At 72.7% G+C, this 54,430-nt stretch carries 51 protein-coding genes and 4 tRNA genes (2 of these 55 cut by a window edge); 23 read left to right on the top strand and 32 right to left on the bottom strand.

Features of this window, described 5'->3' with window-relative positions; genetic code table 11:
• The 7 genes from ACZ6ZN_RS12110 to ACZ6ZN_RS12080 all read left to right on the top strand — a co-directional run.
• Nucleotides 1–57, top strand: partial view of an ROK family transcriptional regulator gene (locus ACZ6ZN_RS12110; protein WP_469645686.1) — the 3' end only. It extends 1,029 nt beyond the left edge of the window; only the last 57 of its 1,086 coding nucleotides appear in the window; the start codon falls outside the window, past its left edge; the stop codon is at nt 55–57.
• Between the two features lie 145 nt (nt 58–202).
• On the top strand, nt 203–370 hold the full coding sequence (locus ACZ6ZN_RS12105) for a hypothetical protein (protein ID WP_469645420.1): 168 nt from the start codon (nt 203–205) through the stop codon (nt 368–370).
• A gap of 365 nt (nt 371–735) precedes the next feature.
• Entirely contained in the window at nt 736–1,521 is a 786-nt protein-coding gene (locus ACZ6ZN_RS12100; protein ID WP_469645417.1) for an LPXTG cell wall anchor domain-containing protein, read from the top strand.
• A gap of 92 nt (nt 1,522–1,613) precedes the next feature.
• Nucleotides 1,614–2,393, top strand: coding sequence for an HAD-IIA family hydrolase (locus ACZ6ZN_RS12095; protein ID WP_398110075.1), 780 nt, complete (start codon nt 1,614–1,616; stop codon nt 2,391–2,393).
• Nucleotides 2,394–2,513: 120 nt separating this feature from the next.
• Entirely contained in the window at nt 2,514–3,143 is a 630-nt protein-coding gene (locus ACZ6ZN_RS12090) for a hypothetical protein (protein WP_469645413.1), read from the top strand.
• Between the two features lie 3 nt (nt 3,144–3,146).
• Entirely contained in the window at nt 3,147–3,824 is a 678-nt protein-coding gene (locus ACZ6ZN_RS12085; RefSeq protein WP_469645410.1) for a class F sortase, read from the top strand.
• Nucleotides 3,825–4,170: 346 nt separating this feature from the next.
• Nucleotides 4,171–5,229: a glycoside hydrolase family 6 protein gene (locus ACZ6ZN_RS12080; RefSeq protein WP_469645407.1), complete on the top strand. Its 1,059-nt coding sequence runs from the start codon at nt 4,171–4,173 to the stop codon at nt 5,227–5,229.
• A 92-nt stretch (nt 5,230–5,321) separates the two neighbouring features.
• On the opposite strand, the gene glxA is transcribed toward ACZ6ZN_RS12080, so the two are convergent.
• The 3 genes from glxA to ACZ6ZN_RS12065 all read right to left on the bottom strand — a co-directional run bounded on the left by glxA (nt 5,322) and on the right by ACZ6ZN_RS12065 (nt 9,959).
• Nucleotides 5,322–7,262, bottom strand: a complete 1,941-nt coding sequence (gene glxA / locus ACZ6ZN_RS12075) for a radical copper oxidase GlxA (protein WP_469645403.1) — start codon at nt 7,260–7,262, stop codon at nt 5,322–5,324.
• A complete protein-coding gene (locus ACZ6ZN_RS12070) occupies nt 7,259–9,259 on the bottom strand; it encodes a glycosyltransferase family 2 protein (RefSeq protein ID WP_469645400.1) in 2,001 nt (666 codons plus the stop codon). The genes glxA and ACZ6ZN_RS12070 overlap by 4 nt, the downstream gene beginning before the upstream one ends.
• Before the next feature lie 626 nt (nt 9,260–9,885).
• Nucleotides 9,886–9,959: transfer RNA gene (locus tag ACZ6ZN_RS12065), tRNA-Lys, on the bottom strand.
• Nucleotides 9,960–10,157: 198 nt separating this feature from the next.
• Here ACZ6ZN_RS12065 and ACZ6ZN_RS12060 point away from each other — a divergent pair.
• The 4 genes from ACZ6ZN_RS12060 to ACZ6ZN_RS12045 all read left to right on the top strand — a co-directional run bounded on the left by ACZ6ZN_RS12060 (nt 10,158) and on the right by ACZ6ZN_RS12045 (nt 14,045).
• On the top strand, nt 10,158–11,474 hold the full coding sequence (locus ACZ6ZN_RS12060) for a peptidoglycan-binding protein (protein WP_469645397.1): 1,317 nt from the start codon (nt 10,158–10,160) through the stop codon (nt 11,472–11,474).
• A 136-nt stretch (nt 11,475–11,610) separates the two neighbouring features.
• Complete coding sequence (locus ACZ6ZN_RS12055) at nt 11,611–12,732, top strand: SPFH domain-containing protein (protein ID WP_469645394.1); 1,122 nt, start codon at nt 11,611–11,613, stop codon at nt 12,730–12,732.
• Between the two features lie 101 nt (nt 12,733–12,833).
• Nucleotides 12,834–13,439: a lytic polysaccharide monooxygenase auxiliary activity family 9 protein gene (locus tag ACZ6ZN_RS12050; RefSeq protein ID WP_398110091.1), complete on the top strand. Its 606-nt coding sequence runs from the start codon at nt 12,834–12,836 to the stop codon at nt 13,437–13,439.
• Nucleotides 13,440–13,547: 108 nt separating this feature from the next.
• The gene (locus tag ACZ6ZN_RS12045; RefSeq protein ID WP_469645392.1) at nt 13,548–14,045 is read left to right on the top strand and encodes a hypothetical protein; all 498 of its coding nucleotides are present in this window, start codon (nt 13,548–13,550) and stop codon (nt 14,043–14,045) included.
• Nucleotides 14,046–14,090: 45 nt separating this feature from the next.
• Here the strand turns inward: ACZ6ZN_RS12045 and ACZ6ZN_RS12040 are convergent.
• The 7 genes from ACZ6ZN_RS12040 to ACZ6ZN_RS12010 all read right to left on the bottom strand — a co-directional run bounded on the left by ACZ6ZN_RS12040 (nt 14,091) and on the right by ACZ6ZN_RS12010 (nt 19,338).
• Nucleotides 14,091–14,167 (bottom strand) — tRNA-Lys (locus tag ACZ6ZN_RS12040).
• A 97-nt stretch (nt 14,168–14,264) separates the two neighbouring features.
• Nucleotides 14,265–15,026, bottom strand: coding sequence for an IclR family transcriptional regulator (locus tag ACZ6ZN_RS12035; protein WP_469645390.1), 762 nt, complete (start codon nt 15,024–15,026; stop codon nt 14,265–14,267).
• Between the two features lie 197 nt (nt 15,027–15,223).
• On the bottom strand, nt 15,224–16,009 hold the full coding sequence (gene ehuA / locus ACZ6ZN_RS12030; protein ID WP_469645388.1) for an ectoine/hydroxyectoine ABC transporter ATP-binding protein EhuA: 786 nt from the start codon (nt 16,007–16,009) through the stop codon (nt 15,224–15,226).
• On the bottom strand, nt 15,999–16,649 hold the full coding sequence (gene ehuD / locus ACZ6ZN_RS12025) for an ectoine/hydroxyectoine ABC transporter permease subunit EhuD (protein ID WP_469645387.1): 651 nt from the start codon (nt 16,647–16,649) through the stop codon (nt 15,999–16,001). The genes ehuA and ehuD overlap by 11 nt, the downstream gene beginning before the upstream one ends.
• The gene (ehuC, locus tag ACZ6ZN_RS12020; protein WP_451877950.1) at nt 16,646–17,347 is read right to left on the bottom strand and encodes an ectoine/hydroxyectoine ABC transporter permease subunit EhuC; all 702 of its coding nucleotides are present in this window, start codon (nt 17,345–17,347) and stop codon (nt 16,646–16,648) included. The genes ehuD and ehuC overlap by 4 nt, the downstream gene beginning before the upstream one ends.
• Nucleotides 17,344–18,270, bottom strand: coding sequence for an ectoine/hydroxyectoine ABC transporter substrate-binding protein EhuB (gene ehuB, locus ACZ6ZN_RS12015; protein WP_469645384.1), 927 nt, complete (start codon nt 18,268–18,270; stop codon nt 17,344–17,346). Before ehuB ends, ehuC begins: the two co-directional genes overlap by 4 nt.
• Nucleotides 18,271–18,390: 120 nt before the next feature.
• Entirely contained in the window at nt 18,391–19,338 is a 948-nt protein-coding gene (locus ACZ6ZN_RS12010; RefSeq protein WP_469645381.1) for a D-2-hydroxyacid dehydrogenase, read from the bottom strand.
• Between the two features lie 306 nt (nt 19,339–19,644).
• Between ACZ6ZN_RS12010 and ACZ6ZN_RS12005 the strand changes: the two genes are divergently transcribed.
• Nucleotides 19,645–20,373 (top strand): maleate cis-trans isomerase family protein, encoded by a 729-nt coding sequence (locus tag ACZ6ZN_RS12005; protein WP_469645378.1) that lies wholly within the window; start codon nt 19,645–19,647, stop codon nt 20,371–20,373.
• Nucleotides 20,374–20,499: 126 nt separating this feature from the next.
• Nucleotides 20,500–21,597 carry an LLM class flavin-dependent oxidoreductase gene (locus tag ACZ6ZN_RS12000; RefSeq protein WP_469645376.1) on the top strand — a complete coding sequence of 366 codons (1,098 nt, stop codon included), beginning with the start codon at nt 20,500–20,502 and terminating at the stop codon, nt 21,595–21,597.
• Here the strand turns inward: ACZ6ZN_RS12000 and ACZ6ZN_RS11995 are convergent.
• Complete coding sequence (locus ACZ6ZN_RS11995) at nt 21,567–23,432, bottom strand: putative bifunctional diguanylate cyclase/phosphodiesterase (RefSeq protein WP_398110101.1); 1,866 nt, start codon at nt 23,430–23,432, stop codon at nt 21,567–21,569. The genes ACZ6ZN_RS12000 and ACZ6ZN_RS11995 overlap by 31 nt on opposite strands.
• A gap of 307 nt (nt 23,433–23,739) precedes the next feature.
• Here ACZ6ZN_RS11995 and ACZ6ZN_RS11990 point away from each other — a divergent pair, with 307 nt between their 5' ends.
• Complete coding sequence (locus tag ACZ6ZN_RS11990; protein ID WP_398110102.1) at nt 23,740–25,011, top strand: M6 family metalloprotease domain-containing protein; 1,272 nt, start codon at nt 23,740–23,742, stop codon at nt 25,009–25,011.
• Between the two features lie 80 nt (nt 25,012–25,091).
• Here the strand turns inward: ACZ6ZN_RS11990 and ACZ6ZN_RS11985 are convergent.
• The 7 genes from ACZ6ZN_RS11985 to ACZ6ZN_RS11955 form a co-directional block, all read right to left on the bottom strand.
• Nucleotides 25,092–25,165: transfer RNA gene (locus tag ACZ6ZN_RS11985), tRNA-Lys, on the bottom strand.
• Nucleotides 25,156–25,791: a bifunctional DNA primase/polymerase gene (locus tag ACZ6ZN_RS11980; RefSeq protein WP_469645371.1), complete on the bottom strand. Its 636-nt coding sequence runs from the start codon at nt 25,789–25,791 to the stop codon at nt 25,156–25,158. The genes ACZ6ZN_RS11985 and ACZ6ZN_RS11980 overlap by 10 nt, the downstream gene beginning before the upstream one ends.
• Before the next feature lie 148 nt (nt 25,792–25,939).
• Entirely contained in the window at nt 25,940–26,308 is a 369-nt protein-coding gene (locus ACZ6ZN_RS11975) for a hypothetical protein (RefSeq protein WP_398110104.1), read from the bottom strand.
• Between the two features lie 139 nt (nt 26,309–26,447).
• On the bottom strand, nt 26,448–27,782 hold the full coding sequence (locus tag ACZ6ZN_RS11970) for an AAA family ATPase (protein WP_469645367.1): 1,335 nt from the start codon (nt 27,780–27,782) through the stop codon (nt 26,448–26,450).
• Nucleotides 27,779–29,371 carry a hypothetical protein gene (locus ACZ6ZN_RS11965; protein WP_469645363.1) on the bottom strand — a complete coding sequence of 531 codons (1,593 nt, stop codon included), beginning with the start codon at nt 29,369–29,371 and terminating at the stop codon, nt 27,779–27,781. Before ACZ6ZN_RS11965 ends, ACZ6ZN_RS11970 begins: the two co-directional genes overlap by 4 nt.
• A complete protein-coding gene (locus ACZ6ZN_RS11960; protein ID WP_469645361.1) occupies nt 29,362–30,480 on the bottom strand; it encodes a hypothetical protein in 1,119 nt (372 codons plus the stop codon). Before ACZ6ZN_RS11960 ends, ACZ6ZN_RS11965 begins: the two co-directional genes overlap by 10 nt.
• On the bottom strand, nt 30,431–31,384 hold the full coding sequence (locus ACZ6ZN_RS11955; protein ID WP_398110109.1) for a phosphatase PAP2 family protein: 954 nt from the start codon (nt 31,382–31,384) through the stop codon (nt 30,431–30,433). The genes ACZ6ZN_RS11960 and ACZ6ZN_RS11955 overlap by 50 nt, the downstream gene beginning before the upstream one ends.
• A 187-nt stretch (nt 31,385–31,571) precedes the next feature.
• Between ACZ6ZN_RS11955 and ACZ6ZN_RS11950 the strand changes: the two genes are divergently transcribed.
• Entirely contained in the window at nt 31,572–32,165 is a 594-nt protein-coding gene (locus ACZ6ZN_RS11950) for a histidine phosphatase family protein (protein ID WP_469645358.1), read from the top strand.
• 143 nt (nt 32,166–32,308) lie between these two features.
• On the opposite strand, the gene ACZ6ZN_RS11945 is transcribed toward ACZ6ZN_RS11950, so the two are convergent.
• Nucleotides 32,309–33,760 (bottom strand): hypothetical protein, encoded by a 1,452-nt coding sequence (locus ACZ6ZN_RS11945; RefSeq protein ID WP_469645354.1) that lies wholly within the window; start codon nt 33,758–33,760, stop codon nt 32,309–32,311.
• Nucleotides 33,761–34,057: 297 nt separating this feature from the next.
• Here ACZ6ZN_RS11945 and ACZ6ZN_RS11940 point away from each other — a divergent pair, with 297 nt between their 5' ends.
• On the top strand, nt 34,058–34,453 hold the full coding sequence (locus ACZ6ZN_RS11940; RefSeq protein ID WP_398110112.1) for a hypothetical protein: 396 nt from the start codon (nt 34,058–34,060) through the stop codon (nt 34,451–34,453).
• A gap of 58 nt (nt 34,454–34,511) precedes the next feature.
• On the top strand, nt 34,512–35,381 hold the full coding sequence (locus tag ACZ6ZN_RS11935; RefSeq protein ID WP_469645352.1) for a spermidine synthase: 870 nt from the start codon (nt 34,512–34,514) through the stop codon (nt 35,379–35,381).
• Between the two features lie 28 nt (nt 35,382–35,409).
• On the opposite strand, the gene ACZ6ZN_RS11930 is transcribed toward ACZ6ZN_RS11935, so the two are convergent.
• A complete protein-coding gene (locus tag ACZ6ZN_RS11930; protein ID WP_451877962.1) occupies nt 35,410–35,940 on the bottom strand; it encodes a hypothetical protein in 531 nt (176 codons plus the stop codon).
• 132 nt (nt 35,941–36,072) lie between these two features.
• Here ACZ6ZN_RS11930 and ACZ6ZN_RS11925 point away from each other — a divergent pair, with 132 nt between their 5' ends.
• Nucleotides 36,073–36,771, top strand: coding sequence for a response regulator transcription factor (locus tag ACZ6ZN_RS11925; RefSeq protein WP_398110115.1), 699 nt, complete (start codon nt 36,073–36,075; stop codon nt 36,769–36,771).
• Nucleotides 36,768–38,162, top strand: coding sequence for a HAMP domain-containing sensor histidine kinase (locus tag ACZ6ZN_RS11920; protein ID WP_469645348.1), 1,395 nt, complete (start codon nt 36,768–36,770; stop codon nt 38,160–38,162). The genes ACZ6ZN_RS11925 and ACZ6ZN_RS11920 overlap by 4 nt, the downstream gene beginning before the upstream one ends.
• A 385-nt stretch (nt 38,163–38,547) precedes the next feature.
• Here the strand turns inward: ACZ6ZN_RS11920 and ACZ6ZN_RS11915 are convergent, their stop codons facing one another.
• The 4 genes from ACZ6ZN_RS11915 to ACZ6ZN_RS11900 all read right to left on the bottom strand — a co-directional run bounded on the left by ACZ6ZN_RS11915 (nt 38,548) and on the right by ACZ6ZN_RS11900 (nt 43,343).
• On the bottom strand, nt 38,548–39,984 hold the full coding sequence (locus ACZ6ZN_RS11915) for a GH1 family beta-glucosidase (RefSeq protein WP_469645344.1): 1,437 nt from the start codon (nt 39,982–39,984) through the stop codon (nt 38,548–38,550).
• Nucleotides 39,985–40,099: 115 nt separating this feature from the next.
• Nucleotides 40,100–41,008, bottom strand: coding sequence for a carbohydrate ABC transporter permease (locus ACZ6ZN_RS11910; RefSeq protein ID WP_451877965.1), 909 nt, complete (start codon nt 41,006–41,008; stop codon nt 40,100–40,102).
• An 11-nt stretch (nt 41,009–41,019) separates the two neighbouring features.
• Nucleotides 41,020–42,033 (bottom strand): carbohydrate ABC transporter permease, encoded by a 1,014-nt coding sequence (locus ACZ6ZN_RS11905; protein ID WP_451878005.1) that lies wholly within the window; start codon nt 42,031–42,033, stop codon nt 41,020–41,022.
• A 5-nt stretch (nt 42,034–42,038) separates the two neighbouring features.
• Nucleotides 42,039–43,343, bottom strand: coding sequence for an ABC transporter substrate-binding protein (locus ACZ6ZN_RS11900; protein ID WP_398110119.1), 1,305 nt, complete (start codon nt 43,341–43,343; stop codon nt 42,039–42,041).
• 402 nt (nt 43,344–43,745) lie between these two features.
• Between ACZ6ZN_RS11900 and ACZ6ZN_RS11895 the strand changes: the two genes are divergently transcribed.
• Nucleotides 43,746–44,801 (top strand): LacI family DNA-binding transcriptional regulator, encoded by a 1,056-nt coding sequence (locus ACZ6ZN_RS11895; RefSeq protein WP_398110120.1) that lies wholly within the window; start codon nt 43,746–43,748, stop codon nt 44,799–44,801.
• A gap of 128 nt (nt 44,802–44,929) precedes the next feature.
• Here the strand turns inward: ACZ6ZN_RS11895 and ACZ6ZN_RS11890 are convergent.
• From ACZ6ZN_RS11890 to ACZ6ZN_RS11875, 4 genes are all read right to left on the bottom strand, one after another.
• Nucleotides 44,930–45,002 (bottom strand) — tRNA-His (locus tag ACZ6ZN_RS11890).
• 115 nt (nt 45,003–45,117) lie between these two features.
• Nucleotides 45,118–45,720 carry an oligoribonuclease gene (gene orn / locus ACZ6ZN_RS11885; protein ID WP_398110121.1) on the bottom strand — a complete coding sequence of 201 codons (603 nt, stop codon included), beginning with the start codon at nt 45,718–45,720 and terminating at the stop codon, nt 45,118–45,120.
• 158 nt (nt 45,721–45,878) lie between these two features.
• Entirely contained in the window at nt 45,879–47,114 is a 1,236-nt protein-coding gene (locus ACZ6ZN_RS11880) for a helix-turn-helix domain-containing protein (protein WP_451877966.1), read from the bottom strand.
• Nucleotides 47,115–47,491: 377 nt separating this feature from the next.
• A complete protein-coding gene (locus ACZ6ZN_RS11875; RefSeq protein WP_398110123.1) occupies nt 47,492–47,824 on the bottom strand; it encodes a hypothetical protein in 333 nt (110 codons plus the stop codon).
• 308 nt (nt 47,825–48,132) lie between these two features.
• Here ACZ6ZN_RS11875 and ACZ6ZN_RS11870 point away from each other — a divergent pair, with 308 nt between their 5' ends.
• Together ACZ6ZN_RS11870 and ACZ6ZN_RS11865 are read left to right on the top strand one after the other, a co-directional pair.
• Nucleotides 48,133–48,660, top strand: coding sequence for a universal stress protein (locus ACZ6ZN_RS11870; RefSeq protein ID WP_398110124.1), 528 nt, complete (start codon nt 48,133–48,135; stop codon nt 48,658–48,660).
• 124 nt (nt 48,661–48,784) lie between these two features.
• Nucleotides 48,785–49,345 (top strand): hypothetical protein, encoded by a 561-nt coding sequence (locus ACZ6ZN_RS11865; RefSeq protein WP_451877967.1) that lies wholly within the window; start codon nt 48,785–48,787, stop codon nt 49,343–49,345.
• 180 nt (nt 49,346–49,525) lie between these two features.
• On the opposite strand, the gene glmS is transcribed toward ACZ6ZN_RS11865, so the two are convergent.
• The 3 genes from glmS to ACZ6ZN_RS11850 all read right to left on the bottom strand — a co-directional run bounded on the left by glmS (nt 49,526) and on the right by ACZ6ZN_RS11850 (nt 52,630).
• Nucleotides 49,526–51,343, bottom strand: a complete 1,818-nt coding sequence (gene glmS / locus ACZ6ZN_RS11860; protein ID WP_469645338.1) for a glutamine--fructose-6-phosphate transaminase (isomerizing) — start codon at nt 51,341–51,343, stop codon at nt 49,526–49,528.
• A gap of 12 nt (nt 51,344–51,355) precedes the next feature.
• Entirely contained in the window at nt 51,356–51,613 is a 258-nt protein-coding gene (locus ACZ6ZN_RS11855) for a hypothetical protein (protein ID WP_369196586.1), read from the bottom strand.
• 135 nt (nt 51,614–51,748) lie between these two features.
• Nucleotides 51,749–52,630, bottom strand: a complete 882-nt coding sequence (locus tag ACZ6ZN_RS11850; RefSeq protein WP_469645336.1) for a DUF4429 domain-containing protein — start codon at nt 52,628–52,630, stop codon at nt 51,749–51,751.
• 149 nt (nt 52,631–52,779) lie between these two features.
• On the opposite strand from ACZ6ZN_RS11850, the gene ACZ6ZN_RS11845 reads away from it, so the two are divergent.
• Nucleotides 52,780–54,309 (top strand): beta-N-acetylhexosaminidase, encoded by a 1,530-nt coding sequence (locus ACZ6ZN_RS11845; protein WP_469645681.1) that lies wholly within the window; start codon nt 52,780–52,782, stop codon nt 54,307–54,309.
• A 105-nt stretch (nt 54,310–54,414) separates the two neighbouring features.
• Here ACZ6ZN_RS11845 and ACZ6ZN_RS11840 read toward each other — a convergent pair whose 3' ends face one another.
• A protein-coding gene (locus ACZ6ZN_RS11840) for an IucA/IucC family protein (protein ID WP_469645333.1) crosses the window boundary here: on the bottom strand, nt 54,415–54,430 show its 3' portion. Its footprint extends 1,757 nt past the window's final position; the window shows 16 of its 1,773 coding nt (coding positions 1,758–1,773); its start codon lies off the right edge, out of view; it ends in the stop codon at nt 54,415–54,417.

The following is a 54,430-nucleotide window of genomic DNA, read 5'->3' as shown; positions in this document are numbered from 1 at the left end:
GCGGCCGGGGCGGCACAGCTGGTGCTGGGGCCGGTGTTCGGGCGCGGGGGCGGGTGAGGGCGTCCGCACGGGTCCGGCGGGGTCGTGCCAGACGGACGGGCGGGATCGTGCCGGACTGGCGGGTGGACGGTGGCGGTGCTGGAGGCGTTCGGGCGCGGGTCCGGCGGGGTCGTGCCGGACGGCCGGACGGACGGTGGTGGCGGTGCCGGAGGCGTTCGTGCGCGGGGTCGGCGCGGTCCTGGCGGCCCGGGCCAGGCGCACCGGTCAGGACGAGGTGCCGGTGCGGGTCGCTCCGGGCGGTGACCGGGTCGTGGCGGCCGGGGCGGCACAGCTGGTGCTGGGGCCGGTGTTCGGGCGCGGGGGCGGGTGAGGGCGCCTGCGCGGGTCCGGCGGGGGTCGTGCCAAACGGGCGGGCGGGATCGTGCCGGACGGGCGGGCGGGCGGACGGTGGCGTTGCCGGAGGCGTTCGGGCGCGGGTCCGGCGGGGCCGTGCCGGGCAGGCGGAAGGTGACGGCGGCGCCCAAGGGGGTCGTGCGCGGGTCCGGCGGGGTCCTGCTGGGCGGGCGGGCGGTGGCGGTGGCGCCCAAGGGGGTTCGTGCGCGGGGGCGGCGGGGGCGTGCCGGGCGGGCGGGTGGGGGGCGGTGTCCGCCGAGCGGGCGGTTTCGCGCCGCCGTTCGGGGGGCTTCCCGGCGCGGCGGACGTACCGGAGGCCCCGCACGGCAAGGTCACGTCATCATGCGACCCTGCACGCCCGTACACCTCTGCCTCGCGACGGCGGCGGCCGTCCTGCTCCCTGGTGCCCACCCGGCGTACGCGGACCACCCGGTGCCCGCCTGTGCCGCGCCCGACGACCACACCTTCCCGCTCACCACCCGCGTCCACGGCGGACCCGGCACGTACACGGCCGGCGGCGGGTTCGGCACCTGGTACGTCGACCTGACCAACACGACCGACCGGACGTGCGAGGACATCCACCCCGTCGTGGTGCTGGTCGACGACAAGCGCGCCCTGGAAGCCTCCCAGCCGCGGCTGGAGTTCTTCGACGGCCCGCGGGCCCACCCCGTGCGGTTCGAGGAGACCGGCGAGGACGAACTCGTGGGGGCGTTCTCCGACGAGGAGGGCGGCTTCCGCGGGTTCACCGTCGGGCCGGGCGGGACCGTCACCGTGAAGGTGCGGCTCGCGCTCACCTCGGACGCCGTGCCGAACGACGTCACCGTCAACGCGGCGGTCGTCCAGCGCCACGACGACGACGGCGACTGGGTGGGGCAGTCCGGCGACTACCGCTTCCGGATCGAGGAGGGCGGCACGGACACCGACACCGACACCGACCCCGGCACCGGGAACCGACCCGACGGCGAGCCGGAACCGAGCCCCGACTCTTCCGCCCCACCCCGCGAGGACCGGTTCCCGTTCGCGGAGGAACTCGCGAGCACCGGGTCCGGTGCCCGGATCGCGGCCGCCGCGTCGGCCCTGCTGCTCGCCGCGGGCGGCGCCCTGCTCCTCGCACGCCGCCGCCGTTAGACGGGGTACCCGGGGACGGGCCGTTCCCCAAGATCCCGGCACTGTTTAGGCTGGATCGCACGCTGGACCGCGTACGGCAGGAGATCCCGCACATGGCAGACCGCAAGCCCATCCAGTCGTGGCTCACCGACATGGACGGCGTCCTCATCCACGAGGGCGTACCGATCCCCGGCGCCGACGCCTTCCTGAAGAAGCTGCGGGAGTCCGGCAGGCCCTTCCTGGTCCTCACCAACAACTCCATGTACACCCCGCGCGACCTGCACGCCCGGCTGCGGCGCATGGGCCTGGAGGTGCCGGTCGAGAGCATCTGGACCTCGGCCCTGGCCACCGCGCAGTTCCTGGACGACCAGCGGCCTGGCGGCTCGGCGTACGTCATCGGCGAGGCCGGGCTGACCACCGCGCTGCACGACATCGGCTACATCCTCACCGACCACGAGCCGGACTACGTCGTCCTCGGCGAGACCCGCACCTACTCCTTCGAGTCCATGACGAAGGCGGTCCGGCTCATCAACGGCGGTGCCCGCTTCATCTGCACCAACCCCGACGAGACCGGCCCCTCCACCGAGGGCCCGCTGCCCGCGACCGGCGCGGTGGCCGCCCTGATCACCCGGGCGACCGGCAAGAAGCCGTACTTCGCGGGCAAGCCGAACCCGCTGATGATGCGGACCGGCCTGAACGCCATCGGGGCGCACTCCGAGAGCAGCGCCATGATCGGCGACCGCATGGACACCGACGTGCTGGCCGGCATGGAGGCCGGGATGCAGACGTTCCTGGTGCTCACCGGCCTGACGCGGCCCGACCAGGTCGAGGACTTCCCCTACCGGCCGTCGCAGGTCGTGGACTCCATCGCCGACCTCGTCGACCGGATCTGACCCGGGCACCGGCGCCCGCGCGGGCCAAACCCGTCACCACCCGTACGGAGCAGCCGCCGCGTCCCTGCGGATGCGGCGGCCCACCGTGCGGGGGAGGCTCCAGGCGTCTGGAGGTTCACGATGGGTTCCCTGAAAGTCACTGTCTGCACCGGCGTCCTGGCCGCGGTTCTCCTCTCCCCGGCGGCGCACGCGGCGGACGGAGGGGGCGTCACGGTGACCCCGGCGTCCCCCGCACCGGGCGGTGACGTCACGCTGCGCGTGACCGACTGCGCGCGGCGCACGGCCGTCGCCGTCTCGCCGGCGTTCGTGGCGGACGCCCGGCTCACCGTCGCCGGCGACCGCACGCTCACCGGTGACAGCCGGGTCCGCTCCACGCTGGAGCCGGGCCGGTACCCGGTGCGCATCGCCTGCGGGGACACCGCCCGGGCCGGCATCCTCACCGTCAGGGACGGCGACGGCCGCCCGCGGTCGTCGTCCGTGCCCGCTCCCGGAGCGGCGGGGCAGCCGCCCGTGCCCGGCAGGGGCGGGCAGCCGTCGGCTCCCGCCGAGGGCGAGCGGGTGCCGGGCGCACCGGCCACACCCGTCGCGCCCGTCCGGGCCGGTGGCGGCGCAGCCGCGGGACTCGTGGCGGGCGGGGAGCGCGCGGCCGGGCCCGGCACGGCCCAGGGCGTGACCGGCCTGGTCCTGGCGGGCGTCGCCGCCGCGGTCGTCGTACTCGGTGGTGTCCGCAGGCGACGGGGGACGGGCTGACCCATGTCCGACCTGGAACAGTCGTACCGGCGCCCCTCCGGCACCGGCCGCATGCTCGCGGGCGTGGCCTGGGTGGTGCTGCTGCTGGGGCTGTGGCTCTGGGGCCGCGAGGTCACCGACGTACGGCACGGCATCTCGGCGCCCACCACCGGTGACATGGCCGCGGCCGGACGCCCCCCGGACGTGAAGCTGCCGCCCGCGCACCGGCCGCTGGGCGTCGCGGTGCCGCAGCGCGTCGACATCCCCGGACTCGGCGTCCAGGCCCCGGTGGTGGCGCGCGGCCTCGACGCCCGGGGGGCCCTCGACCCGCCGCCCTTCGACCAGCCGGGCGTGGTCGGCTGGTACGCCGGAGGGGCGGCGCCCGGGGCCCGGGGGACCGCGCTGATGGTCGGCCACGTCGACACCGACTCCCGGCCCGCCGTGTTCTTCCGGCTCAGCGCCATGCGCCCCGGCCAGACGATCCGGGTGGTCCGGGCCGACGCCCGGGTCGCGGAGTTCACGGTCGAGTCGGTCCAGGTCCTCACCCGCGACCGCTTCGACGCCCACCAGGCGTACGGGCCACGCGAGTCGGGCCGGGCCGAGCTGCGGCTGATCACCTGCGGCGGCAGCTTCGACCGGGCGACCCGCAGCTACACGGCGAACGTGGTGGTCTCGGCGTACCTGACCGCGACCGGCCCCTGACGGCGACCACCGGCCCCTGACGGCGGCCACCGGCCCCGGTCGGCGGCCCGCTCCCCCTGGAGCCGCCGACCGGGCCGGTCCTCGACCGCGCGCGCACGGGCTGCGGGAGTGACCCGGCGAACCGCGCAGGAGGCCACGGGAGCCACGCCGGGTGAAGCTCTGGCCGAAGGCGGGTCCCGCCGAACCGACTGTAGAGCCCCGGGAGTTACCGGCCCAGGGGTTGGATGACACCAGGTCCCGATACGGTGGCGCTGCGTCACCATGCGGGTGGACTTCGAACCACCTGGGCGCCACGGGACGTATGTCAGGATTGAACCTTGTACGGGTGTACCCGAGGGGGAGTGGGATGTACGGCAGCAGGGGGGTCGGGGCGTCCGCGGGGAGGCGGGCGTCCGCGGTGGTGCTGGGGGCGGCACTGCTGATCACGGGATGTTCCTCCGGCGACGGAGGGGACGGCAGAGAGGGCAGGGACGGCAAGGACGGCGCCGGGGCCGCGGGTGCGGGGGACACCCGGCAGCCCCCGGGGAGCGCCCCGTTCTGGGTGAACCCGGACGGCACGGCGGCACGGCAGGTGGCCGCCCTGGAGAAGGCCGGCAAGAAGCGGAAGGCCGGACAGATCCGCCGCATCGCCGAACAGCCGGTCGCCGAATGGATCGGACCGGACGACCCTGAGGAGCAGACGCGGGGCCTGACCGAAGCGGCCGACGAGGCGGGCCGCACCGCGCTGCTCGTCCTCTACAACATCCCGCACCGCGACTGCGACCAGTACTCCCAGGGCGGCGCCGCCGACGGCGACGCCTACCGCGCCTGGGTCGACGGCGTGGCCGCGGGCATCGGCGACCGGTCCGCCACCGTCGTCCTCGAACCGGACGCGCTGCTCCACCTCGTGGACGGCTGCACCCCGCGCGAGTACCACGAGGAGCGCTACGACCTCCTCGAAGGCGCGGTCACCGCGCTGAAGGCGCTGAAGAACACGAAGGTCTACCTCGACGCGGGCAACGCCGGCTGGCAGGACCCCGACCGGATCTTCGCGCCCCTCGAGCGGGCGGGCATCGCCCGCGCCGACGGCTTCTCGGTGAACGTCTCCAACTTCTACTCCACCGAGGACTCCCTCGCCTACGGCAAGCGGCTGTCCGCCAAGGTCGGCGGCAAGCACTTCGTCATCGACACCAGCCGCAACGGCAACGGCCCCTACACCGGCGGCGATCCGGACGAACGCTGGTGCAACCCGCCCGGCCGCGCCCTGGGTGAGACCCCGACGACCCGGACCGCCGACCCGCTGGTCGACGCCTACCTGTGGGTCAAGCGGCCGGGCGAGTCCGACGGCGAGTGCAAGGGCGGCCCCAAGGCCGGCCAGTGGTGGCAGGACTACGCCCTGGACCTGGCGAAGGCAGCCACCGGCTGACGTTCCGCCCGGGCCGCCGGCCCACCGACGACGTGCACGGGGCGCCCCCCCAGCGGGAGGCGCCCCGTGCACGCGAGAAGGCCGGCCGCGGCCTACGGCACCTTCACCCACCGGGCCCTGCTCGGTGTGCCGTCGGCGTTCGTCACGAACAGCATGTACCAGCCGGACTGCACCAGGTTGCGGTTCTTCGGCACGGTCACCTTCAGCTTGTCGCCGTCGGCCGTGAAGTCCAGGGCGATCGACCGCTGGTCGACGTCCGTGACGTGCGTGGCCGCACTCGGCCGGATCAGCCGGACCTTCTCGACCTTCGCCGCGTCCCGCGAGGTGAACGTCCCCGTCCCGCCCCGCCGGAGGGTCCGCGGACCGCCCGACAACTCGGGTCGCTCCGCACCTCCGTAGAGATACGGCGGTGTGTAGATCTCGATGCGCTGCTCGAACTCGCCGGGCTTGGTGTTGGCCTCGTCGCCGTAGAGCGAGTCGGAGCCGAAGAACATCACGCGGCCGTCGGGCAGCAGGATCGACCCCGAGTGGTAGTTGCGGCCCACCAGCGGGTCCGCGACGCGCCGGAGCTCGTTCTTCTCCGTGTCGTAGAGCCGCGCCTCGAAGATGTCGGAGTCGCCGCGACCGCGGTAGTCCTCCGAGCCGCCGGAGATCAGCACGCTGTCGTCGGGCAGGATCGAGGCGTTCGGGTAGCGGGTGCCCCTGTCCAGGGACGGGCCGTCCACGAAGCGCGGGTCCGGCTTCTTCAGGTCGACGATCCGGGTCTTCTCGCTGGACCTCTCGGACTCGCCGACGCCGCCGCCGCCGACCACCATGTACTTCTCGTCCTGCGCCGGCGGCAGCAGCACCGTGCCGGACGTCTCCATCAGGGTGGGGTCGCTCAGACCGGGGATCTTCGAGAACGCGTTGGTGTCCACGTCCCACACGCCCGGCTCACGGCCCACGTCGTCCGGCCCGTAGCCCGCGTTGGACCCCGAGTAGAAGATCTTGCCGTTCTGCATGAGGAACAGCGCCGGGTAGGTCGGGAACTGCCGGACCTTGCCGGTGTAGGCCCACTTCCCGGTCTTCGGGTCGAACACCTCGTTCTTGCCGGGGACGAGCTGGCCGATGTCGTCGAGGCCGGAGACGCTGAGGACCTTGCCGTCGCTCAGGGTGGTGAGCGTCGGGTACCAGCGGGCCTCCTTCATCGGGTCGACCTTGATGTACTTCTCGGCCACCGGGTCGAACTCGTAGGCGTCCCGGATGCCCTGGAAGTCCTTCTTGTCGAGGGCGAGTTTCTGCGCGATGCCGTAGGTGTTCCGGGCGTCGGCGCCCTTCAGGCCGTGCACCCGGTAGTTGTCCTGCGTACCCGTCTCGTACTTCTTGCCGCGTCTCTGCGCCTCGACGTAGATCCGGCCCAGCCCGGGGTCGTTGCGCAGGAACCTCCCGGTCGCCTTGTCGAAGACCTTCTTCGCGCGCGGGACGAGCACCGGGTCCTTGGAGACGAACGTCCGGTGGTTGTCCTTGCCGGTGAACGCCGTGCCGGCGGGCAGCGTGATCGGCTCGTCCGGGTTCTCGTTGTGGACGATCATCAGGCCGCCGGCCTTGGTGACGTCGCCCTTGAGCTTCTCGTAGCGCTTGGTGCCGCCCGCGATCAGCAGGTTGCCGTCGGCGAGCTGCGTGTGGCCGGTGCAGAACAGGTCGGCGGGCGTCGGGACCTTCTTGACGGTGCCCCGGACCGGGTCCCAGATCCGGGTGTCGAACTTCTTCGCGTCGAAGTTGTCCTGGTCGTTGCCCGACCCCGCGACCAGCAGCACCTTGCCGGTGCGCAGCAGCGCCGCGTGGATGGTGTTCTGCCGGTACTCCTCGGGGAAGTCGACGATCTCCCACTTGCCGTTGGCGGCTTTGTACTCCGGCTTGTTGATCGTGTACTGGTGGTATTGCGCGGTGCCGAAGCGGTAGAGCCACGGCCCGTTCATCCCGGCCAGCGCGAGCACCACCGCCGTGCCGATGGCGAGTCGACGGGCCCGGCGGCGGCCTGCACGGTCGTTCATTCCTTACGTCCCCCAAGTCCACCAAGGGCGATCTGCATGGTCTGGCCGGCTCCCTGGGCCTCTCCCTGCGCGTCGGGGGCGGCGGCCCAGCCGGGCGTGTGCCGCGGGGTGTGCGGCGTCTGCGCCCGCGCGGCGGCCGGCGGCTGCGTGCGGTGCGGCGCCTCGGGGTCCTGCTCCGCGCCCCCGGCGTCGCCGCCGGGCCCACGGGCGTCCTGCCGCAGTTGCCAGCGCCAGGCGAACACCGGTGAGGCCGTGATCAGCAGCGCGAAGGTCGCCCAGGTGATCATGGCCGGGTGGGCGTGGCCCAGGGCGAGGCCGGCCGCGATCGAGCCGCCGAAGACCAGGACGAAGTACCAGTGGTAGCGGAACGTGCCGAACCAGCGGTCCGGGCTCGCCGAGTCGCCCTTGGGCGTGACCACGAACTTGCTCTTGCGCCGCAGCACCGAGTCGATGAGCGCCTTGGCGTACAGCGGCGCCGACAGCGCGGACATCACCATGCCGGCCACCCCGCCGGAGCCCTCGGGCTCGTGCGGCGAGACGTTGTGCCGGCGGTTCCAGACGTACAGGCCGATCTGCAGGGCGGAGGCGTTGCCGTAGAGCATCAGCCACACGGCCGGGTCGATGTTCACACCCGAGGCGCCCAGTCCCAGGAACAGGCAGCAACTCAGCGCCGCCAGGATCCAGTTCAGGGCCGACATCGGGTAGAAAATGATCATCATGGTGTAGTTGAAGAGCTTGCCCGGCGGCAGCGAGTACCAGCCCTTCCAGTACTGCTTGAGGATCGTCTCGTACGTCCCCCGCGACCAGCGCATCTGCTGGGTGAAGAAGTCCGTCCAGGCACTCGGGCCCTCACCGACGGCGAGCACGTCCGGGGTGTACACCGAGCGCCACTTGCGGCCCGTGGCCGGGTTCTTGTGCCGGTGCATCTCGAAACCGGTGGCCATGTCCTCGGTGATCGAGTCGTACAGACCGCCGATCTGCTTCAGCGCCTTGATGCGCACCGCGTTGGACGTACCGACGAACATCGGGGAGCCGTAGCGGTTGCCCGCGCGCTGGATCAGCGCGTGGAAGAGGAACTGCTGCGACTCGGCGGCCTTGGTGATCGGGTTGTCGTAGTTGCCGTAGACCTGCGGGCCGATGACGAAGCCGACGTCCGGGTCGCGGAAGAAGCCGAGCATCCGCTCCAGGTAGTTGGGCAGCGGCACGTGGTCGGTGTCGACCGAGGCGAAGAAGTCGTAGTCGTCGCCGTGCGCCTCCAGCCAGGCGTTGTAGTTGCCGTGCTTGGTCCTGGCGCGGTGCGGGCCGGCGGCCTGGTTCCACTTCGCGACGCCCTTGCGGGAGAAGTGGTGCACGCCCAGGCGCTCGCAGACCGCCTTCACCTCGGGGTCGTCGCCCTCGTCGAGCAGCCAGACGTGCAGCAGACCGCGGTGGCGGATCCGCACGGCCGCCTCCAGGGTCTTCGTCACCATCTCCAGCGGCTCCTTGCCGGGCACGAAGGAGGTGAGGAAGGCCACTCTGGTGCCGGTCTCGGGCACCACCGGGACCGGGTCCCGGGCGACCAGCGTGGCGTGCGCGTTGGACAGCACGTTCATGCAGCGGAAGAACTCGATCAAGCCGATCGACACGAGCATGACCATGTCCAGCGCGGGCAGCCAGGCGAAGGCCGGGTGGTCGCGCTCGGTCCAGTGCTCGGGCTGGAGCAGCCAGAACAGCAGCACCAGGGAGAGCACGGGCGCCGCGGCCAGCATCAGGGCGACCCGGATGCGGTGCGGTTCCCCGGAGATGAGCGAGCGGTACTGCACCCGGTACGGCTTGCGCGGATCGGGTTGGGTGAGGGGACCTGCGAGCCGGCTGTAGTGCTCGTAGTCGTAGCGCGGCAGCGTCTTCCTGATCCGCCGGAACGTCCCCGTGGTGCTCATCCGGTGAGCCGGCACCCTCAGCCGGGTGGTCCGGGACGGGTCGTGGTCTGGCCGGGCACCCGTGGGCCTCGACGTCATGAGTCTTCCCCCCACACGCGGACAACCGCGTGTCGCGTAGCTTTCGTGCCGCCTGCGGGTCCCCCTAGACCGGAACAGGCGTATTCAGTGATATGCCGCGATCACCACGTCATTCCCACCCATAGACGTGGAAAAGCGACCTTCCGGTTGCAGATGCGTCCCACGGCATCGCGTCTCGGTCCGGGAGCCCCTACTCCCGCCGCTCCGCCCAACCGGTACGGATCCCCCCAACTGCCACGAAGTCGCAGCTTTCTGATGAACCAGGGGCTCAGCGTTCTACGGTGTCCCTCATGATCGCAAGATGCGCAACACGGTGTTCACCGGTCATACGCGCTCATTATGGTGCGCACAGGAGCCTTGTGGGGCGGGTGTGGACAAAAAGGCGCCGATGTGCTCGACGTGCTCCCCCCCCCGGCCCTTCCCGCTCGCGCCGTGTCCGTGCACGCGCTCGGCAACACGTACGGGCGGCGGGTGCGTCCCGTTCACGGCGAGAGGGTATCCGGCCCCATGGGCGGCGGGTGGGTGTTCTCCGCAGAGAAAGGTTTCAGCCAAGGAAGTCGGCGGTGCGGAGCGGCTCCGGGCACGCGAAAGGCCCCCCGCTTCCGCGAGGGGCCTTCCACCGTCTGTGCGCCGCCAGGGACTCGAACCCCGGACCCGCTGATTAAGAGTCAGCTGCTCTAACCAACTGAGCTAGCGGCGCCTGCTGACACGGAAACTCTACAGGACGCCCGGGGGTGCTCCGGACCACCCCCGGGCGGCCCGGGACGCCCCGGGCGGGTCCCGCGTACATCATTCGGACCGTCAGCATGCGCGTGCGGAAGACAGTTGCGAAACTGGCGACGCGCTCCCGCACGTGCACGGGTGCCGTACATTCCGCCGGAAGTGTGAGGGGAATCGCATGGAGTCTCCGGTATTCGAGGAATTCGACCCCGCGAGCGACTGCGACTGTCCCGGCTGCGTGCACTGGCGGCGGGTCCTGCCGCATTCCCGGGCCGGCCGCGGGGCCGCCCACCCGGCCGCCCACCGGGCGCTCGCCCTGGCCGCCGTGGCCTCCGCCGCCCTCGGTGCGGGGCACGCCGTACCGGCCGTCGCCGCCCCGCACGCACCACACCGCCCGGGTGGTCTCCCCGCAGGTGAGGAGCCTGACACGCCGCAGGGGGAGCGGGCCCCGCTGCACGGTCCGGGTGGGCGCCCGGCGCCGCAGTCCAGCGCGCCGAAGCCCACCGCCATCACCCGAGCGGAGATCATCGACCGGGCCAAGATCTGGGTCGCGGCGAAAGTGCCGTACAGCATGAGCGCGTACTGGTCCGACGGTTACCGGCAGGACTGCTCCGGCTATGTCTCGATGGCCTGGAAACTGCCGGGGAACGAATGGACGGGAAGTCTCGCCCAGTACGCGGAACGGATCACGAAAGAAGAACTCCAGCCGGGCGACATTCTGCTGTTCCACAATGCGGCCTCCCCGACCAGCGGCTCGCACGTCACCATCTTCGGCGGCTGGACGGACGCGGCGCACACCACCTACACCGCCTACGAGCAGACCCGCCCCCACACCCGCCGGCAGTCCACCCCGTACGCCTACTGGAGCGACTCCGACCGGTACGTCCCCTACCGCTACAAGGGCGTCACCGCCGAGGAGCCGGCGCCCGAGCCGGGCGGCGGGAACCCGGGCCCCCCGGCCGTGACGCCGTATCCGGGGGCGGTGTATTTCGGCCCCGGCGCGAACAACCCGTACGTCACCCGACTCGGCCGCCTGCTCGTCGCCCGGGGGGCCGGGGGCGCCTACGCCGCCGGCCCCGGACCCCGCTGGACCGACGCCGACCGGCGGGCGACCCGGGCCTTCCAGCAGGCGCAGGGCTGGACGGGCGCGGACGCCGACGGGCTGCCCGGTCCGCTCACCTGGGAGCTGCTGGTCACAGGCAAGGGCAAGGACGTCACGGGCGGGGTGGCGGGGCCGCCGCCCGCCTCCCACGGCGTGCCCGGCTACCCGGGGCGGGCGCTGTTCCGGCCCGGCGCCGACAACGCCTACGTCACCCGGCTCGGGCAGCAGCTCGTGCGCAAGGGGTACGGCAGGTTCTACAGGGTGGGGCCGGGCCCCCGCTGGACCGAGGCCGACCGGCGGGCCGTCGAGGCGTTCCAGCGCACCCAGGGCTGGCGGGGCGGTGCGGCGGACGGCTACCCGGGCCCGGAGACCTGGCGGCGGCTCTTCTCGTGACGCCGGCGGCCGGCGGTGCCCGGCCCCCCGGGCCGCGCCTCCGGCCGCCGGCCCCGACCCTCGGCCGGGCCCGTCGAACGGGCCCGGCGGCGGGACCACCGTTGTGACGCATCTGGCGCGGAGGCTGGAGGCACGCATGAGTACGACCACTTCCCACACGTCCGAGCCCGACCGACCGGCCGAGGGGCCGGCCCGGCCCGCCCGGCTCATCCAGAACGAGTCCACCACCGAGATCCCCGTCCACCTGCTGTTCCGCGACGACCCGGACCCGGCGCCGGTGGCGCTGAAGCCGGCGGTCGTGAGCCGCAGGCACGGCACGGGGGAGCAGCCGCGCCAGCGCCGGCCGGGGGCCGTGCCGGTCCGCCCGGTGCCACGGGCCGACCCGGACCTCGCGGAGCGGCCCGCGCGGGTGCTGCCGGGCGCGGCCGGCGTGCTCGCGGGGCTGTGCGGGGCGGCGGGGTGCGCGGCCACCTCCTGGTGGGCGGGGGTACTGCCGCCCCTGGTGGTCCAGGCGCTGGGTCTGCCGGCCGTCTCCGGGGCCGGGCTCGGCCCCGCGCAGTGGGCGGCGTACGCGGGTGCCGGTGCGCTCGGCCTGTTCGGATTCGGCGGACTGGCCCGGGGGCGTACCGGCCGGGCCTGGGTGCTGGATCTGTTCGGCCGCTACCGGGGGACCGTGCGCCGCTCCGGCCTGCTGTGGGTCAACCCGCTGCTGCTGCGGCGCCGGGTGGACGTGCGGCTGCGGCACTGGCGCAGCGAGCCGGTCCCGGCGGCCGACGCGAGCGGGGTCGCCCTGCGCGTGGTGGTCCTGGTGGTCTGGCGGGTGCGGGACACCGCCCGGGCGACGCTGGGCGTCGAGGACCACGAGACATACCTGCGCGAGTGCGTCGAGGCGGCGCTGGCCCGGGTGCCCGTGGAGATGCCGGGCGGGACCCGGGGGCCGGGGGGCGCGGCGCGCGAGGCGCTGACGCGGCTGGTGGCGGCGGACGCGGCACCGGTCGGCCTGGAGGTGTACGCGGTGCAGCCGCTGCGGGTGGAGTACGCCCCGGAGGTCGCCGCCGCGATGCACCGCCGCCGTATCGCGGCACTGGACGCCCAGCACCGGGCGAGCGTGCTCACCTCGGTCGTGGACTCCGTCGAGGACACGGTGACCCGGCTGACCATGCGAGGACTGGTCGAACTGGACGACTACGAGCGGAAGGTGCTGGTGAAGGACCTGACGGTGGCGTTCTGCTCGGGCCGCGGGGAAACAGCTCCGTGATTGGTATGGACATGTTCAACTAACGGTCCTACGCTCGCCTTGGTCTAGACCTTCATGCACGGCTCACTGAACCCTCCCCCACGTTTCCCAGGAGCGGCAGCATGCGCACAAGGACCAAGGCGTCCGCACTCGCGGTGGGACTGGCCACGACCGGAGCTCTCTTGCTCTCCTCCGGCGGGGCCAGCGGCCACGGCTACACCGACCTCCCCATCAGCAGGCAGAAGCTCTGCCAGAACGGCACCGTGACCAACTGCGGCTCCATCCAGTGGGAACCGCAGAGCGTCGAGGGGCCGAAGGGCTTCCCGGCCTCCGGACCGGCCGACGGGCAGATCTGCAACGGTGGCGTCGGCCACTTCAGCCAGCTCAGCGCGCCCAGGACGCCGTCCGGTGCGGCCTGGCCCGCCACCAAGGTGACGGGCGGTCAGAACTACACGTTCCGCTGGCAGTTCACGGCCATGCACGCCACGAGCGACTTCAAGTACTACATCACCAAGCCGGGCTGGAACCAGAACCACAACCTGTCCCGGTCCGACCTCAACCTCACGCCGTTCTTCACGGTGCCGTACAACGGCCAGCGGCCGCCGTCCACGCTCTCGCACAGCGGCCGGCTGCCGTCGGGGCTGAGCGGCCGTCATGTGATCGTCGCGGTGTGGACGGTCGCCGACACGGCCAACGCGTTCTACGCCTGCTCGGACGTCACCTTCTAACGCCCCGCGCACCTCTGAGGTTCTCTTGAGTCACCGGCGCGGCCGGCGTGGGTAGGTTCCTGCCACGCCGGCCGCTCGGGTCCGGCGCAACGACCTCGGGGGTGCGCGATGGACGTGGTCATCTACGTCGTGCCCGGTGTGATCATGGCTCTGGCGCTCTTCATGGCCTACCGCGTCGTACGGCGCTGGCTGCAGATCCGCGGCGCCTGGAACAGCGGGCTGACGGCCGAGGGGCGCTGCCTGCGGGCGTACACCACGGTGAGCGGTGGGCACGGGGACACCTCCGTGCGGACCACGCTCCACCACGTCTACGAGTTCATCGCCCAAGACGGCCGGGTCGTCCGCTTCGAGGAGGACGGCGGCCCCGGCACGACCGTCGAGGGCGACTACGTCACCGTGTACTACAGCGGCGGCCCCCGGGTGGTGGCCACCGCCCAGCCGCCGAGCCGGGTGCGGCAGACCGTGAGCGCCGTCGGCGTCCTGGTCTTCCTGGGCGTGATCGTCGTCTTCTGCGCCGGTTTCGTGACCGCCTACGGCCAGACCTTCGGCTCGTCCGGCGACATCGTCTTCAGTGTGGACGACAGCGGGACGTCCCAGCTGCCCTGAACACGTCGAAGGGCCTCTCGCTCCCACGAGAGGCCCTTCGACGTATGGTGCGCCGCCAGGGACTCGAACCCCGGACCCGCTGATTAAGAGTCAGCTGCTCTAACCAACTGAGCTAGCGGCGCATGACTCACGCCGACCGCCGGAACGTGTTCCGCGGCTGGCGACGAGAAAATACTACCCGGCCCGGAGGGGTGCTCCGGACCACCTCGACGGCAGGCCCTAGATCGCCAGGGAGAGCAGGACCGGGGCCGCGCTGCGGTTGAGGGTCTCGGCCGCCCGGCGCAGGCGGTGGGCCTGTTCGACGGGCAGGGACAGGGCCAGGCAGCCGGCGGAGGATCCGGCCGTGATCGGGACGGCCGCGCACACCGTGCCGACCGCGTACTCCTGGAGGTCCAGCACCGGCACCGTCGGCGGCTGGGCCTCCAGCCGGGACAGCAGCAGCCGGTCGCTGGTGATGGTGCGCGAGGTCAGGCGGGCCATCCGGTGGCGGGCCAGGTGGTCGCGGCGCCCGGCGTGGTCGAGCTGGGTGAGCAGGCTCTTGCCGATGGCGGTGGCGTGGGCCGCGGAGCGGAAGTCGACCCACTCGTGGACCCTGGGCATGGCGGGACTGTCGGCGTACTGGGTGACGCTGATCTCGCCGTCGACGTAGCTGCTGATGTAGACAGCCGCGCCGACCGCGTCGCGCAGCCGGTCGAGGGTCTGCTGGAGCGTGTCCCGCAGGGCCTGCTCGTGCTGCCGGAAGGAGGTGAGGCGGGCCAGGGTCTCGCCGGTGATGTAGGAGCCGTCGGCGATCTGCTCGACGTAGCCCTCGCGGCGCAGCATGCGCAGCAGCGCGGTCAGCCGCTCGGGGTCGATGCCGGTGTGCCGGGCGAGGCCGGCGCCGGTGACGCCGCCGGGTCGGTGCGCCACGGTCTCCAGCACGCGCAGCGCGTCCTGGGCCGAGTGGTGCGGGGTGGTCGGCGGCTCGTGCTTCAGCGCCACGGTGGTCTCCCCCTGCGCTTGCTGTAGGGCCGTGATCCGGTCGGTCGACCTGTTCCAGGCTAGCGGGCAAACGCCGTACGCGGAGCGGGGGTTGACAAGATTCCGGGCCGCCCGAACTGGGGCAACGGCACCCGGGCACATGCCGGCGGCATGCCCCGGTCCGGGCGGTCCGTGTTCTGCCTGGTCACCAGGTGTAGTCAGAGGACTGCGCTGAGGAACTCCCGGGTGCGGTCCTTTTCCGGCTCGCTGAACATCTTCTCCGGCGGGCCCGACTCGATGACGCGACCGGAGTCGAACATCAGTACCTGGTCGGAGATGTCCCGGGCGAAGTTCATCTCGTGGGTCACACAGAGCATCGTGATGTCGGTGGAGCGGGCGATGTCCCTGAGGACGTCGAGCACTCCCGCGACCAGCTCCGGGTCGAGCGCGGACGTGACCTCGTCCAGCAGCAGCACCCGGGGACGCATCGCCAGAGCCCGGGCGATCGCCACCCGCTGCTGCTGGCCGCCGGAGAGCCGGCCCGGGTGCGCGTCGCACTTGTCGGCCAGGCCCACCAGGTCGAGCAGCCCCTTGGCCCGCTCCACCGCCTCGTCCTTGGACAGGCCGAGGACGGTGACGGGCGCCTCGGTGATGTTCCGCAGCACCGACATGTTCGGGAACAGGTTGAACTGCTGGAACACCATCCCGATCTTCTTGCGGACCTCGCGGACCTCCTTGTCGGAGGCCGGGAACAGCCGCTGCCCGTCCACGGTGATGGTGCCCTCGTCGGGCTTGGCCAGCGTCATCAGCAGCCGCAGGATCGTGGTCTTGCCCGATCCGGAGGGGCCGATGAGGGTGACGTGCTTGCCGGCGTCCACGGAGAAGTCCAGGTGGTCCAGGACGGTGTTGTCGCCGAACCGCTTGGTGACCTGCTCCAGCCGGATCAGCTCGCCGGTGCTCCCGGTGGGGTTCTTCTCGGGGTCGGTGCGGATGTCAGTGGGCAAGGCGACGCTCCAGGGCTCGCAGGCCAAGGCTGGCCAGGTAGGAAATGACGATGAAGGCCACGCCGATCAGCGTGACGGGCTCGGTGAACCGGAAGCTCTCCTGCGCGAACAGCCGCGCCTCGCCGAGCATCTCCAGCACCGTGATCGCCATCAGGATCGGGGTGTCCTTGAGCATCGCGATGACGTAGTTGCCCAGGGCCGGGACGACCCGGCGGATCGCCTGCGGCAGGATCACGGCCGTCCAGGTGCGGCGCAGGGGCAGGTTCAGTGCCGTCGCCGCCTCCCACTGGCCGGCCGGCACCGCCTCGATGCCGGCGCGGTAGACCTGCATCGTGTACGTCGAGTAGTGCAGTCCGATGCCGACGACACCCGTGGTGAGCGCCGAGAAGGCCACGCCCCACTCGGGCAGCACGTAGAAGAGGAAGAACAGCTGCACCAGCAGCGGGGTGTTGCGGACGAACTCCGTGACCGCCCCGACCGGCCAGGTCACCCAGCGCGAGGGCACCCGCATCAGCAGCGCCCACACCAGGCCCAGCGCGAAGGAGATCACCGAGCCGAACAGCAGCGCCTGAAGGGTGACCAGCAGGCCGTCCCAGAAATGCGGCAGGAAGTCGGAGACCGCGCTCCAGTCCCAGTTCATCGCACCGCCTCCACCACGACCGGCTCGGGCGCCCGCGTCGCACCGCCGGGCCCCTTCCCGACGCCCGCCTTCAGCTTCCGCTCCAGCCCGCGCATGCCCCGCGTGAGCAGGAACGCGATCACGAAGTAGATCAGCAGGACGTACGTGTAGATCCCCGCGCTCTCCTGGAGCGCCAGCCGCACCAGATTGCCGCTGAACGCCAGGTCACCCATGCCGATGATCGACACCAGGGCGGTCCCCTTGAGCAGTTCGACGAGCAGGTTGGAGAACGGCGGGATCATCTCCGGCACGGCCTGCGGCAGCAGGATCAGCCGCATCCGCTGCCAGGGCGTGAAGCTGAGCGCGATCCCGCCCTCCCTCTGCGCCGGGTCGACCGCGTTCAGCGCGCCGCGCACGATCTCGGAGCCGTACGCCCCGTAGGTCAGGCCGAGTGCCAGCGTGGCCGCCCACAGGGGCACGAGCTGCCAGCCGAAGGTGATCGGCAGCACGAAGAACACCCAGAAGATCATGATCAGGGCGGAGGTGCCGCGGAACACCTCGGTGTAGAAGCCCGCGAGGAAGCGGACGATCCACAGCCGGTGCGTGCGGGCGATGCCGACGACGAAGGAGACCGCCGTGGCCAGCAGTGTGCCGAGGACGAGCAGCTGGATCGTGACCCAGACGCCCTTGAGTACCAGTTCCCACAGTCCCGAGGTCATCCGCCGCACAGCTCCTTCGCGGTCAGGTCCGTCATCTCGTCCTCGGTGAAACCGAAGGGCTTGAGGATGCGGAACAGCTCGCCGCTCTTCTTGAGCTTGCGCAGCTCCACGTTGAAGGCGTCGCGCAGGTTCGTCTCGGTCGGCCGGAAGGCGAACGCGCCCCCGTCGACGTGGGGTTTGCCGCCCACCAGGGGCTTGAACGGCTCGGTCGCCTCCGCCTTGGCGGACTTCTTCACGACCTCGCGCACGGTCAGCGCCGTCCCGGCGAACACGTCCACGCGTCCGGCCTCGACGGCGTTGAGCCCCGCGACCTGGTCCGGGACGATGAGGATGTCGCTCTCCTCGTACCCCGCCTCGACGGCGTACTGGATCTCCGCGTAGCCGGTCCCGGTGGCGAACGCGGCCTTCTTCTCGACGACGTCCTTGTAGCTGCGCAGCCCCTTGGGGTTGCCCTTGCGCACGATGAACGCGTCGAGCATCTGGTAGTCGGGGTCGGAGAAGACGACCTGCTCGCAGCGCTCGGGGTTGACGTACATCCCGGCGGCGACGACGTCGAACTGCTGGGAGTTCAGGCCGGGGATGAGCGAGCCGAACTCGGTCGGCACCGGTTGCACCCGGTCGACGCCGAGCCGCTTGAAGATCACTGCGGCGAGTTCCGGTGCCTCGCCGGTCAGTTCGCCGTTCCTGTCGATGTAGCCGAACGGGATCTCGCCGGCGATCCCCAGGCGGACGACGCCCGCCGCGCGGAGCCGGTCGAGGAGGTCACCGCCTTCGACGTCCGAGGCGGTGGCGACCCGGCTGCATCCGGTGGCGCCCAGCGCGCCGAGCGCCGCCACCCCCGCGAGCAGCGACCGGCGTGTGGGTCTCGGACCGGGCCTCGGTATGTGTTCCGGACTTCTCGGGCTTCTGTGTGGTGGAGCCATGGGCGCGCGGCTACCCGAACGCCTCCGGGTTATGCAGGTCTTTTCAAGCCCCGCACGCCTGCCGTACGGACCGGCCGGCCGGGCCCGGTGCCCGCGGGGACGTCCGCCCTCCCCGGCACGTCACGGCCCGGGGACGTATCCGCGGCTCTTGTCCACCACGTTCCTCAGTGGCTCACCGGCCGCCCACCGTTCGAAGAACTCCACGAACTGCGCCGCGAGTTCGTCCCTCCAGCCCTCGATGTCGCCGCTCATGTGCGGGGACACGATCAGGCCCGGCACCCGCCACAACGGGCTGTCCCCGGGCAGTGGTTCGGCCTCGAAGACGTCCAGGGCGGCCCCGGCGATCCAGCGCTTCTCCAGGGCCTCGGCGAGGGCCTCCTCCACGACCAGCGGGCCGCGGCCGACGTTGACGAACCGGGCGGAGGGCTGCATCACGCCGAAGCGGCGCGCGTCGAACATGCCGCGCGTCCGCTCCGTGAGGGGTGCCGCCGCGATCACCCAGTCGGCGCGGGACAGCAGCCGGTCCAGGTCCTCCGGGCCGTGCACCCGGGCGCGCGCGGTCCGTCCGACCAGTGCCGTCGTGACGCCCAGGGCCTTCAGCGTGCGGGCCACGGCCCGGCCGACGGGACCGGACCCGACCACCACCGCCCGGCTGCCCGCCACCTTCCGGGACTCCCGGTGCCGCCAGGTCCGCTCGCGCTGGAGGTCCAGCGTCCGGGGCAGATCCTTGGCCATGGCCAGCACCAGCGCGGCGACGTACTCGGCGACCGGCTGGTCGAAGACCCCCCGTGCGTTGGTCACCACCGTGTCGGAGGCGGTGAGTCCGGGGCACATCAGATGGTCCACACCGGCACTCGCGGTGTGCACCCAGCGCGGGCGCGGGCCCTCGCCCGGCCAGGCGTCCGCCACGGCCCGCGAGGTGAAGTCCCACACCAGCAGGACGTCCGCGTGCGGAAGGCGCCGGGCGAGTCCGGCCGCGTCGGTGTGCTCGACGCGGGCGCGTCCGGTGAGCCGGCCCAGACGGGGGAGCGGCTCGGCGTCCAGGACGAGCAGGGTGGGGGTGGGCATGAGCAGCCGTTCCTCCAGCCGTTCGGCGGATCCGGCCGGCGCGGACGCCGGGCGGGGACGGCAAGGGGCCCGGAGCCGGCCGGGCGGGGACCCGGGCGGACCGACCACGCTGGCACCCCGGGCCGCGGCCGTCAACACACACCGTCGCCCGCCCGTCGCCCCCCGTGAGACCGGTGCCCCGGCGGGGGCCGCGCCCCGCCGCACGACCCCGCGAACTCGGCCAACCCGGTGACGGAGATGGGCGGCGCTGCGCCGACTGGGTACCCGGTCCCCCGTACGGAAAGCAGAGCAGCAGGAAGGCTGGACATGACAGCGCTGGGATTCCTCTACCCGGGCCACTCCGCCGACGACGACTATCCGCGCATCGAGCAGCTGCTGGGCAGCGACATCCGGGTGGACCTGGTGCACACCGACCTCGGTGAGGAGACGCACCGGATCGACACGGCGGCGGCGGGCGACGCGGCCGGGCGCCTGGCGGCCGAGGTGCAGGAGCTGCGGCACGCGGGTGCGGACGCCGTGGTCTGGGCGTCCACGAGCGGCGGTTTCGTGCGCGGCTGGGACGGCGCGCAGGACCAGGTCCGCACGCTGGCCCAGGCAGCCGGCATGCCCGCCTCCTCGACGTCCTTCGGCTTCGTGCACGCGGTGCGGGAACTGCGGGTGCGGCGGGTCGCGGTCGGTGCCGCCTACCCGGAGGACGTGGCGCAGCTCTTCGCGCAGTTCCTGCGCTCGGACGGCGTCGACGTCGTCTCGGTGCACGCCTCCGGCGGCACCGCGGCCGCCGCGGGCGGCTGGGGCGAGGACGAACTTCTCGCCCTCGCCCGCGCTTCCGACCACCCCGACGCGGAGGCGCTCCTGCTGCCCGGCACGGACCTGCGCACCGCCGCCCACATCCCGGCCCTGGAGAAGGAACTCGGCAAGCCGGTCCTCACCGCCAACCAGGTCACGGTCTGGGAGGCCCTGCGCCTGTCGGACCGCCGCGTGAACGCCCCCGAGCTGGGAGCCCTCTTCACCCGCGAACCGATCGTCCAGGTCTGATCGTCCAGGCCTGACGCCGGGGCGCCGCCCGGCCGGCCGGGTCCCCGTGGTCCGGGAACAAACGGAGACAGTCCCCTGTTACAGCCGGAACGACAGCACACGGCCCACAGCAGGAGGCACCCCACCGTGGCGGCAGACGAGATTCGCGGCGCAGCGCAGGGCAGCGCCCCCGTCCCCCTCTCCGTACTGGACCTGGTCACCGTGGGGGCCGGCCGGACCGCCTCCGACGCGCTGCGCACCAGCGTCGAACTGGCCCGCCTCGCCGAGCGCCGCGGTTTCCACCGGTACTGGGTCGCGGAGCACCACTCCATGCCGGGTGTGGCCTCCTCGTCCCCGGCCGTGATCCTGGCCCACCTCGCCGCCCACACCGACCGCATCCGCCTCGGCTCGGGCGGGGTGATGCTGCCCAACCACGCCCCGCTCGTGATCGCCGAGCAGTTCGGGACGCTGGAGGCCATGGCCCCCGGTCGCGTCGACCTCGGTCTCGGCCGCGCCCCGGGCACGGACGGCGCCACCGCCGCCGCCCTGCGCCGCACCGAGCGGCTGAACGAGGGCGCCGACGACTTCCCGGAGCAGCTCGCCGAGCTGATCCGCTTCCTCGACGACGACTTCCCCGACGGGCACCCCTACCGCCGCATCCACGCCGTGCCGGGCCCCGTGCAGGCCACGTCCCCGGGCGGTGTCCAGTCCCCGCACCGCCCGCCGATCTGGCTGCTCGGCTCCTCCGGCTTCAGCGCCCGGCTGGCCGGCGTCCTCGGGCTGCCCTTCGCCTTCGCGCACCACTTCTCGGCGCAGAACACCGTCCCCGCGCTCGACCTGTACCGCGAGTCCTTCCGGCCGTCCGCCGTGCTCGACCGGCCGTACGCCCTCATCGGCGTCTCCGCGCTCGCCACGGACGACGAGCGGGAGGCCCGCCGCCAGGTGCTGGCCGCCGCCCTCAACATGGTCCGGCTGCGCACCGGCCGCCCCGGCCTGGTGCCCACCCCCGGGGAGGCGGAGGCGTACCCGTTCAGCCCCATGGAGCGCGAGTTCGTCGACTCCTGGAACGCCAACGTCGTCCACGGCACCCCGGACGAGGTCCGCTCCGGCCTGGACGACCTGGCCAAGCGCACCGGCGCCGACGAACTGATGATCACGGCCAACGCGCACGGCGCGGACGTCCGCGTCCGCTCCTACGAGCTGATCGCCGACGCCTACGGATTGCCGACGCCCGCCTCGGCCTGAACGCCCGGCGTGCCCAGCAGCTCGGAGATGCGGTCCGGCGGCACCGGCCGGGAGTAGAGCCAGCCCTGCCCGGTGTCGCAGCCGATGCTGCGCAGCCGGGTGGCCTGCGCGGAGGTCTCCACGCACTCGGCCGTGACGGTCAGCCCGAGCCGGTGCGCGAGCTGGATCATCGCCTCGACGACCACCTGGTCGGCCGGGTTGGCCCGCGCGGCGGCCTCCCGGTCGTCGTACTGGAAGCCCCGCACGAACGAGCCGTCCAGCTTCAGCGCCGACACGGGCAGCCGGCTCAGGTAGGCGAGGTTGGAGTAGCCGGTGCCGAAGTCGTCGATGGCGATGCGCACGCCCATGTCGCTGAGGGCCTTCAGCGTCTGCAACGGGCGGCCCGCCGAACCCATCACGGCCGACTCGGTGAGTTCCAACTGCAACAGGCGCGGTTCGAGTTCCGTCCCGGCCAGGACCTCCGCCACGTCCGCCACCAGGTCGGAGTCCCAGATCTGGCGCACCGCCACGTTCACGCTGACGAAGATCGGCGGCTCGCCGGGGTGGTCCAGCTGCCAGCGGCGGGCCTGCTCGCAGGCCGTGCGCAGCACCCAGCGGCCCAGCGGGACGATGGAGCCGTCCTCCTCGGCCAGTCCGATGAACCGATTCGGCGTCAGTACGCCGAACTGAGGATGATTCCAGCGGATGAGCGCCTCGACGCCGTGCAGCCGGTCGTCCTCCATGCCCACCAGCGGCTGGTACTCCAGCCGGAACTCGCCCCGGTCGATGGCCGGGCGGAGCGTGGAGGCGAGGGCCTGCCGGGTCATGCGGTGCGCGTTGCGCTCCGGGTCGAACAGGGTCCAGCGGGCCTTGCCGTCGGCCTTCGCCCAGTACAGCGTCGTGTCGGCCGCCTGCATCAGGGCCGTCGGGGTCGTCCCGGCCGCATGCCGTTCGACCACCCCGATCGATGCCGAGACCGACAGCCGCTGCCCGGAGAGGTCGAACGGGTCCTGAACCGCGCGCAGCGCCGACTCGGCCAGCTCGGCCAGCTGTTCGGTACCGGTGGAGTCCTCCACGAGCAGGGCGAACTCGTCCCCGCCGAGCCGGGCGACCAGCGGGACGGTGGTCCGGGAGTGCCCGGCCTCGTCCGCGCAGCGCATGAGGCGCTCGGCGACGGCGGCCAGCAGCCGGTCGCCCACGCGGTGGCCGAGGGTGTCGTTGATGGCCTTGAAGCCGTCCAGGTCCAGGTAGCACAGCCCGATCCGGCCGGTGCCGCTCTGCTCGTACGACTCGGCTTCCAGTGCGGCGGACAGCCGTTCGAAGAACAGGGTGCGGTTGGGCAGCCGGGTCACCGGGTCGTGCATCTGCAAGTGGCGCAGCCGGGCCTGGAGTTCGCGGCGGGCGCTGATGTCGGCGACCGACAGCAGGACGCCCTGGTCCTCGGCCGGCAGGGGGGCGACCGTCACCTGTACCCACAGTGAGTGCCCGTCGGGGTGCTTCAGGCGGCGGGTGCAGCGCAGCCGGGACTGCCGGCCGCGCAGCACCTCGCGGTAGGCATGCCAGGTGCGCGCGTCGGAGGTGAGGTCGACCAGATCGGCGGCGGCCGATCCGGCGAGTTCGTCCGGCCCGCTGCCGAGCAGCGCCGCGAGCGCGTCGTTGGCGCTGACGACGGCGCCCTCGCGGTCCACGACGGCCATGGCGAGCGGGGCGGCCGTGAAGACGGAGCGATAGGGCTGCCGTGACGGGGTCTCGGTACGGGGAGACGTGTCGATCTCACTCTCTGTGACGACCGGCCGGTCGAGGTCTGCCGCGGGCGCCGGTCCTTCTGAGGTTCCGCTCACCGCTCGCTCCCGCATGTATTCGATCTCTGTCCGTGCAGGAAAGGTCAGGAAAGTGTGCCGATCATAGAGGCTGGCCCCAGGGCCTTCCAGCCGGTGTCCGGCGTTCCGGTCCGGTCCACGCTGGTGGCAGATCGTTTCTGCTCGGCCTTGGACGGCTTCTTCAGGCCCCCGACCAGTTGTGACGTTCCGTGAGTGCTTCGGGGGCGTCGTCGTTCGCATTTCTTCGGCCTCTTCACCCGACCGGTGCAGGCAAACAGGGCGCAGTACGACAAATCATCACAGTCTGGGTGCGGTGTCCCGCGAACCGTACCCGGAGGTACCTGTGCCGCGTCAGTTCCCGCGCGCCCGATGGCGCAGCACCGCGGCCGTGTTCACCACCATGTCCGCGCTCGCCGCCACCTCCCTCGGTGCCGGCCCCTCCTCCGCCGGAGACGGTTCGGCCGCGCCCTGCGCCCTGACGCGTACCGACGCCCACCACTCGGAGGGCCTGGACACCTGGAACGCCGCCTATCCGCGGCCGGACCGGTCGCTGAACGCGGTGATGGTGTTCCTGTCCTTCCCCGACTCCCACCCCCTGACCACCCCGCAGGAGCTGACCGCCGACCACTTCCCGGCGACCACCCGCTTCTTCGAACGCGCCTCCTACGGCCGCTTCACCCTGCGCCCGCACCCGCTCCGCCACTGGATCCGGATGCCGCAGCCGTCCACGGCCTACGACATACAGCGCGACTGGGACCCCGGCCGGCGGGCCGCGTACCTGCGCGACGCCCTGTCCGTGGCCGATCCGCAGGTCGACTTCTCCCGCTACGACGTCGTGTACTTCGTCGCCGACCCGGACGCGCCCGGCGTGGACTCGGACGCCACCAAGGTGGTGAACCTGACGAGCCCGCTGCGGGCCGACGGCACCGATCTGCGCCGGGTCGTCACGGTGTTCGAGCAGCACCCGCCGGACCGGCTCGTCCTCGCCCATGAGACCGGGCACGTGTTCGACCTGCCCGACCTGTACCACCGTCCCGCCGACGGCAAGGGCGACTGGGACACGCATGTCGGCGACTGGGACCTGATGGGCAGCCAGTTCGGGCTCGCTCCGGACCTGTTCGCCTGGCACAAGTGGAAACTGGGCTGGCTCGACCCGAGCCAGGTGCGCTGCGTGCAGGACGCCGGTCCGGCCCGGCTGACCCTGGAGCCGCTGACGGCGGGCGCCGGTCCGGCCCCTGCCGGTGCCGCCGGGGCCCAGGCCTTCGGGCTCGGGCGCGGCACCAAGCTCGCCGTGGTGCGCACCGGGCCCGACAGCGTGCTCGCCCTGGAGGCGCGGGGGCCGGTCGGCAACGACGCCGAGGCCTGCCGGGCGGGGGTGCTGGTGTACCGGGTGCGGGGCGGGGCGCAGTCGGGGGGCGGCCCCATCGAGGTGATCGACGCCCATCCGCGTACCGAGGCGTGCTGGGAGAACTCCGTCTACCCGCCGCTGGCGGACGCGCCGATCGCCCTCGGTGAGAGCTTCACCGTGCCGGGGGAGGGGGTGCGGGTGGAGGTCCGGGTGGAGGGGCGCACGGCCTCGGGTGCCTGGACCGTGAAGATCAGGGTGGGCCACTGACCGAGGCGCCGCGGCATCGCGACCCGTCACGCCCGCACGCGAAAGGCCCCTCGCTGCTGCGAGGGGCCTTTCACCGTCTGTGCGCCGCCAGGGACTCGAACCCCGGACCCGCTGATTAAGAGTCAGCTGCTCTAACCAACTGAGCTAGCGGCGCCTGCTGACGTCGTAGACCTTAGCATCCTGGTCGGCGGGAGGAAAAATCGAAATCCGCACGGCCGAGCGGGCCGCCCGCACGGCCGCCCACAGCAGCACCTCGGGCCCGGGGAGCCAGGGCTGACGGGTGTCGGGGGCGACGAGCCAGCGCGAGCCGGACCGGGCGGCGGCGGGGCCGTCGCCGGCTCCGGCCGGGAGGGCCGTGGGGCCGCTGTACGCCGGGGCCGGGACGGTCACCGCGTCGCCCGTGCCGTGGCACAGCAGCGGCGGCACCGCGTCCGTACGGCCCCTGTCCCCGCCGTCGCGGCCGTGCGCGCCCCACTCCTCCCACTCCAGCAGCGCCGGCAGCCGCTGGGCCGTGCCGGGGGCGGCGAACAGCAGCATGCGGCCGCGGAACTCGGCGACGGGTCCCGAGCCGGGGCCGTCGCCCCACAGCCGGTCCAGCATCCGGCGCCCGAAGATCGCGGGCGCGCTGACCACGTCGAAGACCGAGCCGCAGGGCAGGACGACCGGTGCGCCCGGCCGCTCGTCCCACAGGGCGAGCGTGCTCCGCGGATACGTTCCTGCCGAGGCGAGCCAGGCGGCTCCGTCCGGGGTGACTTCGGAGGCGTTCCATGTGCTGCTCATGGCACACAGGTCTACCGGCCGTGAGCGGGCGGTTCCCCAGGGTTGCGGGAAATCGGGACAGCCGGGGGTGAGGGGGAGTATCTTGCCCGCCTGGCATATGCCAGGTGATCGTCGGGCCGGGCCGGGTCGCGACCGGGGGGGGGCGGGCTCAGACGGGGTCGCCGGGACCGCGGCCCTCGGCCTCGCCGCGCATCAGGTCCCGCCCGAACTCCACCATCTTCTTGGCGTAGTCCTCGGTCCACTCCGCCCGGTCGGCGATGTCCGCCGTGGTCAGCCGATCGAACCGCCGCGGATCGGCCAGCTGCGCCGCCGCCATCGCCTGGAACTCCAGCGCCCGGTCCGCCGCGGCCCGGAACGCCAGCGTCAGCTCCGTCGCCCGGGCCAGCAGCGCCCGGGGGTCGTCGATCGACTCGAGGTCGAAGAAGTGCTCGGGATCGGAGGCCGCCTCCGCGGGCTCGAACAGCAGGGGCGCGGGGCGTAGCCGCGGCTCGTTCCGACGCGGCGTGGGCTCCGCCATGTCTTCTCCTCCTCGTACAGCGCGCACGGCCCGCCCGGCGGATCGGGCCACCGTCCATTGTCGCGCGGCGCGCAAGTGGGCATCGCGAACGCGGACGACCCGCCGCACCACCCGGCGCCCGTCGTGCCATTCCGGTCCGCTACGTCTCCCATGCCACCCGGTGTTCGCCGAGGTGGGCCAGGACCGCGTGGTTGGCCTCCCAGCCGTCCGGGAACTTCACCACCGTTCCCAGCTGGACCGGTTCCGTCGACGGATAGTCGTCCAGCAGGTCCGTGACGCCCGCCCGGCAGACGACGATGCAGGCGTGCCGGTGGCGGGAGGTCAGGACGCAGAGGCGGCCGGTCTCCAGGTGGAACGCCGTGGCGTCGGGGCGGCCCGAGAGGGGATGCAGCACCACCGTGACGTCGTACTCGCGGCCCTGCAACCGGTTCGCCGTGTCCACCACGAGGTCGGTGACGCCGAGGCCGGCCAGGGCTGCGCGCACCGCCGCCGCCTGGTCCCGGTGCGCCGTGCCGACGGCGATCCGGTCGGCCGTGAGGGGCGAGGGGTCCGGCGAGCGCTCGGAGGTCGCCGCCCCACCGCGCTCCAGCAGGCGGCGGACGACCCGGGCCACCGCCGCGACCGCCTCCGGGTCCGTGCGCGGGGTGTGGCGGGCGGGCAGCTCCAGCAGCCCCCAGCCCGACGCCGCCGCCTCGTCGATCACCCGGTCGGTGCCCGAGCCGTCCGACGGGACCGCGAAGGCCAGGGCACGGTCGCCGTGGCCGGTGCCGCTGCGGAACGGCGTGTACGGGTAGAAGGCGTCCGACACCAGCGGGGCGGCCGAGGCCGGGAGCCGCCAGGAGACCGGCAGGCGGTGCTGGGGCAGGTCCGGGTTGTGCGCGAGCAGGGTCGTCACCGCGGAGGCCGACGGGTCGTACGTCAGGCCCGCCCACTGCTCGCTGCCCACGATCGCGAACGGGTCGAGCTGCCCCGGGTCGCCCACGAACAGCGCCCGCTCGAACAGCCCGGCCACCGCGAGCAGCGCGTCGGAGCGCATCTGGTACGCCTCGTCGACGATGGCGTGCCGCCACGGCTCGTCGGTCTTCACATGCGCCCACTTCGCCGCCGTCGAGAGCACCACGGCCAGACCGGCGAGGTCGGCCGCCTTGGCGGACGTGCGGACGTTGTCCAGGGCGTCGAGCGCCTTGTCGTACGGGTCGGCGTCGCTGCTGTGCAGCCGCCCCACCGGAAGGTCGGAATTCTTCTCGGCGAGCCGCAGCACCAGGTCGTCGACCTGGGCGTTGGTCTGCGCGACCACCATCAGCGGGCGGCCCGCCTCGGCCAGCTCCAGCGCCGCGCGGACGACCAGCGTGGACTTCCCGGCGCCCGGCGGGGAGTCGACCACGACCCCGCGCGCGGTGCCGTGCAGCGTGTCGTGCAGGATCGCCTCGGTCGCCCGGCCCGCGGCGATCGAGGTGTCGAACACCGTGGTCACAGCACATCCTCCTCGGTCACCGGATCGGCGGCCTCCAGGGTCGCCTCGCCGGGCGGCCCGCCGTGCGTCCACGGCGTCTCCTCCGGGTCGGGCAGCTTCGCCCCGCCCCGCTGCTCGTGCTCGAACAGCGTGAAGCAGACCCGGTCGCCCTTCTCCGGCATCGACCCCGGCTCGGGCTCCTTGCCGCGGCCCATCTTGTCGAGGATCCGCAGCACGACGCAGGCGCCGTCCTCCTCGGCCGCGACGAACTCCGCCGACTGCGGCTTCCCGCCCAGCGACCGGTACACCTTCGTCCGCTCCCCGAGGTACGGCCGGTCCTCCGTGCGGACCGTGACCAGGGGGCGGGGGCTCGGGCGCTTGCCGTCGCTGTACGCCATCACCACGTCGGTGACCTCGCCCGCGAACGCCTCCCCGGACAGCCGCCGTCCCGCCATCACCAGCGGGTCGTCGAGGGCCTCCTGCGCCTCCAGACGGGCCTGCTCCCGCTCGCGCGTGGCCAGCTTGTTCGCCGCCGTCACCGCGTCGTCGCGGCGCGGCTGCGGGGGCTCGCCGGCCAGCACCCGGTCGCGGTGGCCCGTGAACGACCAGCGGTCGCGGGTCCACCGCTCCGCCACGTGCGCCCCCTCGGGCAGCCCGCGCAGCAGGTCGACACCGCGCCACACCGCGTCCCAGGTGGGCCGGGTCCGGCTCAGCACCAGGTCGCGGATCTCCCGCTCGGCGGCGCTCACCGCGCCCAGCCGGTCGTCCGCCTCCAGCCCGTCCTCGGCGGCCTGGAGGGCCGTACGGGCGTGGTCGTAGCGCTCGATGGCCGGGGCGAGGAGCTTGTTGTCGAACGCCGGGTCGGTGGCGGGGCCGGCCGGCGGGCAGCGCAGCTGGCCCCGCTCGTCCCGCTCCAGCTCGGCCCGCAGCGCCGCCTCGGCACCGGTGGCGTCCGCGGGCGGGTCGATCCAGGCGAGCAGCGCCCCGAGGTGCTGGTCCTCCAGCGTGGACTGCCCGGTCGCCCAGTGACGGCCCAGGACGTCGGTGATCGCCAGCAGCAAGGAGGAGCCGGGCACCCGGGCCCGCTCCCCGAAGTGCGTCAGCCACCGGCCGAGCAGCGGCACCCTCGGCGGCGCCGGGTAGGGCGCCTCGGGCTCCTGCTCGGCCGTGCGGCGGAACCGCGTGGAGCGCCCGAGCAGCCGTACCAGGTCGATGCCCGCCCGGCTCGGCACGATCAGCTGCGGCGCGTCCGCGCACAGGTCGACCTCGACCTTGACGCGCTTGCCGGTCTCCGGGTCCGTCTCCGTGCGCTCGGCGGTCTCGACGACCTCGCCGTAGGCGTCGACGTAGGGCAGCACCACGTCCGCCAGGTCCGCCAGGAAGCCGAAGCGCAGGTCGCGGTCGCGGGGCTGCGGGACGACCAGCAGGCGCGGCGCGTCCCGGTCGGTGCCGACCAGCGCGCCGAGGGGGGCGCCCGCCTCGCCGGCGGTGGTGAGCGGCACGAGGACCAGGGGGTGATCGGACAGGTGCCGGTGGCGGACGGTGGCGGCGGGCTGGGCGCGGCCGGTGCTGATCGCCTCCAGGCGGGCCAGGGTGGAGATCAGCGACACGCCGCCTCCAGCGCCTCGGCGCGCAGGGCCGCAGCCCGGCGCAGCGCCGCCACCGCCGGGTCGTCCGGGTCGCCGGCCTCGCCGCGGGCCGCTGCGAGGACCTCCTCGACCGTCGTCAGACCGCCCAGCTCGGCGCGCGCCGGGCGGCCGAGCGTGGTGACCGCGCCCGACGCGCGCGACCGGGACCGGCAGTGGAAGGCCAGCTCGCAGGCGGACAGGCACTCGGGCGCGTACGTCGCCGGGACGGACTCCACGGCCGCCGTCAGCTGCTCGGCGGGCAGCTCGGGGGAGAAGCAGGTGCCCTCCGGGAGGGCGTCGGCGATCTCCTCGAGGCGGGTCAGGCGGGCCAGCTGGCGGGCCGTCACCGCGCGCTGCTTGCGGATGTCCACGGCGGAGGCGGCCGGCAGGTTGGAGAAGTCCCGGGGGCAGACCAGCAGGATCCGGTGCCGTACGCGCGGGGCGGGCTCCAGCCGCGCGGCGACCTCCTCCAGCGCCAGCACGTACACCGCCGCCTGCCGGGCCGCCGCGCCGACCTTCGCCGGGTCCGCCGAACCGTCCAGCAGCGGGAAGGACTTGATCTCCACGACCGTCCAGCTGCCGTCCGGGTGCACCACGACGGCGTCCGGCTCCAGGTACGCCGGGGAGCCCGCGACGTCCAGCGCGAGCATGGGGTGGTCGAGCAGCGTCCACGCGCCCGGGTGCGCGGCGGCCTCCCGCAGCTCCAGCGCCGTACGGGCCGTGCGCCCCTGGGGGCCGGTCGCGGTCAGGTCGGGCACGCGCGCGGCGGCGGGGGGTTCCGCGGAGCGGTCCAGCTTCTCGTGCACCAGCCGCAGCAGCTCCGCGCCGCCGTCGGCCTTGACTTTCGCCTCGAAGGCGTTGCCCCGGGTGAGAGCGAACTGCGACTGCCCGAAGGCCGACGGCGAGCCGAGCGCGTCGGCCAGCACCGCCTTGTTCACCCCCGCCCCGTCCAGGATCGCGCGGCGCGCGCAGCCGGGGTTGGCGGCCAGCGCCGCCAGAGCACGCGCGTCCAGTGCCTTCGCGGGTGCGTCGCCGCGCAGCTCAGCGAGCCGGTGTCGGAGCGCCGTCCCCCGCGTCCTGGGGGGAGGCACTCGGCTCGGCTCCGGCTGCGAGCCGCGCCTCGCGCTGCCGTGGAATTCGCTCACCCGCGGAAGTCTGGCATCCGGCACTGACAATCGGGGAACCAGCGGCGGGAGAGTCCGCCGGGAGGGCTGTGGCCGCCGTGGCGAACGCGGCCTTCACACGGTCGGCGGCGCGCATCACGACCGGCGCGAGGAGCAGACCGGCACCCATGACGAGGGCGCCCGCGGCCGCGTCCAGGAAGTAGTGGTTGGCGGTGCCCATCACCACGATCGTGGTGATCAGCGGGTAGGCGACACCGGCCGCCTTCATCAGGCGCGTACCGCCGAAGCGCCACAGCATGACCCCGCACCACAGGGCCCAGCCCACGTGCAGGCTCGGCATCGCCGCGTACTGGTTGGTCATGCCGCCCATGCCGCGCGGCGCGCTGGCCGCGCCGCCCCACCAGCCGTAGGAACTGTACTGGGCCATCGTGTCGACGAAACCGTGGCCGGCGTCGAGGAGCCGCGGCGGGCAGGTCGGCAGCAGCGTGAAGCCGATCAGGCCGATGAGGGTCGAGGTCATCAGCCAGGTGCGGGCGGCGCGGTAGCGCACCGCGCGGGAGCGGAAGAGCCACACGAGGACGACCGGCGTGACCACGTAGTGCAGCGAGGCGTACCAGAAGTCGGCGGGTATGCCTATCCAGGGCTCGCGCGTGAACAGGCGGTTCAGCGGGTGCTCGGCGTTGAGGTACAGCGCCTTCTCGATCCGCAGGATCGCCAGGCCGTGGTCGACCGCCGTGGAGACGTCACCGCGGGCGAGCAGCCGGCCCGCCGTGTAGCACGCGTACACCAGCAGGATGAGCGGCAGCTCCGTCCACCAGCGCAACCTGGGCGCAGGGGCCGCCTCGGTGCCCGGTGTCTCGGTGTGCGGCATCCGATCGCCCTCCCCCTTCGTCCTCATGTGCAGCCGGTCGGCGTGCCACTTTACGGCGTGTACGCACGCCCCGGGGGGCGGCCTCCGGACCTCGAAGACGCAGGGAGTGCCCCCCGGGTTGCCCGCGGGCGGCGTGCGCGATGATGGAGAGGAGTCCCCCTCGCGTCGTATTCCGGAAAGGTTCCCCATGGCCGCGCGCATCCTCCTGGCCCGCCACGGACAGACCGCGTGGTCCCTGTCCGGCAAGCACACGGGCCGGACCGATGTACCGCTGCTGGAGGAGGGCCGCAGCGGCGCCAAGCTGCTCGGCGAGCGCCTGCACCGCGCGCCGTACGACGGGCTGGCCGGGGTCGAGGTGCGCAACAGCCCGCTGGCACGCGCGCGTGAGACGTGCGACCTGGCCGGTTTCGGCGATCGCGCCCGCACCTGGGACGCCCTGCTCGAGTGGGACTACGGGGCGTACGAGGGCATGACCCCGGCGGAGATCCAGGCCGTCCGGCCCGGCTGGCTCATCTGGCGCGACGGCGTCCCGGGGGGCGAGTCGCTCGCCGAGGTCACGGCCCGCGCGGACGAGGTGGTGTCCTGGGCGCGCTCCGCCGACCGTGACGTGCTGGTCTTCGCCCACGGGCACATCCTGCGCTCCATCGGGGCGCGCTGGCTGGGGCTGCCGCTCGACTTCGCGGCCCGCATCCGCCTCAACCCGACGTCGCTGTCGGTCCTGGGCTGGGCGTACGGCGAGCCGGCGATCGAGAGCTGGAACGACCTGGGGCACCTGGCCTGAGGCGCCGCGGCCCCGGCCGGCCCGGGGCACCGCGGCGGCCGCTGCGGTCCGCTCACCGTCGCCGGCGTGGACGGGGACGACCGCCGTCGCCCGTGTCGGATGATCCGGGCGTCGCGACGCCCGGATGACGCGAGCGACATGCCTCAGGCCGTGCGCGGCAGCGAGGCGTGCCGGTCCAGGAACGCCGACACCCCCGAGGCGCGGCGGTGCGGCAGCAGCACCCGTGCCGTGGCCGCCAGCATCGTCTGGATCCGGGACGACTGGACCTCCTCCAGCAGGTCCAGCACCCGCATCCCGGCCACCGCCGCCTCGTCCGGCCGGCCGCCCCGGGCGAGATCGTCCGCCAGTTCCGCCGTGTACAGCGCGATGTTCCGCGTGAAGTGCCGGTCCTGGAGCTGCGCCGCCCGGCGCGCGTGCCGGGCCGCCCGGGGCCAGTCGCCGAGCGTCGACCAGCACTGGGCCTCCAGCCCCTCCAGTTCGGCCTCGCCGTAGAAGCTCATCCACTCGGGGTCGGCGTCCGAGGGGCCGCGTGCGAAGAGGGTCTGCGCCCGGGTCAGGGCCTGCTCGCACGCGACGCGGTCGGCGAGTCCGGCCCAGCCGCCCGCCTCGCGCAGCGCGAGCAGCGACATCAGCCGGGCGGAGCCCACCGGCCGGGCGACGCGCTGCGCGGCCTGGGCCGCCCGGACCGCCTCGCGCGGCCGGCCCGCGTCGCGCGCGAGGAACGCCGTGTTGCAGAAGGCGTGCGCCTCCAGCCCCGGGTCGCCGGTCATCCGGGCGGTCGCCAGGGCCTCGGCGTAGTGGGAGCGGGCGTCGTCGAAGCGCCCGGAGTCGTGCGCCAGCCAGCCCACGGAGATGGCCAGTTCGCCCGCGCCCGAGTAGAGGCGGTCCGCGGTCGTCTGCCGGGTCGCGCCCGCGTCGAGCAAGGCGTAGGCCGCGCGCAGGGGGGCGGCGGCGCGGCGGTAGAGCCCATCGGCCCCGTGCCGGTCGTCGAGCAGCCGGATCCGGCGGACGGCTTCCTCCAGGGCGCCGGCGTCGCTCGCCCCGGCGCGGCGAACGGCGCGCTGGGCGGCCGAGGCGTCCCGGGAGAAGCCGGCGGGGCCCAGCGAGGCGGCGGCCACCGTGGCGCCCCCGCTGGTCATGAATGCGCGACGCAGCACGTCGCTCTCCTCGTAGGTGTCGTGCGGGTGGTACAGGTCGTACGGGTTCCGCGTTTCATACGGCTCGCACACCCTGTTGGTCTCACTGGGGGCGTCCGCCGGGTCCGGGGTGTGCGTCGGGGGCGTGTCCTCGCTCTCGCGCGCCCGGCGTCCGCGTACGGACGAGCGGGGCGCGAAGCCCAGGTCGGTCAGCGTTCGGCCCGGGAACATGTGCAGGAACACCCGCTCGTACGCGTAGTTGGGGCAGCGGATCTCGCCGGCCTCGACCCGTCCGACGTAGCGCGCGTCACAGCTGACCTGCTCCCCGATCTCGAGTCCGGCCCGGCGGATCGCCGCGGCGAACTCGGCCGGCGAGCGCCGGCCGCGCAGCCGCCGGAAGACGGGGTTCGGCCGTGCGGGCCGGTCGGGCTGCGACGAGGCCGTCGTGGACGACGCCATGGCCGGGTCCTCTCGTGCGAACCGTCGAACCATGCCGGGCTTGGGCGAGTTGCGTGCGTTGTCCGCGGATCCGCCTGGTGTCCGGCGGGCAAGAACGTACCTGCTGTGTCGGAGTCCTCACGCTGTGTTTGGCTACAAACCGGATATCTCATCCGTGATCTGCCATGAAGTGCCATCCTTTGTGGCTGACTTCTGCCGTAGCCGTTGACGCCCTGCCGCGTTGAACCGGTGGACCGGGAGGAGGCCCCCGTCTCCCGACCGCTTGTCCGAGCAGGGGTTCTCGTGGTGGAGGCCGGGATGGAAGCCAGCCGGATCGACGATTCTCGTACGCCGCCGTGCAGACCGGCGGTGGGCTGCGACGTGGTGACGGTGCCGGCGCGGCAGGGACTGGAGGCCGTCGACATCCTGCGGCGCGCCCCCGGGGACGCCGTGGGGCCCGTGCTGCACGACGACGGGGGCGACACGCTCGGCTTCCTGGTCCCGCCCGGGACCGCTGCCGGGTGGGACGTCCCCGGCAGCACCTGCACCCGCACCGACGGCCGGGGAGTGCGCCTGGCGCCCGAGCCGCCGGTGGAGGGCTCCGACTGGCTGCTGCCGCCCGGCGAGGCGGACCTCGCCACGGACCCGGCCGTCCTGCGCGAGGCCCTGGACGAGGCGGCCCGCATGATCAGGGCCGCGGACAGCTGCCGCTGACGGCCCGCCCCGGGCGGAGCGTGGGCCCGGCCCGCCGGGCGCCCGCGATAATGGCCCGATGGGAAAGTCCAGGAGCGGCCGGCGCAGACAGGCCGGTGAGCAGACCGTCGTCGAGCAGGTCGACGGCGGACTCGCCGAACTGATACCCGACCGCGAGCGCAGCCGGGCCTGGACCCTCGAGATCGACGGAGCGCCCCAGTCCCACGTCGACCTGGACGACCCGGCGTACCTGTCCTTCGAGTACCAGCGACGGCTCGGCCATGTGATCGACCTCGCCGCCCCGCCCGGCCGCCCCCTGCACGTCGTGCACCTCGGCGGAGGAGCCCTCACCCTCGCCCGGTACGTCGCCGCCACCCGGCCCCGCTCCACCCAGCAGGTCGTCGAACGGGACGCGGCCCTGGTGCGGCTGGTGCGCCGCGAGCTGCCGCTGGACCCCAACGCGCGCATCAGGGTGCGGTCCACCGACGCCCGGGAAGGGCTCGCCAAGGTGCCGGACGGCTGGGCGGATCTGGTCGTCACGGACGTGTTCGGCGGGGCCCGCACACCGGCCCACCTGACCTCGACCGAGTTCCTCGACGGCGTCCGCAGGGTGCTCAAGCCCGGCGGTGTCCACGCCGCCAACCTCGCCGACGGGCCGCCGCTGACCCATCTGCGCGGCCAGATCGCCACCGCCGCCGCCCGGTTCGCGGAACTGGCCCTGGTCGCCGACCCGGCCGTCCTGCGCGGCAAGCGCTTCGGCAACGCCGTCCTGGTCGCGTGCGACCACCCGCTGCCCGTCGCCGAACTGACCCGCCGCGCCGCCTCCGACCCGCATCCCGGCCGGGTCGAACACGGCCGGGCGCTCACCGACTTCGCCGGCGGGGCGCTCCCGGTGACGGACCTCGCGGCGGTGGCATCGCCCGCGCCGCCCCCGTCGGCGTTCCGGTGACCTCACCGGCCGTGGGCCGGCCCGCCGGTCAGTAGGTGCCGATCTCCACGCGGGGCGGGCCGTCGTGCCAGGTGCAGAACACCGACACCCGGTCCGCGCCCGAGGCGAACTCCACCCGGATCCACGACTCGGTCTTCCACACCTGCATCGACCAGCCCGCGCCGGGGGTCGCCGAGACGAGGGAGGCCGACGCCTTGCCGAGGTCGAAGACCGCCCGGCCGCCCTCGGTGTCGTAGCTCTTGACCTCGCCCGTGGCGGCGGGGGCCGCCGTGGGGGAGGGCGCGCGCGACGGCCCCGGCGTGCGCGCCGGGGCGGGGCTCGGCTTGCCGGACGCCGGCGGAGTGCCGGGCGTCCGGCGCTTCGGCGGGGGCGACTTCGGCGACGGAGCGACCGGCGGCTCGGACACCCGGGCGGCCGCGTCGGCAGCCTTGATGGGCAGGGCGCGCGGCGGATCGTAGGCGGTGCCCGCCATCACCGTGTGGACACCCCACCACGACAGCGTGACCGCCGCGCCCGTGGCGAGCAGCCAGGCCATCACGTGTACGAGTCCTCTGCGCATCGCGGCCATACTGCCTCACCGGTCCCACGTGTTGTCCACAGAGCAAGCCCGCCGGGAGGCCGGCCGCCGCGGTGACGGGGAGTTGTCCACAGGCCCGTACCGGGCGGTTCGGGATGGCGTACGGTGCGGCGCATGGCAAGTGTGCTCGTGGTCGAGGACGACCAGTTCGTACGCTCGGCGCTCATCCGCCACCTGACCGACGCCGCGCACACCGTGCGCAGTGTGGGGACGGCGCTGGAGGCGCTGCGCGAGGTCGCCCATTTCCGTTTCGACGTGGTCATCCTGGATCTCGGACTGCCCGATCTCGACGGGTCCGAGGCCCTGAAGATGCTGCGCGGCATCACGGACGTGCCGGTGATCGTCGCCACCGCCCGGGACGAGGAGACGGAGGTCGTCCGGCTGCTCAACGCGGGAGCGGACGACTACCTGACCAAGCCCTTCTCCGTCGAGCACCTGTCGGCCCGCATGGCGGCCGTCCTGCGCCGGGCCCGCTCCCGCCCGGGGGAGCAGGAGACGTCGCCGGTGCTCCGGGTCGGCGGGCTGACCGTCGACCCGCTGCGCCGCCAGGCCGAGCTGGACGGCACGCGACTCGACCTCACCCGCCGCGAGTTCGACCTGCTCGCCTTCCTGGCCCGCCGCCCCGGCGTCGTCGTCCCCCGCAAGGAACTGCTCGCCGAGGTGTGGCAGCAGTCGTACGGCGACGACCAGACCATCGACGTCCATCTGTCCTGGCTGAGAAGGAAACTGGGCGAGACGGCGGCCAACCCCCGTTATCTGCACACCCTTCGGGGCGTCGGTGTGAAGCTGGAACCACCGGGGGCGCCGCGATGAGGTGGGCCCTGGTCAAGGTGTCGCTGGCGGTGACCACCATGGTGGTGCTCGCCTTCGCCGTGCCGCTCGGCCTCGTCATCCGCGAGATGGCCCGGGACAGGGCCTTCTCCAACGCCGAGCGGGAGGCGGCGGCCGTCGCCCCCGCCCTGTCCATCACCACCGACCGCGACCAGCTGGAGCGTGTCGTCGCCTCCGCCGGCTCCGACGCCGGAATGGCCGTGTACATACCGGCCGGTGACGGCCAGCAGGCCCTGGAACTGGGCCGGCAGCGCGCCGCCGGTCAGGACATCGCGGCCGTGCGCAGACTGGGCCGCGCCTCCACGACCGGCGTCCCCGGCGGCTCCACCCTGCTCCAGCCGGTCGCGCTCAGCACCGGAGAGATCGCGGTGGTCGAGGTGTACGTGCCGGAGTCGGAGGTCACCAACGGCGTGGGCACGGCCTGGGCGGTGCTCGCCGCGGTCGGCGTCGCGCTGATCCTCGGCTCCGTCGCGGTCGCCGACCGGCTGGGCGTGCGCATGGTCCGGCCCGCCCAGCGGCTGGTCGAAGGGGCCGGGGAGCTGGGGGAGGGCAAGCTCGGTGCCCGCGTGCCCGAGGAGGGCCCGAAGGAACTGCGGCTCGCGGCCGTCGCGTTCAACTCCATGGCCGACCAGGTCGTGCAGCTCCTGGCCAACGAGCGGGAGCTGGCCGCCGACCTCTCCCACCGGCTGCGCACGCCCCTGACCGTGCTGCGGCTGAACACCGCCTCGCTGGGCGAGGGACCGGCCGCCGACCAGACCCGCACCGCGGTCGAGCAGCTGGAACGCGAGGTCGACACCATCATCCGCACCGCCCGCGAGGCCAAACCCCAGACGGCCGCGGCCGGTCCGGGCGCCGGCTGCGACGCGGCGGAGGTGGTGCGCGAGCGGATGGCCTTCTGGTCGGCGCTCGCCGAGGACGAGGGGCGCAAGTGGCGGGTGGCCGGGGCCGACCGGCCGGTGCGCATACCCGTGGCCCGCGCCGACCTGGCCGCCGCGCTCGACGCGCTGCTCGGCAACGTCTTCCGGCACACCCCGGAAGGCACGGCCTTCGCGGTCGACGTGCACAACGGCGAGGACGCGGTGATCGTCCTGGTGTCCGACGCCGGACCCGGCATACCCGACCCGGAGGCCGCGATGGCCCGGGGAAGTGGTTCGGGGAGCGACGGCTCGACCGGGCTCGGCCTGGACATCGTGCGCCGCCTCGCGGAGTCGACCGGCGGGGACGTGCGCATCGGTTCCTCGGTGCTCGGCGGCACCGAGGTGCGCCTCTGGATCCAGCCGGCCGGGCGGGCGCCCGCGGGCAAGGGTCACCGGCAGATGCGGCGCCGCCGCCCCGGCCGCCTGACGGCGGCACACCGCTCCCGCACCCGATGACCGCCGCGTACGCCGCCCCACCACCGCAGGTCACCCGGGCCCTGAGCGGCCCTGAGCGCCCGAAGCGGCCCGACGAGGGCGGCGGAGGGGCCCTGGGCGATGTCCCGGCCGTGCCGGACGCCCGGGCGATGCCGTCCCCCGGGACGGCCCCCGTCCCGGCGATCACCGACGGCGGCTACCGACCGCCCGAGAGAGGGCTGACTGCCTGAGAGAAGGCTGACTGCCTGAGAGAAGGCTGACTGCCTGAGCAAGGGCTGACCGCCTGAGCGGGGGCTGACCGCCCGAGCGAGGGCTGACCGCCCGAGTGAGGGCCACCGCCCGTCGTGCGACGGGGAACGGGGCGCGGCACTCCCCTAAGCGTGCCGCGCCCCGTTCCCCGCCGGGATCAGAACGCCTGCACCTCGGGCAGCATGCCCGTCCGGGCCGCCTGTCCGTACCAGTGGGCGCTCGTCTTCGGAGTGCGCTCCAGCGTCGCGTAGTCGACGTACACCGCGCCGAAGCGCTTGCCGTAGCCGTACGCCCACTCGAAGTTGTCCAGCAGCGACCACAGGAAGTAGCCGCGGACGTCCGCGCCGTCGGCGATCGCGCGGCGCACCGCCGACAGGTGGCCGTGCAGGTAGGCGACCCGCTCCGGGTCGTGCACCCGGCCGTCCGAGTCGACCTTGTCGTCGTAGGCCGCGCCGTTCTCTGTGATGTACAGCGGCAGACCCGGTGCCTCGCGGGAGTAGCGCATGATCAGCTCGTGCAGGCCGGTCGGGTCGATCGTCCAGCCCATCTCGGTGCGCTCGCCCGGGGTCTGGTGGAAGGCCACGTCGTCCACGCCCGGCCACGGCGAGTGCTCGCTCGCCCCGTGCCCGTCCGCCCGGGGCCCCTTGGTGGCCGGGTCCGCGGCCGACACCAGCGAGGGCGTGTAGTAGTTCAGGCCCAGGGCGTCCAGGGGCTGGTGGATCTGGTCCAGGTCGCCGTCGAGGACGAACGACCAGTCCGTGACACCGGCCGTCGCGGTGAACAGCGACTCCGGGTAGGCGCCGTGCAGGATCGGGCCGTGGAAGACGCCGCTGGCCAGGTCGTCGATCTTGCGCGCCGCCGCCAGGTCCGCGGGGTCCTGCGAAAGCGGCCGGACCGCGGCCGAGTTGAGGGCGATCGCCACCTGGTTGCGGGCGGGCATCACCGACCGCAGCGCGACGGCGCCCAGGCCGTGGGCGAGGTTCAGGTGGTGCGCGGCACGCAGCGCGGCGAGCGGGTCGGTGCGGCCCGGGGCGTGCACGCCCGAGGCGTACCCCAGGAACGCGGCGCACCAGGGCTCGTTGAGGGTCATCCAGTGCTCGACGCGGTCCCCGAGCGCCTCACCGACGAGCTGCGCGTACTCGGCGAACCGGTACGCCGTGTCCCGCTCCGGCCAGCCGCCCGCGTCCTCCAGTTCCTGCGGCAGGTCCCAGTGGTAGAGGGTGACGGCCGGCTTGATGTTCTTGTCCAGCAGCTCGTCGACCAGCCGGCGGTAGAAGTCCAGGCCCTTCTGCACGGCCGGGCCCCGCCCGGTCGGCTGCACCCGCGACCACGAGACGGAGAAGCGGTAGGCGCCCAGGCCCAGGTCCGCCATCAGCGCCACGTCGTCGCGGTAGCGGTGGTAGTGGTCGACGGCGACGTCGCCGTGCTCGCCGCCGGCCGTCTTGCCGGGCGTGTGGCTGAAGGTGTCCCAGATCGACGGCGTACGGCCGTCCTCCCGCACCGCGCCCTCGATCTGGTACGCGGAGGTCGCCGCGCCCCACAGGAAGGCAGGAGGGAAGGTCACCGCGGTGGCCGTGTTCTCGGAGTCAGGCATGGAAGCGCTCCCAAAGAGGTCGTGGAGACCGGAGAGTGAAGAGGGAAGGGAGGGAAGGGGAGGAGGACGAAGGAGCGGGGCCGGAGCGGCACCGGCCCGGCCCCCGGGGGAAGAGCTACCCCTTGACGGCGCCCTGCATGATGCCGCCCACGATCTGCTTGCCGAAGATCGCGAAGACCAGCAGCAGCGGCAGCGTGCCCAGCAGCGCACCCGCCATGATCAGGGACTGGTCGGGCGTGTAGCCGCGGCCGAGACCCGCGATGGCGACCTGCACGGTGGGGTTGCCGGTCTGGGTCAGCACCAGGAACGGCCACAGGAAGTCGTTCCAGGCCTGCACGAACATCAGCATGCCGAGCACCGCCATCGCGGGCCGGGCCGTGGGGAACACCACGTGCCACACCACGCGCCAGCTGCTCGCGCCGTCCACCCGGGCCGCCTCGATGATCTCGTCCGGCAGCGCCTGGATCAGGTACTGCCGCATGAAGAACACACCGAACGCGCTGACCAGCGAGGGGAAGATGACCGCCTGCAACTGGTCGGTCCAGTCCAGCTCGGCGACCATCATGTACAGCGGGATCACGCTGAGCTGCGGCGGCACCATCATCGTGCCGATCACCACCAGCATCAGGGCGTTGCGGCCCTTGAACCGCAGCTTGGCGAAGGCGAACCCGGCGATCGTCGACAGGACCACGATGGTCGCCGCCGAGATCCCGGCCACGATCGTGGTGTTGAGGAACGCCTCACCCAGATTGGCGTCCCGCCAGGCGATCTCCAGGTTCTTGAACAGGTTCGCGCCGAACCAGAACGGCGGCGGCGTCTCGGCCAGCCGCTGGTTGTCCCGGGAGGCGGCGATCGCCGTCCAGATCAGCGGGAAGAGCGAGACGAGGGTGAACAGGCCCAGGATCACGTAGGCGACCGGACCGGCGTGCAGGGTGCCGCCCGCCCGGGCGGACTTGGGCAGACGCGAGCGCTTCGCCTGCGGGGCGGGGGTCTTCGTCTCGGGGGGCGTCACAGTCGTCGTCACGGCCACACTCCTTAGCTACTGGCGCGCAGCCGGCGCGAGATGACGTAGTTGACGATGCCGATGACGATCAGGATGAGGAACATCGTCCACGCGATCGCCGAGGCCCGGCCGAGGTGCTGGTTCACCCAGCCCTGTTCGTACAGGTACAGGCCCAGGGTCTGGAACTGGTGCTCGGCGCCGCCCGAGGCGCCCTTGTTGGCGTCGAACAGCAGCGGTTCGCCGAAGACCTGGCTGGCGCCGATGGTGGACACGACGACCGTGAACAGGATCGTGGGCCGCAGCGACGGCAGCGTCACGTGGAAGAACTGCTGCCAGCGATTGGCGCCGTCCAGCGCCGCCGACTCGTACAGGTCGTTCGGGATGGCCTGCATCGCCGCCAGGTAGATCAGCGCGTTGTAGCCGGTCCAGCGCCAGATGATGATGGTGGAGACGGCGATCTGCGAGGGCCACCGGTCGTTCTGCCAGTCGATGTGGTCGATGCCGACCATGTTCAGAACCCAGTTGATCATGCCGTAGTCGCGGCCGAAGAGCAGCACGAACACCAGGGAGGCGGCGGCGATCGAGGTGGCGTACGGCGCGAGCATCACGACCCGGTAGAAGGTCGAACCGCGCAGCTTGTAGTTGAGGATGTGGGCGATGCCCATGGCCATCAGCAGCTGCGGCACCGTGGAGATGATGCCGATGGTCAGGGTGTTCTTCGCCGCGTTCCAGAAGAAGTCGTCGTCGAAGATCCGGGTGTAGTTGCGCAGCCCCACCCAGTTCATGTCGGTGGGCGCCGTGAGTTCCACCTGGTGCAGCGAGGCCCAGCCCGTGTAGATCAGCGGGAACAGGCCGAAGGCCACGAACAGCAGGAAGAACGGCGAGACGAAGGCGTACGGGCTCCAGCGCACGTCCCGCTGCCAGCGTCGGGACAACCGGGCCCGGCGGCGCTCGTCCGGCGCGGACGGCGTGCCCGTCGCCGGACGGGCCGGGGCCGCGCCCCCCTCCTTGGAGGGGAGCGCGGCGGTGTCGGGGCGGGTGGCCATACGGGTCACTTGTCCAGGTTGTTGTCGATGGTCTTCACGGCCGTGTTCCAGGCCTCCTCGGGCGACTTGCCCTTGGTGACCAGCACCAGACCGTTGTCGTTCAGCGCCGACCCGATGATCTGGTCCTTCGGGCCGATGACCTGGACCGGGCTCGTCTCGGCCGCCTCGGCGAAGATCTTGCCGATCGGGGCGTCACCGGTCATCTTGTTCTTCGCGTTCTGCACGGCCGGGGTGTCGTACGCCGACGGCGTGCTGGGGAAGCTGCCGCGCTTCTCGAACAGCTTCGCCTGCTGCTCCGGAGCGGTCAGCCAGGCGGCCAGCTCGGTGGCCTCCTTCACGTGCTTGCCGCTCTTGGGCACGCTGAGGAAGGAGCCGCCCCAGTTGCCGGACTTGGGCGCGGGGGCCACGTCCCACTTGCCCTGGGCCTCCGGCTTGGACTTGCTTTCGATGTAGCCGAGCATCCACGGCGGGCAGGACATCGCCGCGAACTTGCCGTTGGCGATGGTGGTGTCCCAGGCCGGCTGGAACTGGGTCTGCGCGCCCACCAGTCCGTCCTCGGCCGCCTTCGCGGTCATCATGAAGGACTTCTTGACGACCGGGTTGTCCTTGTAGATGACCTCGCCGGACTCGTCGTAGTAGCGGACCTTCTCGCTGGACATGATGGCGCTCATCAGTCCGCCGGGGGAGTCCATGAACGTGGTGCCCTTGGGCGCCTTCTTCTTGTACTCCTGGCCGACGTCGATCAGCTTCTGCCAGTCGCCCGACCACTTCTTCGCCAGCTCGTCGCGGTCGGTCGGCAGGCCGGCCTTCTCGAACAGGTCCTTGCGGTAGCAGATGGCCATCGGGCCGACGTCGGTGCCCAGACCTATCGTCTGGCCCTCCTTGGTGGTGGCCTGCTGCCACTTCCAGTCGAGGTAGTTGTCCTTCTTCACGCCGGGGGCCTTGGAGAGGTCCTCGAGCTTGCCCGCCTGGGTGGCCACGACCTCGGCGATGTTGCCGACCTCGACGCCCTGGATGTCCATCAGGCCGCTGTTGGTCGTGAGGTGGTTGACCAGCGCCGGATAGTAGTTCTCGTTGCGCTCGGTGACGTTCTCCTGGATCTTGACGTCGGGGTGGAGCTTCTCGTACTCCGCGTAGAGTCCGGCCTCCTTGAAGCCGAAGGTGCCGAACAGACCCAGGGTGATGACGGTCTTGCCGCCACCGCCGCCCGACGAATCCGAGTCGCTGCCGCCGTCGTCGGCACAACCGGCCAGCAGTCCGGCGCCCAGCGACGCCACCGCCGCCAGCACTACCGCCCTACGTGCTCGCATCTGAGGTCCTCCTGTTGCCCTGACGTGCCGACCCCCCGGGCCAACTGCATTGTTGGGCCCTTTTTACTCGCTGCGGCTCGGGTGGGGAACGTGCGGGATGTGTATGTGTCAGGTACTGTGGGAGCGCTCCCACCAGTGATGTGTTGAAGGGTTGCGGGTCGGGGCGAGGGTGTCAAGGGACCGAGCACGGCGAAATGCGTTCAGTTATCGGGCTGTTAACTCGGCCCGTCGGGGCGCTCGCGGACCGGCGGCCCTGACTCGTTTCCGCCGCCGTACCGTACGTGCCGACCGTGCGGCGGCCAAGCGGAAGGCGCCGGGAGCTTCGGCTCGCAGGGGCGGTCACCGGCTCTGACGGGGCTGTTAGATTCCAGCCAGCGTGACACACGACGGAAGGCGGAGCCCATGGCAAGCCACGGAGCGCGGGGCCGGAGCGGGGGCCGGCCCACCCTCGAAGAGGTGGCGGCGCGCGCCGGTGTGGGCCGCGGCACCGTCTCCCGGGTGATCAACGGTTCACCCCGGGTCAGCGACGCCACCCGCGCCGCGGTCGAGGCGGCGGTCGCCGAGCTCGGCTACGTCCCCAACACCGCGGCGCGCGCCCTGGCCGCGAACCGCACGGACGCGATCGCGCTGGTCGTGCCCGAGCCGGAGACCCGGTTCTTCGCGGAGCCGTACTTCTCGGACATGCTCAAGGGCGTCGGGGCGGAGCTGTCGGAGACGGAGATGCAGCTGCTGCTGATCTTCGCCGGCAGTGACCGCGAGCGTCAGCGCCTCGCCCAGTACCTCGCGGCCCACCGGGTGGACGGTGTGCTGCTGGTCTCGGTGCACGCGGACGACCCGCTGCCCGACCTGCTCGCGCAGCTTGAGATCCCCGCGGTCATCAGCGGCCCCCGCTCGGCCGGGGAGACACTGGCCTCGGTGGACTCGGACAACTACGGCGGCGCCCGGCAGGCCGTGGAGCACCTGCTCTCCCGCGGCCGGCGCCGCGTCGCCCACATCACCGGCCGCCTCGACGTCTACGGTGCCCAGCGCCGTATCGACGGCTACCGCGACGCCCTGAGCGACGCCGGTCACGCGGCGGACGAGACGCTGATCGAGGCGGGCGACTTCACCGAGGACGGCGGTCTGCGCGCGATGACGGCGCTGCTGGAGCGCCACCCGGACCTGGACGCGGTCTTCGCCGCCTCCGACGTCACCGCGGCCGGCGCCCGCCAGGCCCTGCGGGAGGCGGGCCGCCGCATCCCGGACGACGTGGCGCTCGTCGGTTACGACGACTCCGCCATAGCCCGGCACATGGACCCGCCCCTCACCAGCGTCCGCCAGCCCATCGAGGAGATGGGCCGCCGGATGATCGACCTCCTGCTGTCCGAGATCGCCGATCGCCGCCCGGCGGCGGCCCGGGGGCTTCAGCGGCGCCAGCTGGTCCTGGCGACGGAGCTGGTGCCGCGGGCGTCCTCCTGACGGCGGGTGCGGGCCGTTCGTCGCGGAACGGCCCGCTCGCGCGGGGGAGTCGGGGCGCCGTGGGCCGCCCGCCGGGAACACGAACGAGGGGCTCTCCCGGTCTCCCGGGAAAGCCCCTCGTCCTTCAGGGTGAGTGACGGGACTCGAACCCGCGGCATCCTGGACCACAACCAGGTGCTCTACCAGCTGAGCTACACCCACCATGACCGGTGTGGAGATCAGTGTCTTCCCCGACCGGCCGAGAAAAAGTGTACAGGGTCCGAAGGGGTGCTCGCGCCCGCCTTTCGCGGCGCCCCTCGGCGGTCCCCGGTCCGGCCTACTGCGCAGGCAGGACGTGCTTCGCCGCGATCGTCCGCGCGGTGTCGGAGTCGGGCCCGGGCTGCGGGACGAAGACGGCCTCGCGGTAGTAGCGCAGCTCCGCGATGGACTCGCGGATGTCGGCCAGGGCGCGGTGGTTGCCGTTCTTCTGCGGACTGTTGAAGTACGCCCTCGGGTACCAGCGGCGGGCCAGCTCCTTGATCGACGACACGTCGACGATCCGGTAGTGCAGGTAGTCCTCCAGCGTGGGCATGTCCCGCAGCAGGAAGCCGCGGTCGGTGCCGACGGAGTTGCCGCACAGCGGGGCCTTGCCGGGCTCCTTGACGTGCTCCTTCACATACGCCAGGACCTGTTCCTCGGCGTCCTTCAGGGTCGTGCCGTTCTCCAGCACCGCGAGCAGGCCGGAGGCGGTGTGCATCTCGCGCACCACGTCCGGCATCGTCTCCAGGGCCTGGTCCGGCGGCCGGATGACGATGTCCACGCCCTCGCCGAGCACGTTCAGCTCGGAGTCCGTGACGAGGGCGGCCACCTCGATGAGCGCGTCGTCCGACAGCGAGAGGCCGGTCATCTCGCAGTCGATCCACACCATGCGATCGTTCATGCGCCCAACCCTACGGCGCGGGGTGCTCGACGCGACTGCCGTGTCCCCGGCTGCGGCGGCTCCCGCGGGCCGCAGTGCGCCGACCGCCGTCCTCGACGGCCGGGGGGAGCGGGAGCGGGCGGGCCGGCGTCCTGCCGGCCCGCCCGGTGGCTACCGCCTCACGTTCCGCTGCGCTGGCCCGGCAGGCTCGCCGAGAGGGTCGGGGACGCTCCGACCGCGCTCGCCGCAGCCGTGCGGCGGGACTGGTGCGGTACGGGATGGTCCGGGTGCAGCGGGGTGGGCACCTGGGCGTGGTGACCCGGGTGACCGGGATGGCCCGGCATGCCGGAGCCGTGGCCGCCCGGGGCGGTCTCGGACTCCTGCGGACGCTCGCCCTGCGGCCGCCGGGCACGGTACGCCGCCCGGTACGCGGCCGGGGAGGAACCCAGCTGCCGCCGGAAGTGCCCGCGCAGGGCGACCGGCGACCGGAAGCCACAGCGCCCGGCCACCTCGTCCACCGAGTAGTCGGACGTCTCCAGCAGCCGCTGCGCCTGGAGCACCCGCTGCGTGATCAGCCACTGCAGCGGAGCGCTCCCGGTCAGCGAGCGGAAGCGCCGGTCGAACGTGCGCCGGCTCATGTACGCGCGGGCCGCCAGCGTCTCCACGTCGAACTGCTCGTGGAGGTGCTCCAGCGCCCAGGCGACGACCTCGGCGAGCGGGTCGGCGCCGATCTCCTCGGGTAAAGACCTGTCGAGGTAGCGCTCCTGCCCGCCGCTGCGGCGCGGCGGCACGACGAGCCGCCTCGCCAGGGCCCCGGCAGCCTCGTTGCCGTGGTCCGTGCGCACGATGTGCAGGCACAGGTCGATGCCCGCCGCGGTGCCCGCCGAGGTCAGCACGTCGCCGTCGTCGACGAACAGCTCACGCGGGTCCACGTGCACCGACGGATAGCGTTTGGCCAGCGTCGGTGCGTACATCCAGTGGGTGGTCGCCGGACGGCCGTCCAGCAGACCGGCCGCCGCCAGCACGAAGGCGCCGGTGCACAGCCCGACGATGCGGGCGCCCTCCTCGTGGGCGCGGCGCAGCGCGTCGAGCGCCTCCTCCGGTGGCGGTGAGGTGATCGAACGCCAGGCCGGCACGACGACCGTGCCCGCGCGTGAGATCGCCTCCAGGCCGTGTGGTGCGGTGAGTTCGAGGCCCCCTGTGGTCCGCAGCGGGCCTTCCTCGCCTCCGCACACCAGTAGTCGGTAGCGCGGTACGCCGGCGTCCTGGCGGTCAACCCCGAACACCGACAGCGGTATGGAACTCTCGAAGATGGGGCCGCCGCTGAACAGCAGCACCGCGACGATCTCCTTGCGGCGTCGCCCGGAGAGTTTCCGGGCCGCGGTTTCCGGCGCGGCAGTGGAGTCGTGGCTCATCCTGCTAAGCCCCCCTCGGTGGTCGCGGCTCCTCGGTTGTGTCGCTCCTGCACGTTTCCCCTCGGTCCTGCACGAGTCCCCCGCCGTAGACAGTCAAGATCGAATCTACTGTGTCGCATTGCGCCGCAGTGGCCGGTTCGGCACTCGGCACATTGTCGACTTGGCAACTTGGCGTAAAGCATTCGATCACGAAGCGTTGCACTCGTGGGGCGTGCAGGGAAGTGCGCCTCGTCGCAGTGGCCAATCCACGTAGGGTGCGCGGTCGCCCGGAGACCCTTTCCGTGCAGGTCGAACGGGGGTTGGGGGGTGGTGGGGCGGGGGGACGTACGGGTACGAGAAGTTGGCTGAAAACCAGCGTGCCGGGGTACGGAAACCGGTCAGCCGACCGGTGTCTCTCCTCCAGTGTGCCGTCCGCCGCGATGGGACCCCGTCCCCGTGCGGTGGCGCCTGCCCCGGTGGGGGGCCCGGTCCTCGGCCGCGAGCCGGGCCGCGCCGCGCTCGGACTGGCGCAGCAGGACGCGGCAGACGCCCGTGACGGCCGCGAGCCCGAGGGCCGTGCCGGCCGCGCCGGCGAGGGTGGCGCCGTAGGCGAGGAGCACGACCGGGACGAGCAGGCAGCTGAAGACCGCCCAGCGGACCACGTCCGTCGCGGTGTCCCGCCGCGGCGGGGTCGCGCGGTCCGCCCGGGGGGCGGGGCGTGGTGCGGACATGGCGGGGCTCCCTGTGGCGTGGCTCACGGGGTTCAACGCGCGGCCGGGGCGTCGGTCACTGTGTCGCCCGATGACGGCCACGGGTCAGTGCATCCTGTGCAAACCGCCTGTACAGGGCAGCAACCATTGCGTTACGGGCGTCGCCTCGTGCATGCTCCCTGGAACCCGCACGCACGACGGGCGGGAGCTGCGCCGAAGAAGCGTGCCGCCGTACCCTTGTGGGTATGGGGTTGGGAAGACCATTCCCGGACACAGCTCCGCCGCACCCTGTTGTCCCACCCATAAAGGATCACAACGCCGAGACAGCCATGGCCGGTCACGAATTCTTCGAACCCGCGGACCGCAAGCGGCCCGTCGCCGATCCCACGGCGGCCGAGCCCTTGGCGGCGGAAGAGCCACGCCATTCGTGCGATCCCGCTTTCAAGCACGGGGTCGTCGTCGGCTTCGACGGCTCGACGTCCAGCGAGCGGGCCCTGGCCTACGCGATCGGCATGGCCCATCGCTCCGGGTCGGGCCTGATCATCGTGCATGTCGCCAACCGGCTGCCGACCACCGTGTGGGCGGGCTGCGAGCCCCCCGTCTTCGTGGACGTGCCGGACCACCGGACCGAGGTGCTCGGGCTGGAGCTGGCCTGCGCGGACTACCTCGCCGAGGTGCCCTGGATCCTGGTCGAGCGCGGCGGTGACATCTGCCACGAGCTCGAGGAGGTCGGCCGGGAGTACGAGGCGGACGCCATCGTCGTCGGATCGACCCACGGCCTCGTCGGACGGATCTTCGGGTCCGTCGCGGGGCGGCTCGCCAAGCGGGCGCAGCGGCCCGTCGTCGTCATTCCCTGATCCCCCCCCGCCGCCCAACTCCCTTGTGCCCGCGCGAATCTCCTCGCGCGCGGAGGTGTTTGTGCCCTTGTGAAGGGCATATACGGGACATCGCACCACTGCACCTGCACGAAGGGAGCCCGCCGTGGACAAAGACGTTCCCGCGGGAAGCGGAATCACGACCGTGGCCGGTCGACTCGCCCTCGGAATCACCCTGTTGGCCTTCGGTCTGGGCAACACCGCCGTGCTCGACGGCGTCTCGGCCGCCGACGCCTCGTCGATCGCCCAGTACGTGGGTGGAGCAGCCCTGTTCGTCGCCGGGGTGGTGGCCCTGCGCGAGGGCGACGCCGCCGGCGGCACGGCGTTCTCCGTGCTCGGGGCGCTGTGGTTCACCTGGGCCGTGACCGACGCCGGCTCCGGCAACGGGGCAGGGCTGTTCCTGCTGCTGTTCGCCCTCGCGGCGCTGTCCCTCACGCTGGCGGGCGGGGATCGGCTCGGACGGGGCGTGTACGGGCTGTTCTTCGTGGCCCTGGTGCTGCTCGCGGTCGCCGCGTTCGCGGAGAACGACGCGCTCGCGAAGGTCGGGGGCTGGTTCGCCGTCGCCGCGGGCGCGGTGGCGTGGTACGCGGCGACCGCCGCGTTGGCGCACTGGCCGACGGCACTCCCGGGACGCGCTGCCGGCCGGGGAGTGACGGCCACCGGTTAGCCGCGCAGGCCGGGGAGTTGGGCGGCTTCCCGGCGATGAAACGGACCCCCCGTGCGTGGTGGCAGCACGTGGGGGTCCGTCCCGTTCGAGTGGCCTGTGCGGGTGCGTGGGGGTTGCTCGCGCCCACGCGGCGGAGCCGCACGTCGATCCAGCCTCGCGCCCCCGAGCCAAGAGGGGCGACTACTCCACCGTCACCGACTTGGCCAGGTTGCGGGGCTTGTCGATGTCGCGGCCGAGGGCCAGCGCCGTGTGGTAGGCGAGGAGCTGGAGCGGGATGCCCATCAGGATCGGGTCCAGCTCGTCCTCGTTCTTCGGGACGACGATCGTCTCGTCGGCCTTCTCCTGGTGCTGGTGGGCCACCGCGAGGATCCTGCCGCTGCGGGCCTTGATCTCCTCCATGGCGGCGCGGTTCTTCTCCAGCAGGTCGTCGTCGGGGACGATGGCGACCGTGGGGAGGGCCGGCTCGATCAGGGCCAGCGGGCCGTGCTTGAGCTCGGAGGCCGGGTAGGCCTCGGCGTGGATGTAGGAGACCTCCTTGAGCTTCAGGGAGGCCTCACGGGCCACCGGGTAGCCCCGGACGCGGCCGATGAAGAGCATCGAGCGGGCCTCGGCGAACTGCTGGGCCAGCTTCTTGACGTCCTCCTCCTGCTCCATGATCTCGGCGATCTGCGCGGGCAGCTTCCGCAGGCCCTCGATGATGCGCTTGCCGTCGCGGACCGACAGGTCGCGGGTGCGGCCGAGGTGCAGGGCGAGCAGGGCGAAGGCGACCGTGGTGTTGGTGAAGCACTTGGTGGAGACGACGCAGACCTCGGGGCCGGCGTGCACGTAGATGCCGCCGTCCGCCTCGCGGGCGATCGCCGAGCCGACCACGTTCACCACGCCCAGGACGCGCGCGCCCTTGCGCTTGAGCTCCTGCACGGCGGCCAGCACGTCGTAGGTCTCGCCGGACTGGGAGACGGCGACGTAGAGGGTGTCGGGGTCGACGACCGCGTTGCGGTAGCGGAACTCCGAGGCGGGCTCGGCGTCGGCGGGGATGCGGGCCAGTTCCTCGATCATCTGGGCGCCGATCATGCCCGCGTGGTACGAGGTGCCGCAGCCGAGGATCTTCACGCGGCGGATGCGCCGGGCCTCGCGGGCGTCCAGGTTCAGGCCGCCCAGGTGCACGGTGGAGAAGCGGTCGTCGATGCGGCCGCGCAGCACGCGGTCCACGGCGTCGGCCTGCTCGTGGATCTCCTTGTGCATGTAGGTGTCGTGGCCGCCCATGTCGTAGGAGGCGGCCTCCCACTCGACGGTGGTGGGCTCGGCCGTGGTGCGGGTGCCCTCGGTGGTGTAGGTGCGGAAGTCGTCGGCCTTGAGGGTGGCCATCTCGCCGTCGTCGAGGGTGACGATCTGGCGGGTGTGGGCGACCAGCGCGGCGATGTCCGAGGCGACGAACATCTCCTTCTCGCCGATGCCGAGGACGACGGGCGAGCCGTTGCGGGCCGCGACGATCCGGTCGGGGAAGTCGGCGTGCATGACGGCGATGCCGTAGGTGCCCTCCACCAGCCGGAGGGTCTCGCGGACCTTGTCCTCCAGCTTGTCCGCCTGCGAGCGGGCGATGAGGTGGGTGAGGACCTCGGTGTCGGTCTCGGAGAGGAACTCGACGCCGTCCGCCTCCAGCTTGCGGCGCAGGTCGGAGGCGTTGTCGATGATGCCGTTGTGCACGACGGCGACCTTGTTGTCGGCCGACATGTGCGGGTGGGCGTTGGCGTCGGACGGGGCGCCGTGGGTGGCCCAGCGGGTGTGGGCGATGCCGGTCGTGCCCTTGAAGCGGGCCGGGACCTTGGCCTCCAGGTCGCGGACGCGGCCCTTGGCCTTGACCATCTTCAGGCCCGAGGCCTTCGGGGACGTGACGACGATGCCCGCGGAGTCGTAGCCGCGGTACTCCAGGCGCTGCAGGCCCTCCAGGAGCAGGGGCGCGACGTCACGCTTCCCGATGTAACCGACGATTCCGCACATGTATACGTATTCCTAGCCGTAGACGATGCGCCGCAGCTGCCGGAGCGAGAGCTCCGGCGGGGCCACCGCGCGGTACTTGAGGTCCGCCTCGATCCGCTCGAAGATCGCCGCGTTCACCAGGCCCTGGGCCTGGAGCTCGCGGTGGCGGCGACGGACGTACTCCTCGGTCGTCTCGTCGAAGTAGGCGAGCACGTCCTGGATCACGCGCAGCGCCTCGCCCCGGCCGAGGGGGCTGGACCGCGTCAGATGATCAACGAGTTCGTCGTGCACCCGATGATCCTGAGGCACGGGCCGCTCTTTCGCAAGAATCCTGCCCGATTCCGGGCAAGCAGCTCGTGCGGAGTGCTGGGAGCGGCGTCGAACGGGGTATTTCGGACGCCAAGGGCACCCCCCGCGTGGGCCGGGTCACATCCGTCGGAGGACCGCCTGCTTGGCCAGCGCGAACTCGTCGTCCGTGAGCACGCCCGTGCGGTGCAGCTCCCCCAGTTCGCGCAGGCGCCGCAGCAGGGCGTCGTGGTCGTCCTCGGCGGGGGCGGCCGGGGGAGCGGGCACCTCGGGCCGCACGTCCTCCGCGTCGCCGGCGGGCCGGGCCGGATGCGGAAGCCTGGCCTGGACCGCCGCCGCGACCAGCGCCATCAGCGGGTCCTTCTTGAAGCCCCACAGCTCCACGGCGTTCGGGTCGTACTTGGCCGGGGTCTTGGTGGGCGCGTTGCGCACGGTGAAGCGCAGGTGGCCGTGCTCCAGCCCGGCCGCGGGCTGCCACTCCACGCCGGTGACGTCGGCGAGCGCGAGCGTACGGGCCCCGGCGGCGGCCTTGGCGTCCTCCGTCTTCCAGTTCCACTCCAGGCGTATGCGCTCGCCGTCGAAGCTCGCGGTGCCGTCCCCGGCGGACGCCGAGAGGGGTACGCCGGGGCCGGGCAGCAGGAACTCGGTGACGGGGCCGGCCGGTACCCGGTCCAGCAGCAGCGCGTTGCGCACCTCGTCGGCGAGGTACTCCGCGACGCCGTAGCGGTCGGGCTCGACGACGAGCTGGTACGGGTCGTGGGGCTCGGTGAGCCGTCCGCCGGTCGCGTGCAGCAGAGGATCGGCCCCGGCGCGCAGGCGCAGGCGCAGCCGGCCGGCCTTCTTGCCCTGCTCGAACGAGACGCCCGCCAACGCGCCCAGCGGGACGGTCAGTTCACCCAGTTCCCTGCGCAGCACGCTGACGTTCCTGTCCCGTCCGGGCGTCAGCCGCAAGGCGTCGCCGTCGAAGAGCCACGTGCCGTCCCTCTGGATGATTTCCGCCATGGGGTGGATTGTTCCACCCGTCTCACGAGAGAGTGGTCCAGACCTCTTGGAGCTCAACGGCTCACGGAAGGGACGGTTTTGTGAGGAACGGTCTCGTAGGACAGCACCACAGAACGCTTCGCCTTCTCGGTTCCCTGCTGCTCGTCGCGATGGGCGTCTGCGCCACCGGCGCCACCCCGGCCCGTGCGGCGGCTCCCACCCCGCTGGACCGGGTCGTCCCGGCACCCTCGTCCGTCACGCCCGGCGGCGCCCCGTTCCGGATCACGCGCGGGACGCACATCCGCGTCGACGGCTCGCGCGAGGCGCGGCAGGTCGCGCAGTACCTCGCGGACCTCCTGCGGCCCTCCACCGGCTACCGCCTGCCGGTCACCGCACACGGCGAGGGCGGCATCCGACTGGCCCTCACCCGCGGCGACCTCGGCGCCGAGGGCTACCGGCTGAGCAGTTCCCCCCGGTCGGTCACCATCAGCGCCAGGACCTCCGCGGGCCTCTTCCACGGCGTGCAGACCCTGCGCCAGCTCCTGCCCGCGGCCGTCGAGAAGGACACGGTCCAGCCCGGCCCGTGGACGGTCGCCGGCGGCACCGTCACCGACAGCCCGCGCTACGCCTGGCGCGGGGCCATGCTCGACGTCTCGCGGCACTTCTTCACCGTGGAGCAGGTCAAGCGCTACATCGACCAGCTCGCCCTGTACAAGCTCAACAAGCTGCACCTGCACCTCAGCGACGACCAGGGCTGGCGCCTCGCCATCGACTCCTGGCCGCGCCTCGCCACCCACGGCGGCTCCACGGAGGTCGGCGGCGGCCCCGGCGGCCACTACACCAAGGCCGACTACCAGGAGATCGTGCGCTACGCCGCCTCCCGCCACCTGGAGGTCGTCCCCGAGATCGACATGCCCGGCCACACCAACGCCGCCCTCGCCTCCTACGCCGAGCTGAACTGCGACGGCGTGGCCCCGCCGCTGTACACCGGCACCGAGGTCGGCTTCAGCTCGCTGTGCGTCGGCAAGGACGTCACCTACGACTTCGTCGACGACGTGATCCGCGAGGTGGCCGCGCTCACCCCCGGCAGGTACCTGCACATCGGCGGCGACGAGGCGCACTCCACCAGCCACGAGGACTACGCGCGGTTCATGGACCGGGTGCAGCCGATCGTGGCGAAGTACGGCAAGACCGTGGTCGGCTGGCACCAGCTGACCGGGGCGACCCCGGCGAAGGGCGCCCTCGCGCAGTACTGGGGCCTGGACCGCACGTCGGCGGAGGAGAAGGCGCGGGTGGTGAAGGCCGCGCAGAACGGCACGGGGCTGATCCTGTCCCCGGCCGACCGGCTCTACCTCGACATGAAGTACACCAAGGACACGCCCCTGGGGCTGTCCTGGGCGGGGTACGTCGAGGTGCAGCGCTCCTACGACTGGGACCCCGGGGCCTATCTGCCGGGAGTGCCGGAGGGCGCGGTGCAGGGGGTGGAGGCGCCGATGTGGTCGGAGACGCTGGAGGAGTCCGGGCACATCGAGTTCATGGCGTTCCCGCGCCTGCCCGGCGTCGCCGAGCTGGGGTGGTCGCCGGCTGCCTCCCACGACTGGGAGCGGTACCGGGTGCGGCTCGCCGCGCAGGCGGAGCGGTGGGACGCCCTGGGCATCCAGTGGTACCGGTCGCCGCAGGTGCCGTGGAGTGCGCGGTGACGTGTCCGCGGGCCGGTGGGGGCTGAGCGCGCGGTTCCCCGCGCCCCCGACGGCACGACGGGCACCCCGGAGGACCGTACTCCGGGGTGCCCGTCCGTCCTGGGGTCAGAAGCCGGCGATC

It is taken from the genome of Streptomyces sp. NPDC053665, assembly GCF_055585285.1.
The sequence above is the reverse complement of the archived record's forward strand: the minus strand, read 5'-3'. Positions and strand labels throughout refer to the sequence as shown.

Excerpts from the sequence above, each read along its gene's own strand:
- ACZ6ZN_RS12100 (WP_469645417.1), top strand. The coding sequence starts at position 736 with ATGCGACCCTGCACGCCCGTACACCTCTGCCTCGCGACGGCGGCGGCC.
- ACZ6ZN_RS12095 (WP_398110075.1), top strand. The coding sequence starts at position 1,614 with ATGGCAGACCGCAAGCCCATCCAGTCGTGGCTCACCGACATGGACGGC.
- ACZ6ZN_RS12090 (WP_469645413.1), top strand. The coding sequence starts at position 2,514 with ATGGGTTCCCTGAAAGTCACTGTCTGCACCGGCGTCCTGGCCGCGGTT.
- ACZ6ZN_RS12085 (WP_469645410.1), top strand. The coding sequence starts at position 3,147 with ATGTCCGACCTGGAACAGTCGTACCGGCGCCCCTCCGGCACCGGCCGC.
- ACZ6ZN_RS12080 (WP_469645407.1), top strand. The coding sequence starts at position 4,171 with ATGTACGGCAGCAGGGGGGTCGGGGCGTCCGCGGGGAGGCGGGCGTCC.
- glxA (WP_469645403.1), bottom strand. The coding sequence starts at position 7,262 with ATGAACGACCGTGCAGGCCGCCGCCGGGCCCGTCGACTCGCCATCGGC.
- ACZ6ZN_RS12070 (WP_469645400.1), bottom strand. The coding sequence starts at position 9,259 with ATGACGTCGAGGCCCACGGGTGCCCGGCCAGACCACGACCCGTCCCGG.
- ACZ6ZN_RS12060 (WP_469645397.1), top strand. The coding sequence starts at position 10,158 with ATGGAGTCTCCGGTATTCGAGGAATTCGACCCCGCGAGCGACTGCGAC.
- ACZ6ZN_RS12055 (WP_469645394.1), top strand. The coding sequence starts at position 11,611 with ATGAGTACGACCACTTCCCACACGTCCGAGCCCGACCGACCGGCCGAG.
- ACZ6ZN_RS12050 (WP_398110091.1), top strand. The coding sequence starts at position 12,834 with ATGCGCACAAGGACCAAGGCGTCCGCACTCGCGGTGGGACTGGCCACG.
- ACZ6ZN_RS12045 (WP_469645392.1), top strand. The coding sequence starts at position 13,548 with ATGGACGTGGTCATCTACGTCGTGCCCGGTGTGATCATGGCTCTGGCG.
- ehuD (WP_469645387.1), bottom strand. The coding sequence starts at position 16,649 with ATGAACTGGGACTGGAGCGCGGTCTCCGACTTCCTGCCGCATTTCTGG.
- ehuC (WP_451877950.1), bottom strand. The coding sequence starts at position 17,347 with ATGACCTCGGGACTGTGGGAACTGGTACTCAAGGGCGTCTGGGTCACG.
- ehuB (WP_469645384.1), bottom strand. The coding sequence starts at position 18,270 with ATGGCTCCACCACACAGAAGCCCGAGAAGTCCGGAACACATACCGAGG.
- ACZ6ZN_RS12010 (WP_469645381.1), bottom strand. The coding sequence starts at position 19,338 with ATGCCCACCCCCACCCTGCTCGTCCTGGACGCCGAGCCGCTCCCCCGT.
- ACZ6ZN_RS12005 (WP_469645378.1), top strand. The coding sequence starts at position 19,645 with ATGACAGCGCTGGGATTCCTCTACCCGGGCCACTCCGCCGACGACGAC.
- ACZ6ZN_RS11995 (WP_398110101.1), bottom strand. The coding sequence starts at position 23,432 with ATGCGGGAGCGAGCGGTGAGCGGAACCTCAGAAGGACCGGCGCCCGCG.
- ACZ6ZN_RS11980 (WP_469645371.1), bottom strand. The coding sequence starts at position 25,791 with ATGAGCAGCACATGGAACGCCTCCGAAGTCACCCCGGACGGAGCCGCC.
- ACZ6ZN_RS11975 (WP_398110104.1), bottom strand. The coding sequence starts at position 26,308 with ATGGCGGAGCCCACGCCGCGTCGGAACGAGCCGCGGCTACGCCCCGCG.
- ACZ6ZN_RS11955 (WP_398110109.1), bottom strand. The coding sequence starts at position 31,384 with ATGCCGCACACCGAGACACCGGGCACCGAGGCGGCCCCTGCGCCCAGG.
- ACZ6ZN_RS11950 (WP_469645358.1), top strand. The coding sequence starts at position 31,572 with ATGGCCGCGCGCATCCTCCTGGCCCGCCACGGACAGACCGCGTGGTCC.
- ACZ6ZN_RS11945 (WP_469645354.1), bottom strand. The coding sequence starts at position 33,760 with ATGGCGTCGTCCACGACGGCCTCGTCGCAGCCCGACCGGCCCGCACGG.
- ACZ6ZN_RS11940 (WP_398110112.1), top strand. The coding sequence starts at position 34,058 with ATGGAAGCCAGCCGGATCGACGATTCTCGTACGCCGCCGTGCAGACCG.
- ACZ6ZN_RS11935 (WP_469645352.1), top strand. The coding sequence starts at position 34,512 with ATGGGAAAGTCCAGGAGCGGCCGGCGCAGACAGGCCGGTGAGCAGACC.
- ACZ6ZN_RS11930 (WP_451877962.1), bottom strand. The coding sequence starts at position 35,940 with ATGCGCAGAGGACTCGTACACGTGATGGCCTGGCTGCTCGCCACGGGC.
- ACZ6ZN_RS11925 (WP_398110115.1), top strand. The coding sequence starts at position 36,073 with ATGGCAAGTGTGCTCGTGGTCGAGGACGACCAGTTCGTACGCTCGGCG.
- ACZ6ZN_RS11920 (WP_469645348.1), top strand. The coding sequence starts at position 36,768 with ATGAGGTGGGCCCTGGTCAAGGTGTCGCTGGCGGTGACCACCATGGTG.
- ACZ6ZN_RS11915 (WP_469645344.1), bottom strand. The coding sequence starts at position 39,984 with ATGCCTGACTCCGAGAACACGGCCACCGCGGTGACCTTCCCTCCTGCC.
- ACZ6ZN_RS11905 (WP_451878005.1), bottom strand. The coding sequence starts at position 42,033 with ATGGCCACCCGCCCCGACACCGCCGCGCTCCCCTCCAAGGAGGGGGGC.
- ACZ6ZN_RS11900 (WP_398110119.1), bottom strand. The coding sequence starts at position 43,343 with ATGCGAGCACGTAGGGCGGTAGTGCTGGCGGCGGTGGCGTCGCTGGGC.
- ACZ6ZN_RS11895 (WP_398110120.1), top strand. The coding sequence starts at position 43,746 with ATGGCAAGCCACGGAGCGCGGGGCCGGAGCGGGGGCCGGCCCACCCTC.
- orn (WP_398110121.1), bottom strand. The coding sequence starts at position 45,720 with ATGAACGATCGCATGGTGTGGATCGACTGCGAGATGACCGGCCTCTCG.
- ACZ6ZN_RS11880 (WP_451877966.1), bottom strand. The coding sequence starts at position 47,114 with ATGAGCCACGACTCCACTGCCGCGCCGGAAACCGCGGCCCGGAAACTC.
- ACZ6ZN_RS11875 (WP_398110123.1), bottom strand. The coding sequence starts at position 47,824 with ATGTCCGCACCACGCCCCGCCCCCCGGGCGGACCGCGCGACCCCGCCG.
- ACZ6ZN_RS11870 (WP_398110124.1), top strand. The coding sequence starts at position 48,133 with ATGGCCGGTCACGAATTCTTCGAACCCGCGGACCGCAAGCGGCCCGTC.
- glmS (WP_469645338.1), bottom strand. The coding sequence starts at position 51,343 with ATGTGCGGAATCGTCGGTTACATCGGGAAGCGTGACGTCGCGCCCCTG.
- ACZ6ZN_RS11850 (WP_469645336.1), bottom strand. The coding sequence starts at position 52,630 with ATGGCGGAAATCATCCAGAGGGACGGCACGTGGCTCTTCGACGGCGAC.
- ACZ6ZN_RS11845 (WP_469645681.1), top strand. The coding sequence starts at position 52,780 with ATGGGCGTCTGCGCCACCGGCGCCACCCCGGCCCGTGCGGCGGCTCCC.